Here is a 55,578-nt window from a genome sequence, read left to right as displayed (position 1 = left end):
TCGATGACGCCATGGCGATCCTGTTCGCGCTCGCGCACCCCGGCATCAACGTGCTCGGGATTAGCTGTGTGGCCGGCAATGCCTCGCTCGAACGCGTCGTCGACAACACCCTGCGCATTCTCGACGTGGCGGATGCCCCGCCCATTCCGGTCGCGGCCGGGGCACGGCGCCCCCTTCTCGAACCGGCCAGGTCCGCCGCGCACGTGCACGGCAAAAGTGGCCTCGGCACGCTGAAGCTTCCGCCGACCGACCGCCAGGCGGAGGCGATCAGTTCGATCGACCTTATGCATCGACTGATCCAGGCCAGCCCGCACCCGGTCACCCTGGTCGGCCTCGCGCCGCAAACCAACCTGGCATTGCTGCTGCGCCAGTACCCTGACAGTGTCAACAACATTCAGCGCATCGTCTTCATGGGCGGTTCAACCACGGTCGGCAACGCCACGGCTGTCGCCGAGTTCAACGTCTGGCATGATCCGGAAGCCGCGGCCATCGTTCTCGACTCCGGTGTGCCCACCTTCATGTACGGGCTCGACGTGTTCAACCAGGTCGCGATCCCCGAACAGGTCGCCAACGCCCTTGTGCAGAGCGATTCCAACGTAGCCCACGTCATCGGTCGGCTCCTCAGCAACCGGATCGCCCTCGGGGCTGGTCGCAACGCCGAATATACGGGACTGATCGGCGATGCTGGTGCCTTGTGCGCCCTCGTCGACCCGGATGCGCTGCAGACGGCGATGCTTCCGCTGCGAGTGCAGCTCTCCGGCTACGGCCGCGGCCAGACGCTCGTCGACAAGCGCACGCATCCCGGCGAAGACATCATGCACGGCCTCGCCGGCGAGTGGGAAGCCGCGGAGGTCGCCCTCGACGTCGACGTCGATCGGTACGTGCGCCTGTTCCTCGACACGCTCGGCCTCGGTTCGGCGTTGCCGCAGCGGGCCTGACCAGCGTAAGCCGCGCGCGTCGGTATCCGTTCGGCGAACCCCCAGCGTTGGGCGAACTCTCAGTACAGCTGTCCCACCGAGGCGAGGGCCGCGCGCAGCAGGGTGCCGCGGCCGCCTTCCATTTCGGCCGATACGCCAGGGGAGGCGGCCTCGGCCGGGGTCATCCAGGTAATCTCGAGCGCGTCCTGGCGGGGGTCGCAGGTGCCCGAGACGGGAACGACGTAGGCCAGCGAGACGGCGTGCTGGCGGTCATCCGTGTAGGCGGTGATTCCAGGCATGGGAAAGTATTCGGCGACGGTGAACGGCACCGGGCTGGTCGGCAGCTGTGGAAAAGCCATCGGGCCGAGGTCTTTTTCGAGGTGACGAAACAGGGCGTCACGCAGGGTTTCGCCGTACAGTACCCGGCCGGAAACGAGCGTGCGGGTCATTTCGCCGGTCGGTCGGGCGCGCAGCAGTACGCCGACCTCGACGACCTGTCCGAGACCGTCAACCCGCACGGGCACGGCCTCGATATAGAGAATGGGCAGCCGGCGGCGAATCTCGGCGAGCTCAACGTCTTTCAGCCAGCCCGGATTCGTGTTCGGGGCCCCCGCTGGGGGCTTCGGCGTCCAGTCCGGGTCTGGGTCAGGGGTTCGCACGCTCATAGTGCCATTCTGTCCTACGCTGACCCGGGCCGTGCACGCCGGCCCGGATCCGCCCGGCCGCCACGGGTCGGCCTTCTCGACGCTGTCCACATAACCCCTGCAATTTGTGCGGTGCCCGTCCGCGTCTTGGGTGTTGTCGAGCCATCAAGCAGCCCGCGCCAGTTTTCTGCAGGCGTTATGCCGCCCCCGCGACCGAAAGCGTTCCGGAGAAACGCCTGCTAGGCGCAAATCGCCGGCACGGAGATGAAAGTATGGAAGCGCGCGCCGCCCACGCGTCGCGAGCAACGGGGAGGAACCCATGACCACCAGCACCACCATTGACAACGCCGCCGTACTCTGGTCAGCGACCGGTCCCGACCGGGCTGACCGCCCGCTGTTGATCGTCATGCACGGCTATGGCTCGCACGAGGGCGACTTATTCTCGCTCGCCCCGCACCTTCCGCTCGAACCGGTGATCGCGGCCCTCCGCGCGCCGCTGCCGGCACCAGCGCCGCTCACCGACGGCTGGGCCTGGTTTCCGATCAGCGAACCGGGCAGCCCCGACCCGGCCACCGTCACTGCCGCCGCCACCGCCGTGCTCGCCTGGCTCGACACCCTGCCGCAGCGGCCGCCGTCGGTCGGCCTGCTCGGCTTCTCCCAGGGCGGTGCCATGGCGCTCGAGCTGCTGCGCGCCGCGCCCGACCGCTTCAGCTTCGCGGTGAACCTTTCCGGCTTCGTCGCGACCGGCCCGCAGGCGAGCGACGCCGCATTGGCTGAGCAGCCGATCCCGGTGTTCTGGGGCCGCGGCACCACCGACGGCGTTATCCCGGTCAGAGCGATCGAACGCACCCAGGCCTGGCTGCCCGGCCACAGCACCCTGACCGAGCGCATCTACGAGGGGCTGTCCCACTCCATCTCGCAGGCGGAACTCGGTGACGTGGTCAACTTCTTGCGCGTCCAGTACCTGGCAGTCGCGGCCGAACCGACCGTCTGAGCCGTCAGGCGAGCGGACGCCCGCCCAAAGTCCCGCGCTTCACGTCGGGCTGGAGTTGAGCCAATACACCAAAGTTGCGCGTCCCGCGCACCGTCAAATTTCGGACCGCTCCTAGGAACGGTCGCGCTTGGCCTGTTCCTGCGAGGCTTGGCGCTCGACGTGCGCTTTCTTGGCCGCGCGGTGGGCGTCGCGGTCTTTCACCGCGATCTGATCGGCACGAACGCCGGCCTGGGTGGAGCGTTCGAGCACGAGCCAGGCCGGCGGCTGCTGCAGCAGCGTCGCGATCTCGGCGGTGGTCAGCGGGTCGGTGATCTCGCTGCGGGCCAGGCCCGAGATTGAAACGCCGAGCTTGGCGGCGACAACCTGACGCGGGTGCGGGCCGTTCGTGCGCAGTAGCGTGAGCCATTCCGGCGGGTTCGCCATGAGCTCGGCGAGCTCGGTGCGACTGACGAATTCGGTCTGGAACGCGGCCGGTGCCGCGTCGAGCAGAATCCCGAGTTTTTGGGCCGCCGTGGCGGGCTTCATGGTCTGGGGCTTCTTCTCGGAACTCATTGTTCAAGCGTATAGCCTGAGAGGGCCCTCGTTTGGGCAAATCGCACGCTGTACTGCCCTCAACTACCCGAGAAAGGATGCCGGTGAGCTTTTCCATCGCCTTCGTCGCCGGTGTGACCCCCACCAAGTGGACCCGCATCTGGGGCGAACGCCGCCCCGACGTTCCTCTCAGCGTGTTTCGCACCGAGACCGCAGAGCAAATTGCGGTGCTGCATGACGGTCGGGCCGAGATCAGCCTGGTGCGCCTGCCGATCGACGAGACCAACCTGAGCGTCATCAACCTGTACAACGAGATCCCGGTCGTGGTCGCGTCGAAGGATCATTCGACCCTGCAGGCGGATACCGTGCCGCTCGCCGATCTGGCCGGCGAGCACCTGTTGCAGAACCCCGACGATGTGCCCGAGTGGCGTGACCTCGCCGACGAAGTTCGTGACGGTACCCGCCGCGCCCTGCCGCTCATGCGAGACCTCGACGAGACCATGGAACAGGTCGCCGCCGGCGTCGGCATCATCATCGTGCCGCACTCGATCGCCCGGCTGTACGGCCGCAAGGACGTCGTGTCGCGCCCGGTGTCCGGTGTCGCCGACACTCGCATAGCCCTGGCCTGGATCACCCGGGAGACCACCGACGACATTGAGGAATTCGTCGGCATCGTGCGCGGACGCTCCAAAGCGAGCTCCCGCACCGACACCGGTGCGGCAGCGGCCGATGCTGCGGCATCCGCTGAAGCCGAAGCCGGAGCCGGAGCCGGAGCCGGAGCCGACGACACACCCGCGCGCAGCGACGGACGACCGCCCAAACCGCCGCGCAAGCCCAAGAAGACCGACAAGGCTAAGGCCGCGGCCAAAGCGATTCGGGTGGCGGCCGCGAAGGCCAAGCCCGCCGTGCGCAAGAAGGTCGAGAACTCCCCCGGGCGCACGCGTCCCACCAAGAACCCCAATAAGGGAAAGAGTCGCGGCCGCTAGACCGCCAAACCAGCGGATGCCACCACCGTCCCGGGCGGCGCCGCCCGGGCTACGGGTTTTTCAGCACCGACAGAACGTTGCCGGAAGGATCGGTGAACCAGGCGATGTCGGGTCCCTGCCCCCCGCCGGCCGCGATGCCCTTGTCGTTCTGTTCCAAGCCGTCGTAGCGCAAAAACTCTATGCCGCGTTCGGTGAGTTCGTCGACGGTGGCATCGAGGTCGGACACCGCAAAATTCAAAATCGTATAGGTGGCCGGCACGAAATCCGACTTCGGATAAGCGATGACGATCCCTCCGCCGGGCAGGGCGATGCTCAGCAGCCCCATCTCCTCGACCGTAACCACGAGGCCGAGGGTCTCGGCGTAGAAGGTGCGCGCAGCATCGAGGTCGGCGACCGCGAATCCACTGAAGCCAGCGACAATGCCGACGTTGTGCTCAGTCTGGGCCATGAGGGGGAACTCCTTCAGTTGGGACCAATCGGTCAGCGGGAGCTGATCGACGCGAACTTACGGATGCACAGCGGCACGAACACGAGCAGCATCACGGCGATGCCGATGAGCACGGTCAAAATCGGGTTCTGCATGGTCCAGATGTCGGGCACCGGCGCCGTGCCGAGGTTTCCGAACAGCTGCCGTACAGCCTGAACGAGCGAGGACACCGGGTTCCACTCGGCGAACACGCGCAGCGCGGTCGGCAGCGTTTCGCTCGGCACGAACGCGTTTGAGACGAAGGTCAACGGAAACAGGATGAGGAACGAGGCATTGTTGATGACCTCCGGACTCTTCACGCTCATGCCGAGCAGCGCCATCACCCAGCTGAAGGCATAGCCGAACAACAAGAGCAAACCGACCCCAGCCAGAAACTCCGGTGGTGAAGTGTTGACCCGCCAGCCGACCGCGAGGCCGGTTGCCATCATGATGACCATGGAGATGATATTCAGCACGAGGTCGCCGTTCGTGCGGCCGATCAGCACAGCGGATGCGTTCATCGGCAGGCTCCGAAAGCGGTCAATAATGCCTTCCTTCAGGTCGAGCGCCATGGCCGCGCCGGAGAACGTCGCCCCGAACACGACCGTCTGGGCGAAGATGCCAGCCATGAGGAACTGCGTGTAGTCGCTGCCCTCCACCGCGATGGCGCCACCATAGACCTGGCTGAACAGCAGCACGAACATGATCGGCTGGATCACGGCGAAGACGAGCATGTCGGGCGAGCGCTTGATCTTGATCAGGTTGCGTTTGGTGACCGTCCAGCCATCGGAATACCACAGCGCCAACGGGTTCCAGGTGGGCAGCGGGGGCAGGGTCCCTACCCGGGATTCCCCGCTCGCGCGCGTCGCAGACTCGGTCGTGGCCAGCCCGGCCGTCCCCGGCTGGGTCATAGCGTCATTGGTTTGGAGACCGGCGTGTCGGGGGCTCATTTGACGCTCTCCAGATCTGACGCTGCGGCATCCGCTGCGGTAGCTGCTCGTGCCTGGTCTTGTTTGGCTTGCGCCCGTTTCGAGAGCTTGGGCCCGCCGGCATCATCGTCGTCGGCCGCGTCCAAATCGGCTTTGTGACCGGTGAGTTTGAGGAACACGTCGTCGAGGGTGGGGCGGCGCATGCCCGCGTCGTGCAGGTTGATCTGCGCGGCACGCAGGTCGGCGAGCATATTCTGCAGCGCGGTCGGGCCGTCGGTGACGGCGACTTCGACTGCGCGACCGTCGGTAGAGATCGATGGTTCGCCCGATCCGTGCCGGGCGAGAATGTCGTGGGCAGCCGCGCCGTTGGCGGCATCGACGAGTGCCACAACTACGCGGTGCCCGCCGATCTGCGCCTTGAGCTGATCAGAGGTGCCCTCGGCGATGACGCGGCCGTCGTCGATGACGACGATGTCATCGGCGAGCTGGTCGGCCTCTTCGAGGTATTGCGTGGTCAGCAGCACGGTCGTGCCGTCGGCGACGAGGCGTTTGATGACATCCCACAGTGCGATACGGCTGCGCGGGTCGAGCCCCGTGGTCGGCTCGTCGAGAAAGAGCACCTTGGGGTTGATCACGAGCGCTCCGGCAAGGTCGATGCGGCGGCGCATGCCGCCAGAGAACCCCTTGACTGGCCGGTTGCCGGCGGCGGTGAGTTCGAACAGGTCGATGAGCTCCTTCGCTCGTTGGCGGGCCGCAGCGCCGCCCAGGTGGTACAGGCGACCGACCATCTCGAGGTTTTCGAAACCCGTGAGGTTCTCGTCGACGGCAGCGTACTGGCCGGACACCCCGATGATGCGGCGCACCGACTTGGGGTGGCGCACGACGTCGATTCCGTCGATGACGGCGGTGCCGGCATCCGGTCGAATCAGTGTCGTGAGCATTTTCACGACGGTGGTTTTTCCGGCCCCGTTGGGGCCGAGCAACGCTTTGACCGTGCCCCGCGGAACCTGTAGGTCGAGTCCTGCGAGCGCGTGCACCGGCCCGCTCTTGGACTGGTAGGTCTTGGTCAGGCCTTGGGCCTCAATGATCACGGGGCATCCTTGCGGTATCGGTGTAGCAAGAAGGTTCGCTGCAATGCTAGTAACGCCCCCCTGCTTCGACAACCGCGGAGTGTGATTCCGCCCGGTCCGGCACGCTGGGTTGCGGCGAAACGCAACCTCGCGAATACGCACAGTCCCCGTCTCTGCCTGACAGCAAACATGGAGAGTGCTATGGACTGCTTATGATTCGGCCGAGGGTGCTCGATGCATGTCACGGTGTACGCGGGGAAAGTCCCCATCGAAAGGTAATTATGTCTACGACCACTCCGCGATCGCCGGCCCGAGACGCGCGGTCGATCGAATTGCACTCGAACAACCCGAGTGCTCGTCTAATCGACCAGCATCTGCTAACTCGCCGCCTCACGGTCGCGCTCTCGCTCGCCGTCGTTGCTGCAATTCACATCCTCGATCTACCCGGCAAGTTCGCAGAAACTCCCTACCTGGCGATCGCTTACATCGGGCTGATCATCGCCTCCGCCGTCATCATCGAGCGAGTACTCGTTGTCGGCACGCGACTCGACTTTTTGGCCGCTGCAGCACTGTCGGCCTTGGTCATTGTCGGGTTCATCATCAATCGCACCGTTGGCATGCCGATGGCTACCGGCGACATCGGAAACTGGCTCGAACCGCTCGGCCTTCTCTCACTCGTAGTCGAGGGTTTTGTCATCTGGCAGGCGCTCGTCGCCGTCGCACTCCACCGCCGTTCTGGGCGCTGACTCCCGAGTCGCTCCAGTGTCGTGTCAGCGGATATCGTTGGCCGGTATCGGGGTCCGATCCCGGCATCCCGGGTCTAACGACCGCCCGATTGTCCCCGCGTCGGGCCCAATTGCTAGAGCCGGGCGAGCCGCTCGATGTCTTCGAGAAACTCCGCCGCGACCTCGTCAGACACGGTTCGGCGGGTTTCGGAGATCGCTAGGGCGTAGTCCTCGGTGCTCGGGCCGTTGATGACCGGCCCGTCGCCGGTTCGGTACAGGGCCTTCTCAAGCGCGTGCTGGGAGGCCCGGTGGGCCGCGTACTCGACGTCGGCCGGGGAGAAGCCGTCGCTCTGTTCGACCAGAACGGCGAGGTCAACCTCGTCGGACACGCTTTCCGGAACGTAGCGCTCCCAAATGGCTTGGCGGGCGGCGACATCCGGCAGCCCGATCGGCACCACATAGTCGAAGCGGCCGTGCCGGAGAAAGGCGGAGTCGAGCGCGCGAATGAAGTTGGTCGCACAGACCAGCAGGCGTCCAGGCTGTTCGCGAAAGGCCGGGATGATCTTCAGCAATTCGTTGGTCACACCCTGCATCGCCGACGGCGGTTCACCAGAGCGCTGCGCGGCGATCTCCTCGACCTCGTCGATGAATACGACCGCGTGTTCGAGTTCGGAGATCTTGAGGAAGGTTTCACGCAGCGCGCCCGCGAGGCCCTGCGGGTCGGTCGCGAGGCGCGACGGGAAGACCTCGATGAACGACCACTCCAGGCGAGAGGCGATCGCCTTGGCGAAGGTCGTCTTTCCGGTGCCGGGAGGGCCGAACAGCACGACGGCCTTGGGCGGCGAGACCCCATATTGCTCGGCCAGTTCGGGTTTGGCCAGGGGCATGACAAGTCTGCGTTCAAGCATTTCCTTCTCGCGCGCCATACCGCCGACCTTCTGCCACAGGTCGCGAGGCAGCACCCGCCCGCCGAGCTCACCGAGCAGTTTGAGCTCTTCCCGCTGCACGGGAATGTGCCGCTCGAAGTAGCGCAGGTTCTTCTTCACCTCGAACCCACGGTTGAGGAAGGCGTCGATCTTCGTCTCGGATTCGGGCATGAGCGCCGACAGTTTGGTCATGCCGTGCGGGGCCATCCGCGCTTCGAGTCCGGCGAGCATGGCCGTGCCGATGCCCTGGCTCTGCCAGTTCGCCGAGGTCGCCAGGAAAACGATCCAGCCCTGCGCGTGGGCGGCTCGTCCGACGGCAGCACCAACCACCTCGTCACCGTGTACCGCGACGACGGCATGGTCCTTCTGGCAGGAGGCGAGCACCTCGGACAATCCGTACACCGGCTCGGTGTCGGAGGCCTTGATCTCTTCCCACAGGCGCAGGATGCCGTCCAGATCATCGGAATGAAAATCGCGCAGTCGCCAGCCAGTCATCGTGAACCTCGCATCTTTGGGTGTACTGCCAATCTATTGCACGCGCTCTCGTGGCCCGTCCGCCAAGTAGCCTTCAGGATCTGAAGGATCTCAGGCGCGGAAGGCGGCGGCGAGAATGCGCGGCAGCTTGCGCGCCGATGGCTCGGCGGCGAATTCGGTCAGCAGCCGAGCGGTCCGCGCGCCGCTTCGAGCCGACACGAACCACGGCGGTTTCGGCAGCAGCGCCCATTCGCCGTGCACGAGCGAGCGCGGAAACGGTCGGAACGGTCCGCGCACGACGGTGCGCTCGACCTCATCGAGGAGGAGCGCGTTGTGCACCACTCCGAGGCCGCTGCCTATTTTCTCGAGGGTGTGCCCCGGAAATGCACCCCAGGGCACCGCCGCCGAGAGAAAGCCGACGCCGGTCCAGGCGTTGATCGCGATGGTTCCGTACCGCAGACGCGCGACGGCAAGCCCGAACTCCGGCCCGAGCCGCCGAATCGTGCCCGGCAGCCCGAGAATATTAACACCGAGGGTGCCGAGAAAGTCACGGTTCACCGTAGCGACGGCCGTGTCGAGGAAGGCCTGGCCGGAGCCGGGCAGCTCCAGCACGCCGAGCACCGGTGCGAAGTATTCCGTGGTGAGCATATCTTCGGCTGAAGCGAATGCTGTACCCACAGCGGCGTCCGCGGCCGCCACAATCAGACGCCCGCCGGGAATCGTCCGGGCGGAGGGGTAAGCGGCGCGGGCCGCTCGCATCCGCTCTTCGCTGCCGGGATACCAGGCCGGACGCGCCGACGCGGTCGCAAGGGCCGCCGCGACCGCGTCGAGAAACGCGGCCTTCTGCGGCCAGGCGGAGCTCACCAGAAGCACCTGACCGGCAATGCAGTTGTAGCCGCCGTTGTGCAGCCGCATGGTTGCCACGTGATCGGCCTGGTAGCGCAGGTCTCGGGCGCTCCACCGGCCCGGCAGTACGATGATCGGCGAGACGCCGCCGAGTTCACTGCTGATCGGCTTGTCGAGGCGGGGAGAATCGGAGCCGCCGAACACGATTGCGTCGTGGGTACCCGCGCTACCGGTGATGTGTACGTGGCTGATGCCGGGGTGGTGGGCGAGGTAGTCGCCCACGTCGGCACCGCCGGTGACGATGCGCAGCAGGCCCTGCTCGATGAGCGGGGCGAGGGCCGCGCGATAGATCGGCAGCAGTCCATCGAAGGTCGGGTTGAGCTTGAGAATCGAGACCCGATTGTGCGCCACCAGCTCGTAGAGAACGTCGAGCGGCGCGATCGAGGTGATGTTACCGGCGCCGAGCACGAGGCCGACACCGGCGCGCGCCGTCGGGGTTAGCTGGCCCAGCCCCGCCCGAGCCCGAGCCTGCGCCCTCGTGATGCCCGGTCTGAGCCAGGCACGGGCCGTGAAGCCGTGTAGCAGCAGGCCGTCATACCGGTTGTGCGGGAGCACAGCAACCGTGACTCGACCGCCCGGCGCCCGCCCGAACCATCGACCGGCGAGCGGGTTGCGCCCCAAAGCGAACGTTCGCAGCGTGCGGCCGAGGGCGGTCAGCGAAGTGAGTACGCCGTAAGGACCAGTCAGCCACTCTTCACCGATCAGCGGCGATGACGGATCGAGGCCCTTCGCGCGCGCCGCCGCAGCGACCCAGCGCTCAGCCTCGCCGGCAACGGATGCCCGCGTACAGGCCAGCAGCTCGGCGCGCGCCGCCAGAGTGCTCGCCACCCACCGCTCACTTCCGGCGCCGAGCTCGGCGATTGCGCGATCGAGCTCAGCGGTGTTCATTCCGCCGGGTGTGCCGCAACCGGGCAATACAGCTGGGTGCGCTCGCCGCTGCGGTCGATATCGTGCTGGTCCATGGGCTGAGCACAGATCGGGCAGCTGCGCACGCGCGCGGGCCCTGCTGGCAGCAGGTCGGACCCGCTCAGCCCGACTGGCGGTGGCCCGAGAATGGGAAATAGTCGACCGTTGAGCCAGGCAGTCAGCCCGCCGGGTCCCTTGCTGCGCGGGCGGGATTCCTTACCGTGTGTCATAACTGTTAGTGTACTAACTAAATGTACGAAGAACAACCGGACGAAACGGAACGCCGCCATGACAGCACCAACGCTCGAGAACCCACTCGCGCTCGACAACCAGGTCTGCTTCGCCCTCGCGATCGCCTCACGCAATGTCATCGCCCTGTATCGCCCGATTCTCGAGCCGCTCGGCCTCACTCACCCGCAGTACCTCGTGATGCTCGCCCTCTGGGACGAGAGCCCGCGCACCCTCAAGGGCCTCAGCCTGACCCTCTGTCTCGAGCCAGCTACCCTCTCCCCGCTGCTCAAGCGATTGGAGACCACCGGCTACGTGCATCGCCAGCGCCGTGTGGCCGACGAACGCACGCTCGACGTCACCTTGACCGCTCGAGGCAGAGACCTGCGTGCGGTGGCCGAGACCATTCCGCCGCGGGTCGTCGCGGCCCTCAATCTTCCGCTCGAGGAGCTTGCCGCCCTGCGCGACGCCCTGCACCGAGTGATGGCCGCGACCGCCTAGAGCGACGCCGGGGGCTGCACCCGCCGAGCGGATGCCGCTACCGGCGTTCAGTCCGCCTGGCGTTCGTCAAAGTTGTCAGGCGCGCAGGGCAATTAGGCGATCGCGTCGGCGACCGTCAGCAACTCCGCGTGGAACGCTGACGCCACATGTGCGTTGGTGATGCGTCCGTCGTGGGTGTTGAGGCCCTGGGCGAGGGCTGCGTCTTCGGCGATCGCCTTCTTCCAGCCCTTCTGGGCCAGCGCGACGACGTAGGGCAGGGTCGCGTTGGTCAGCGCGCGGGTCGACGTGGCCGGCACGGCGCCGGGCATGTTGGCGACGCAGTAGTAGATGCTGTCGTGCACCGCGAAGGTGGGGTTGTCGTGCGTCGTGGCGTGCGAGCCCTCGAAGCAGCCGCCCTGGTCGATCGCAATGTCCACGAGCACGGAACCCGGCTTCATCGACGCGACCATGGAGTCGGTGACGAGCTTGGGTGCCTGCGCGCCCGGAATCAGCACAGAGCCGATCACAAGGTCGGCCTCCCGCACCTGCTCGGCAATCTCGTATTGGGTGGACACGCGCGTCTGGATCTCGCCGTTGAAACGGGCCTCGAGCTGGCGCAGGCGAGCCAGCGACAGGTCGATGATCGTCACGTCGGCGCCCATGCCGAGCGCATTGGCCGCAGCATGCTCGCCGGCGACGCCGCCGCCGATCACCACGACCCTGGCCTTCGGGGTGCCGGGCACGCCGCCGAGCAGAATTCCGCTGCCGCCGTTAGCGCTCAGCAGGTGGTAGGCACCGACCTGCACCGACAAGCGGCCGGCGACCTCGCTCATCGGGGAGAGCAGTGGCAGGCTTCGGTCGGACAGCTGCACCGTCTCGTAGGCGATCGCGGTCGTGCCCGACGCGAGCAGCGCCTCGGTGCACGCAGCGGACGCCGCGAGGTGCAGATAGGTGAACAGCACCTGCCCCCGGCGCATCAACGGATACTCACTGGCGATGGGCTCCTTGACCTTCAGGAGCAGTTCGGCCGCGGCCCAGACTTCGGCGGCGGTGTCGACGATGGATGCCCCGGCGAGGCGAAAAGCATCATCGGTGATGCTCGAACCGAGCCCGGCACCCTTTTCAATGATGACTTCGTGGCCGCGGCGAGTGAGCTCGTTAACGCCGGCCGGGGTGATCGCGACGCGGTTCTCGTTGTTCTTGATCTCTGTGGGAATGCCGACCAACATGAGTGCTCCGTCTCGGGGTTACTGCCGAACGACTCGGCGCTGATAGACGTAAGACTGCTATTGATTCGTTTCGGCTGGGTAAAATCCGTAGAATCTGCCAGACTTCAAAAATATTCCACGAAATATGCGGCCACGAGGAGATGTGCGATGGCAGAAACGAAGAGGATTCGGGTGATCGAGACCCTCGACGAGGTCGACCGCATCCTGGTCACAGCACTGCAGGCCGATTCCCGCACCACCAACAGCCGGCTGGCGAGCGCGGCCGGTATCGCCGAGTCCACCTGCGTCTCCCGGGTGCGGTCCCTGGTAAGCCGCGGAATCGTCACCGAATTCACGGCCATGGTCGATCCCAAATCAATCGGGCTCGGTCTGCAGGCGCTGATCAGTGTGAGCATTCGGGCCGGCGCCCGCACGCACATCCCGGCTTTCCGCGACTCGATCCGGGTCATGCCGCGCGTCGTGCAGCTGTTCTTTCTCGGTGGGTCCGAGGATTTCATCATTCACCTGTCGGCCCGCGATACCGACGACGTGCGCGATTTCGTGCTGGAAAACCTGTCCGCTAATCCCGCGGTGGCCTCCACCCGCACGAGCATGGTGTTCGAGCACTTCTACAATGGCGTTGCCCCGGAATAGGTCGGGCAAATCGACAGGTCAGGCTATTCGCGCCAGTAGCCCGCCTTGCCGAGCAATTGCACCTCGCGAGTCGCATCAGCCGGAACCGGCACCTCGGGCGGGAACACACCGAATCCGCGCCACATTTCAATGTCGGGAGCGATCTGCTCCCACAGGTTCTCTACCAGCACGTCGGGCAGCGAGTAGTCGAGCCCCACATGCCTGGCGATGCTCCAAGCCTGGAACGCGCGATACAGAGCGGTGTGCTGCAGCGCCTCACTGAGCGGATAATCTCCGTAGCTGAGGTGCGTGACCCTGTCCGGGTCCAGGTCACCCATAACCACCTTCGTCGTCGCTTCGTTGATGCGGTCATAATTCCGGATCGGATCGCCACCGAGCAGATCGCCCTTGTAGGTATCGCCGACTTCCTCGATCGTTTTCCCCTCGAGCACCGCGGGCAGCCAGGCTTCGTCTTCGGCGTGCGAGGCAAGAATGTCGCGCAGGGTCGGATTCTCTTTGAGCGACCACTCGGCCGGGGCCGACAGGTCGAGCTGCGCGGCGGTGATCTGGTCGACGACGGAGCGCAACGCGGCATCCGCTTGAAGGAAAAGCTCTCTCTGCTTCATCTGAGGCAAGCTAGCACGGCTGAACGCGAACAGCTAGACGCTCAGCCTCACGCTGGCCACGACCACGGCGATCTGTTCAATCGACGGGTTGCCGGCTTGCTGCAGGTGCGCGGCGATGGCATCGTGCACCCGACGGCTGACTGCTGTCGAGGACTCGGCGGCCCCGATACCGATCTTCGCCGTGACCCGCACGCCGTTGGACCGCTGCACGACGTGCACCAGGGGCGCAGCGGGCGAGCGATGCGCCACCGCGTCAAGCGTGGCGGTGAGCACGGCGTCCACGATCGACCCGGCCGGGTACAAGGTGTCGACACCGGGCACTTGACGCACCAGCGCATCAAGCTGGTCGCTGACGGGAGGAACCGAGGTCATCAATGCTCTATTTCTCTAACGGATGCATCGGGCAGAGCGTGCAGATCACTCACCGTGATGTCGATGGCCACCACGACGAGTTCCGTGTACTTACTCAGCGCGGCGTACATCGCCTGTCGCAACTGCGCTGCCAACAGCGGTATATTCTCTCCCGGGAATACGGTCACGTCGACCCGAATCGAGATCGGCGCGCCGGGCACGCCGACGTCGCCGACCAACGCACACCGGCCGACAAACATGTTCTGCATGCTGTCGCCGGTCTCGCGCAGAATGCCGCGCACCGCACCCTCCGTCACGACGAGGCGTGCGGTCGACGACGGGTGGGTCAGCGGAATCTCCCGGCCGGCGTGTGCTTCCAGCGTGATGTTGGCCAGAATCGACGCAACCCAGCCGTCGTCGCGCAGCGATTCACGTTCGAGGTCTCTGTCGAGCAGCGTCTGCCGGGCCCGACGCAGGCGTTCGAGACCGCGCAAGGCGATTTCGCATTCCGGCGAATCATCGATGCGAGGGTCGGCGGGAACTCGCCCCTGGTCGAGATAGTCGCTGAGCTGTTCAATGGTGTGCCCGTTCAGCCCGGCCTGTTCTCGAACGGTGTCGTCCAGATCGAAAGCAACGAAGCGCTCGTCTGCCGGTGTCAGTTCAGTCAACGCCAGTCCTCCATCTCTCGGAGTAGGGTCTTGCGGGCCCGTGCCAGCAAGCCGCGCACGGTTGATAACGGGAGGTGCAACTCGGTTGCAATGTCACCGTAGCTGTACTCGGCTAGTTCGCGCAGAGTCCAGCAGCGTCGTTGGTCCTCGGGAAGAGCAGCGAGTACCCGGGCGAGGGCCTCGGTCTGGGACTCAACCTCAGCGACGACGTGGGGGGCGTCACTCTCTCGCGCCGGGGCATCCGTGTCGTCGATGTTGGCGTGGGCACGCCGAGCGCGCAGCCGATCGATACTCTTACGACTGACGATGCGCATAAGCCAACTCTTGACAGCGCTGCCATCGTCGAGGGTGCCCATTTGCTGCCACGCCGTGATGAATGACTCTTGCACGACGTCGTCGGTCTCGTCGTTAGAGCCGAGAACCCTGGTCGCGTAAACCCGCATGAGCGGTCCGTAGCGCCGTACGAGCACTTCGAAGGCACGCAGGTCGCCATCGGCGGCGCGCTCGGCGAGTACTCGGTCGGCGGCCGCATCGAGCTGCGACGCGACCTGCTCACGCACTGTGCCCGGCACATCTTCTCCTCATGCAAACGGTTGCAGAATATTTCTCATCTTCGCGTGACGAATATGCCACGGATTTCGTCCTACAGGTAACAATCCAATCTGGATTGACCATATGGCCCTATCGAAGGAGCTACTTTCATGAACCTCATCGACACCAACGCCACCGCATCTTCGAGCAAGTCCCCGCGTAGCCGCGCACCGATCAGCACACCGCTGGCCGGTGAGTCAGCTACCGGGAGCGGCAAGACTGTCATCAACGACGGCGTCGTAGCCAAGGTGGCCGGTATAGCCGCCCGGGAAGTCTCCGGCGTGCACGCGCTCGGTGGCGGCGCTGCCCGGGCGCTCGGAGCCATTCGTGAAGTCATGAACAACACGGATGTGAGTCAGGGCATCTCGGTGGAAGTTGGTGAAACGCAGGTTGCGGTAGATGTGACCATCGTCGCGGAGTACCCGGTGCAGCTGCAGCAGGTGGCCGGCGATATCCGCTCCAACATTATTCGTGCAATTGAAGACCTGGTAGGTCTCGAGGTCACCGAGGTCAACGTGACGATCGTCGACATCCACCTGCCGAGCGATGACGCCGCCGAGACCGAGCCGAGCAAAGCCGCACTTCGATGACCACCGCGACCCGCACCGGAATGCTGGTCGGAGCGGTCTTAGCGTTGACCTGGGTGATTCTGGGCTTCTGGGCATTCCTGTTCGTGGGCGTGGCCGTACTGGTCGGTGCCCTGGTGGGCCGTGTCGTTGATGGCCGTCTCGACGTGAGCGGCCTGATCGGAGCCTTTCAGGGAAAGCGCTCCTCGTCGTGAACGTGACGACCGATTCCGCGAACTGGTTTCTCGCTGGAGACGCAGAGACGGCAAAAATACCGGCAGACGAGACTCCGACGGCGACGGCGCGCATTTCTCGCGGGCGCACTCGCATCCTGCCGCGGGCGCTGCGTCAGATCGTCGGCATGGTCACCGCCGAATCGCTCGGCGTCACGCCCAACCAGGTCAGCGTAGAACTCGGCGACGACCACGGCGTTCTCACTCTGAGGATCAGCACCCCGATCCGTGTCGTGTCATTGGAGCGCGTCACTCGCGACGCGGCCCTGATCGAGCGTACCGGAGGAACCATCCTCGCGCGCTCGGCCACGTCGCAGACCGCGATCCGTCGCCGCGTCGGTGAACTGACCGGTGCCGACATCGGTCGGGTCACCGTGTGTCTTACCGGCGTGGACCTCACCCCCGAACGGCGGGTGCGATGAGCACTTCGGTGTCGGCGATTTACCGGCGCATCAGCCGCCGGGAACTGCATTCGCCGCGATCCGCCGCGGCGATCACGGTGGCCGTTCTGATCATGCTGCTGTGCGGCTGGCTCGGCACCGAAATAGTGCTGCATCTGATCAGCCAGCCTGCCCTGCTGGCGACGCCCGGCGGCCTTGCCGAGGGCGTCGCATCCGCTTCGACCGCGCCTGTTCCGTTGCTCACCGTTCTCGCCCTCGGATGCGCCCTGGTCGGCCTCATGCTCGTAGCGGTCGCCGTGACACCGGGACGTCGCGCCCGACACCTGATTGATTCCGAGCGCACGGTGACCGTCGTCGATGACGAGGTCATCGCATCCGCTCTGGCCGGGCGCGCAGCGCACGCGGGCGGTGTCGACCCGGACAACACCCGGGTGAGCATCTCACGCCGTCTTGCCACCGTGCATCTCGTGCCGACATCAGGGTTGCCCGTGCACCGCGACACCGTGCTCGGTGCCGTGCGCGAGCAGATCGATGGGCTGAACCTGCGGCCACCCCTGCAGTCCCGGGTTGACGTGGCGCTCGGCGGAAGGGTGGGCACGTGAACAACACCAACCGCGCGCTTAACCGCTGCGTCCTTTTTGTGACCGGGCTAGTGCTGCTGGCCGTGGCCGCTCTGCTCGGCCTTCTCTTAACGCAAGTCACAGTGCAGGACGCCTGGGGCTCTGTTACGGACATGGCTGGCGCCACGGCCGACGGTTGGCTCCAAGCCACGCCGCTAAGAGACACGCAGAATAGCTGGCTCTGGGTCGTCGTCCTCGCTCTGTTACTGGCCGTCGTCGGCCTGCTGCTCAGCTTCATTCTGCGGCAGGGCCGCGGCCATTCCCGCCACCTGATCAGTGAGCACACCACAAACTGGGGCAGCACCCACATCGATTCGGCCGTCGCGGAGCAGGCGCTGCAGGAGGCGCTCGGCAAGCACCCCGAGTTTCTGTCGTCCCGCATCTCCACTTACCGAGTCGCGCGTGAGGCGGTGCTCAAGGTTTCGGTGACCTGTCGTCGTGGCACCTCCCCGACCGACGTCGTGCGCATCGTCGAACGGGCTCTTACCGCCCTCGATGAGCTGCTCGGTGTACCGATCCCCACCCTGCTGCAGATCAGCGGAGGCTTCCGGGTGCGCACCAGCCGCACCGCGCGCATCCGTTGAATAACTGTGGATGCCTCTTCCCCAATTCATGTTCGGCGCTTCCGCGTCGAACACCGCCCCAGAAACACCTCACGAAAGAGAGAACACAATGAGTGCATCGGACAAGATCAAAAACGCCGCGCAGGACCTCAAGGGTAAGGCCACCGAGGCCGTCGGCAAGGTCACCAATGACAATTCCAAGGTCGCCGAAGGCCGCGCCGACCAGACCTCCGCAAGCGCAAAGAAAGTCGGTGAAGACGTCAAGGACGTCTTCAGGAACTAGTCCTACCCGGTGCGCGGCGGGCGCTGAGGCGTGGCGTGCACCCGGCGCGAACTCGGCGGCGATGTCAACGCGCTCGCTGACAAGGTGAAGTCAGCCTTCGGGTTGGTGTCATAGCATCCTGCGCTCGCCACACGATGAGATTAACAAAAGCGCAGTACGTTCTCAGCGCCGGGGATCGCGGTCGCCCTACCGCACCGCGACCCCCGGCTTCTATCGAACTAAGCAGGAGACCCATGGTTGACAACGGGCAGAACCAGGAACTCGCCGATGCCCCGGCCCCCGACGATGCCCGCAAGCCCGGCTCCCCGACGGAGGTCACCAAAACATCGTGGAAATACATCTTCAAGCGCACCCTGAGCGAATTCGGAACCGACCAGTGCACCGACATTGCGGCGTCGCTCACCTATTACGCCGTGCTGTCGCTGTTTCCGGCGCTCATCGCCCTGGTCTCGCTTCTGGGAGTATTCGGGCAGGGAAAGCAGTCAGCCGACACCCTTCTGACCATCCTCGCCTCGGTCGCCCCTGGCGACGCCCTGGAGGTCATTCGCGGTCCGATCGAACAGTTCAGCACCTCGCCGTCGGCCGGGTTCGCCCTGGTCGCGGGGATCGCAGTGGCGATCTGGTCGGCATCCGGTTATGTCGGAGCCTTCAGCCGCGCCATGAACCGCATCTACGAGATCGACGAGGGTCGCACCTTTCTCAAGCTCAAGCCGACCCAGTTACTCGTGACCGTCATCGGCATCGCCCTGCTGCTCGTGGTAGTGCTGATCCTGGCCATTTCCGGCCCCATAACGGATGCCATCGGCGCGGCCCTCGGGCTCGGCGAGACCGTGCAGGTGGTCTGGTCCATTGCCAAGTGGCCGCTGCTCGCCGCGACTGTTGTGCTGCTGATCGCGGTGCTGTATTACTTCACGCCGAACGTGCGTCAGCCAAAGTTTCGCTGGATGAGTCTCGGTGCGCTGGTCGCCCTCATAGCAATCGTCATTGCTTCCCTAGGATTCGGTTTCTATGTCACGACGTTTTCGGACTACGCCAAAACGTACGGCTCGCTGGCCGGCATCGTGATCTTTCTGCTCTGGCTGTGGCTGACCAACCTCGCCCTGCTGTTCGGGGCGGAGTTCGACGCCGAACTCGAACGCGGACGTCAGCTGCAGGCGGGAATCGCCGCCGAGCAGAACATACAGCTGCCGCCGCGCGGCACCAAGAAGATCCAGAAGGCCGCCCTGAAGGAGATGCAGACCGTCGCCGACGGCCGTCGCATGCGCAAGGCGAACGCCGACCTGCGCCCCTGACGCATTCCCACGATCTGTCCCCCCGGCCCTGGCCCGGTTTAATCACCTCCAGCCCGCGGTCTCCATACCCTTGACCATGCAGCCACCAACATCGTCGGCGATGCTGTTCCAGCCGACCGCTGCGCCGCGTGTCAGCATATTCAGGTTGGAACCGAAAATGTTCGCCATATCCTGACCCTGACCGATCACCCCCATCATCGATGCTGCTCCACTGCGCCCACTGTTCTTGAGGGCGCTCTCTAATCGATCGGAGATTTGATCGGTGATCGCACCGGTCGCCATATCTGCTCCATCGGCCACTAGTTCATCGTCGATGGGGAGTTCAGCAATTCCCGCACCGCTCGACCAAGACTGCATGCAGGTCGACAACATGCTCACCATGGCTATCTGACTGGTGATGATCGCGACGCCCTCGTCGAAGCCGTCGAGCACTTTGCCCTCCACGCCCAGGGCGTGCAGGCCGGTGGAAACTCCCTGGAGGGCGAGCGCGATCCCCTGCACGACGACCAGCTCCGCCATGAGCACGCCCGTGGCAAAAGTCACCAGGTAGGTCAGACCTCGCTGGGCGAGATTGCTGACCACATTGAACGCCATTTCCTCATTGCTGATTCGCGCTATGTCGACACTCGGCGAGCGGTCCTCTGAAGCAATCACCCATGCCGTCGTGCCCTTCGACTGGGCGACGTTCGTCCACTTGAGAAAATCGCCGCTCTCCGTTGGAGAAAATTGCACCTGCACGACGGTTCCCCGAAGATACCGGTTGCTCGCCCCACCCGGACAGTTCGCTACGGTCGTCAACGACACGTTCTCGCCCACCGAGACCGTGTGACAGACCTGCTTCAGGGCAAGCGGCAGCCCCACCCGGCGCGTGATGTCCCCCTGGGAATTCAGGGTGACGGATGCTCCGGTGCTCGCCCCACCGTTCAACTGTGAGTAGGTGTAGTTGCCCGTGCTGGTCAACCCGATACCGACCGTGCGCCCGGGTCGTGCCCAGCCGGGCGGGCACCCGCCATCGTCGGCGACGATCTTATTCATGGTCCCCAGCGGCATCCAGCTGGATGCGCCGGAGTCGTCCTGCACGCTGGCAGACAGTCCCAGTTCCGCGCAGTATTCCAGGCGCGGCGAGTAAAAGCGAAGCGTATGGACGTCGGGCACGTCCAGCTGCATGCGAATGTACGATCTGCCGTCCGGTGCCGGCTGAAGTCGAGAATCCTGCCCGTCATGAGTTTCGACCGAGAAGAACGGCATCAGATTCGGCGCGTTCAACGAGAATTGTGCGTCGAGATACCCGGATTGCCATTCACTCCACTGGCCCGGCATGCAAAACGGCTCGGCCGTGTCCGACACGATGGTGACTCCGCCGCCCTGCGGCAGGGCGACCGGTACCCGACAGCTGTCCGAATACCAGTTGGCGTTGATGGTCAGGGCGCCGACGACCTTGGTGAGGTCAATGGTGGGGCCCGTGCCGGAACGGTCGACGCCGGCCGTCGCAACAGCGCCGCGATTGCTCGTACTCCAGGTGACATGAGACGAACCGTTGCGGCCGTAACTGATCTGGGTATAGGTCGTGCCGAAGGTAAGCGTTCCGGTTGCGAGCACGGAGTCCGTTGTGCTGTGAATGGAATAGGCACCGACTGCTTCTTGCGACGAGCGCGAAGCGATTCCGCCGCACCCGGTTTCACGGTCGTGATCCAGGTTCGAGACGTTGACGGGAGTGCCAGTGCGCGTGTCCAGGGAATATGACGTTCCGATGGGCGACGAAGCAATACTGGTGATCGCCACGCAGCGCACCTCGGCGAAGATGGCCCCGTATCGAGCGGGCTTCACCACCGTGACCTGCTGTGTCAACGACACTGGAGGTGTTGTCTTGCTCGCTACGGCACGTATTTTGAACGCGGGGTCGAAGAATTTGCAGGCACCGGATACCTCCCACGAGCAGTTGTTGTCGGCCTCAGAGAACGCGGCCAGAAACGTGCCGGTAGCTGCGGTGGCCTTGAGGGTCAGCTGCGTGCCGGGCACGTACCCGGCCGTTCCCGACGCATCCGTGCAGGCACCGGAATAGGGTGTGAAGTGTGCGGTAGTGTCGGGCCGACTCGACGACTGCACCACGACGGTGCCGCCCTTGCCGCTCACCATCGAGATGGAAATACAGTCGCGCACCTTGAATTTTGCCGTCACGGTGCGGTCCTGGTCCATCACGACGTGGGCGAACGCCGGGTTCGCTGCCTCCCGCTGCGCCCCGTCGAAGGATAACAGGTCGAGTGCCGGTCGCTCCCAGCTGGTTGCTCCCCGGTTTTCGGTGTTGTGGATCGCGTAGAGCTCCACCACCGTGCCGGCGGCGTAGCGCGGCGCACCGGCTTCTTTCTCACGGAGTTCGGTCTCGGTGGCGCCGTCGGGGCTGGCACAGTTGGGTTTAGTGAACGACACGAGGCGGCCCGGGTCGTAGGCCGTGGTGGTATTCGGGTTCAGGGTCAGGGTGAAACATTGCGGGTAGTACTGAGTCAGCGGCCACGCTCGCATCACGCCCTGCAGACGCACCGAGATCGTGGCGTCGCCGTGGCTTCCGCGAGCCCATTGGGCACCCTCGAACCACCAGCCGGTGCGCACGAAATTGGGGGCCGGGGCATCCGCTGTGATCGTCACGATGCTGCCGGTCAGAATGCCCTGCATCGACCCGCGCTGGCACGCCGTCGCCTCGCTCAGGTCGAGGGAGGCGTGCGAGGCGACCGCTGTGACGCAGGCCCGGGTAATGACCCTGCCGTCTTGTCGCTGTGCGGGGGCATCGTCGAAGGGCGCAAACACCGTCGAATAGGGCTGATAGGTATCCGTCGTGCCCCAGACACGATTCGGCACGACAATGACGCAGCTTCCAGCCAGTGCCGGACCAGCGCACCGGTTGGCACCGATCGTCGCCTCCACCAGGCCCGCGGCGGGGGCGCCCGAAGTCGTCACGGCCCAGCTCACCGTGACCGGTTCACCTTCAATCCAGTGTGCAGGCAGCGGGTCGTAGCTGGTCGTCAAGATACTGTAACGCGCGGCAGCCTCAAAGCTGACGTTGGATGATTCCGCGGGAAGGTACTGGTCGTCGCCGGAGTACTGCGCGACGGCGACGTTCTCCCCCGCGCGCACGGCCCAGGCCGGGAAGGTGCACGGTGCATTGGGTGCAGCAACGCAGATTGCGCCGGACGGCGACAGCGTCACGCTGACCGTTCCAGCGTTCAGGACGCTGCTCGTCACGCTGCCCATTACGGGAGTCACGGTGAGCGATTCGCTGACAATGGCGTTGTGAATCGGCATGACGTAGACGTAGGTCGACCGCTTGCCCACATAGAACGTCGTCGAGACGGTGGCCGGCCCGGTGTCGATCCCGTCGCCGGTCATCGTCGCGGTCATGGCCAGCCAGCCGGCCGAGGCCGTGGGCACGTCAACGGCGCCGGTGAAGGCATCCGTGCCGTTGGACCGCCACAGATTGACCGGGTAGTCGACGTCGTCGACCGTGACCGTGGCAACGATTCGGGTGGATTCGCCCGGCAGGCCGAACGGAACCGCAGCCGTCACGGTCACGGTGGCCAGGCCACCGGCCGTGACCGGCGCGGCGCTGACCGAGAGGTAGGTGGTCGGAGCCGCCAGGGTCAGGTCGAATGCCGCACCGTTCACAGTCTGGTCGAGCGGGCCGTAGATCGCTCGGGCATGCAACTGGGCGAGTCCGCCGCGCAGGGTTGACACCGTGAGCGAGCCCACCAATCCGTTGGCACCGGCGACCAGCGTGACCGTTCCGAGGCCGCGACCGGCGGCATCCACTATGACCGCTGCGGTGCCCGCGGCCAATCCCGGCGTTCCCGAGGCGAGGGTGTGCGCGGTGACGACGAGGTGCACGGGTGCTCCGGCGCGCAACGAGCCCGTGGGCGTGTCAGTGGTGATCCGCAGGTCGGGTACTTCGGCGGGCAGAACGGTGGCCGTGAGGGTGTCGGAGACGGTCGGCGCTAGGCCGCTCACGGTCGTGTAGGTGACCTCGACGACGATCGGATGCTCGCCAGCCACCAGGGTGGACCAGTCCAGCGATCCCGTGCCCGCGTCATTCAGCGCGATCGTTCCGAGCGACGAGCGGCCGCCGTAGACAGAGTCGTACACGGTGACGCTTTCTACCAGGCCGACCGGCACGTCGGCCAGCGTTACCCCCACCGAGAGTGTCGTGCCGATGCGCGGTTCGGTCGGCAGGGTGACCGCGAGGGCCGGTATGTAGGAGGCCACAACCAGGTCAGGCAGGTACGTCTGTCGGGCCAGGTAGAGCGCATCGCCCTCATACTGCGCGTAGTAGTAGATCTGCCCACTGACGGCGGCAATCTTCATCTTCAGGGCGCCGTCTACCAGATACCCACGCCCCACCGGCACGTAGCGGGAATCGACGATCTGCACCCAGCCCGACGGCGCAGGCAGACCGGCCGCGGCCGTGTAGCTCAGTTCAAGCCATGAATCTTCGACCGTGAGATCGCCGTACCAGCGAGAGCTAGGCCACGGCGCGTTGGCGGGTATGACCGCCGCCGTGACGTCGCCGCTCGATGACCAGAGATGGGTATAGGGCGCGGCAACCTGAGAATAGTCGGCACGAACGACGAAGTCGACGACCGTGGTCGGGGTGTATCGGATGCTCGCCTGCCCGTTTACGTCGACTGCGACCGCGCCCAGGTCGTTGCCGTTTACATAGAACTTCATCTGCCCGGCCACGACCCCCGCGTTCGTCGCGGACGAGCTGGCCGTGGCGGTGAGGGTGACGGGGCTGCCCACCGTGGCGGGCGTGGCGGTCAGGGCGACCGTTGTGGGAGCACGGTCGACGTTGATCATGTACTCATCGGTACCGGCGGCATTGCTGGTATCGGTGCCGACCACTTCGGCCCGGTACGTGTGTGTTCCAAAGCCGAGCTTTTTCGTCAGGTCTAGGGTGAGTGTCGCTGCGCCGTTCGTGACGGTGAAATCAGCGGAGGCCGCGATCGGACTGTCGCGGGAGGTCCCGTCCCGCACGATCAGGGTGCGTGGGCCGTCGAGTTCACCGGTCACTGACGCTTCGATCGAGTGGCTTTCTCCCCACGTGATCGACTCGTTCCACGAGGGCGTGGCCATAATGTACAGACTCGTCATCGCCTTGCCCAGATCGACCGAAATGGAGTCTTCCGAGGGCTCGAACTGCCCGGTTGGAATGTAGACGAAGCGTAACGGGACTGTGCCAGGAGACAGGCCGTCCGTCGGCACGACGACCCAGGTCAGGTTGTCGGTATTGACGGTCGTCACCAGGGTGGCTCCGCTGTAGACCTCGACGGTTCCGGTGACGGTGACGGGATTGCCGTTGGAGGTCATGTACACGTGGAACGTCATGTCGCTGCCAACGCGGGACTGGTTCAGCTCGTAGACGGCCATCGTCGTCGGCGTTGTGGTTGTCGTCGCGAACGCGGGTGTGGCCACGAAAGTCGAGCACAGTGCGAGCACGGTCACCATGGCCGTGCGACGCATGGCCGGCGTGGCACGGCGCAGAAAGTCGGCGTAACGGGAACGCAGGCCGACGCGCCCGGCGCTGACTGCGGCATCCGTTCGGCCGGGCAAACTGGGCGGGCTGAGCACCGCGATGGCCGCGCCGGAAAAGATCAGCAGCACGGCCAGGGCAAAGGCGAGCACGAGAGTGCCGCCGATGAACCCGGCGGAAGTCGGCTCGGTCGCACCCGCCTGCACGCCCGACGATACGGTGGAGCCGCCCCAAGTGAGCACGGCCGACACGGGGGCTACGACCAGAACGAGTCGCAGCAGGGAGCGCTTCTGGTGGCATACCCCATCGATTGCTGATCGCAGGAGCGACCGAACAGTACACGGCCGGGCCAGGCTGGCAGGGAACAAGGCGATCAGGGCGGCCAGTGCCGCCAGCAGGGGAAGGAAGGGGATCGCCCAGAGCAGGGCGCGACGCACTCCGGGGGAGGTGCGAGACCGCCCGACGTGCACTTCCGGCGCACCGCGGCGGTATCGCACGTGGAGCACGACGGCGAGCACAAGCGCTGCCCCGGTGACCGGCGCCCATGCGAGCAGCGTGACGAGAACGACGATGACGAGCAGTGCCAGGGCGCCCAGCAGACGCGGAAGCGTCGCTAGGGCTCCGGCGAGGGCACGGCGAAGCGGCCGTTTCTCGTAGGCGTACGCGTCGGAGTGCAGTTGGGCGATGACGAGCACGCCGACCAGGACAGCCAGCACCGCGGAGCCGTAGAGGATGACGTTGATACCGATGGACTGGGCCAGGGCACCGGTGGGCGTGGTCGCCAGCGCCGCCCCAGCGGCCAGGCCGAACAGCAGCACGACGACCATGGCAAAGACGGGAGCCGCGATGACGGCCAGTATCGCCAGCGCCGCGGACCGGGCCAGGACGGCGGGGGTGAGGCTTCGAACTGCACGCGTGCGAATGGTCGTGGGAATGGGCGCACTCATGTGAAACCTATCTGCGGTACTCAGCACCCGACCCCGTCGGGTGCTGATGTGGAGCTCTGTGACGACGGATGCCGGTGCAGAGAATTCGTCGAATTGACAGAGTGCACGACAGGCCACGAGCGAAAAAATAACGCTTCTTCGTACAGTAGCGAGCTTGAAGGCCAACGCGTATGACCCAGTTGTGGGCTGTACAGGGAGTTGTCGAGCGGCTGGTTGGATAGCAGCACATGTTTGTCCGACGACACGGTCGATCCGTTCAGGAGGCACAAGTGCAACTGCTTTGCGCACTGCTCCTCAGCGGCATCATCCTGACCGTCGGGCTGTCGGTCGCGCTGCCGGACGCGACGCTGGTGGCGGGCGGTCTCACGATCACCGCCGCCGCGGTGGGCCTGGCACTGGTCAACCGCAGCCAGCGCATCATTGCGGGGGTGCTGATCGGCCTCGGTGTCTGCGGATGCTTCTTCCCCTGTTCGACCTGCCGCTGCCGGTGTCCGAGTTCACCGTTTCCGTCGCCTGGGCGATGCTGCTCACCATGATTTTGCTGGCGCTCATCGGGGTGCACCCGGTAGTGTCACTTGCGATCGTCGCGGCGCTGGCACATCCGCTGAACCGACCCGACCCCGTTCGTGCTCGCCGCGTGCATCGGCTGGGGAGTGTCGAAGGCGGTCGGTCCGATCACCGGCCTGACCGTGCTGCTCAGTGCCCGGTACGGCATCGGCGGCATCACCCTCACCCGTCGCAACCTGGTCTACCTCGCCGCCGTGCCGGTCGCCGCATGGCCGGCGCTGCTGCTTTGCGCCGCACTGGACTAGCGATCGGGCGCGCTCAAGTGGATGCCGCGTTAACACCTCAAACAGGTGCACCCCCGTGCGCGAGGCGAACGGGGGTGCACTCTGGTGTCAGATTAAACGGTGACTTCGACCGGCTCGTCGCTGACGACGTAGTTCTGAATCTCGATCAGCAGCAGGTCGCCGGCTTCCTGGTCGGTCAGGCCCTGGGCCAGCGCGAGTTCGGAAACGAGGATCTGCCGGGCCTTTTCGAGCATCCGCTTTTCGCCGGCAGAGACACCCTTGTCCTGGTCGCGGCGCCACAGGTCGCGCACGACCTCGCTGACGCGGTAGACGCTGCCGCTGGCCATCTTCTCCTGGTTGGCCTTATAGCGGCGTGACCAGTTGCCGGGCTCTTCGGTGAAGGCGTTCTGTAGAATTTCGTATACGGCGCTGACACCCGCGGCGTCGATGACGTCGCGCACGCCGACGAGCTCGACGTTGTCGACCGGCAGCTGAATGGTCAGCGCGCTCGTGTGCACGTTGAGGGTCATGAACTGCTTCTCGACACCCTTGATGGTGCGGGTCGCGAGAGCAGTGATGGTTACCGCTCCGTGGTGCGGGTAGACCAGGGTTTCGCCGATTTCAATCTTCATAAGGTGCGCCTTCAGGGTTGTGTGGTGATGCAACGCGAACCGGCGTTGCGCTTGAGATTGGGGATTCGAGTAGCCAGCCGGGCAACAGCGCCGCGAGCTGGTCGACGAGTTCGTCGTCGGAGACGTCGAGGTGACCGCGCATCCAGGCGCCGATCAGGGTGAGGGCGCCGCCGGCAATGTAGGTCGTAACCAACTCGGCGTTCACTGTGTCGTCGAAGACGAGCACCGACTCGAGCATGCGGGTAGCGTACGCCTCGATGATCTGGTCGTGCGCGCTGCGCGTTAACGGCAGCTCGAGCACGCTCGCGTATAGGGGAAAATTCTCGACCATATGCGCGACGACGCGGGCATAACCAATGCGGGCAGCGTTCTCGCCGGTGCGCGGCCGCGGCAGGTCGAGCCCGGCCGAACCGATGTCGGCGAACTGCGCCTGCAGCAGCTCGGCTGCGAGCACGTCGAGGCTCGCAAAGTGCGCGTAGAAGGAACTGCGGCTGATGCCGGCTAGGCGCACGATCTCGGCCACCGAAACGGCTGCCGCCGGCTGGGCGATCAGCGCACGGATGGCCGTGAGAATGAGCTGCCTGGTGCGCTCAGCCCGGGGGTCATGTTTCGATTCGCCGTGAGCATCGAGCTGCACCGCGCCCGCCGGCAGGCGGGGGGCGGTCAGCGAAATCATTAGACAATACTAACACTTTTCGGACACATGTCCGAGAGTGTTGCACCGTTTCACGGCAGACTCCCACGAAGCCCGCGAATGCGCGCCCGAATTCAGCTCTCCCGGCATTCGTCGAGCAGTTGCGCACAGCGGATGAAGCCGAGGTGCGAGTAGGCCTGCGGGTGGTTGCCCAGATGGGTTTCGGTGGCCGGGTCGAACTCCTCGGAGAGCAGACCGGTCGGGCCGGCCAGGGCGATCAGCTGGTTGAACAGGGCTTCGGCCTCGTCGAGGCGCCCAGTGAGCACGTAGGCCTCGATCAGCCAGGTGGTGCAGATGTGAAAGCCACCCTCCAAGCCGGGCAGACCGTCGTCATAACGGTAACGGAACACCGTCGGCCCCACGCGCAGCTCGCGCTCCACCGCGCTCACGGTCAGCTGAAAACGCTCGTCGGTCACGTCAAGAAGGCCTGACAGACCGATGTGCAGCACGGCGGCGTCGAGGTCGGGGCTGTCGTAGGCCACGGTGTACGACTGGGCTTCCTCACTCCAGCCCTCGCGCAGCACCTCCTCGCGAATGGTGGCGGCGAGCAGGGCCCAGCCCTCGCCCACGTCGCGCCCGTGCCGCACCGCGGTGCGAATGGCGCGGTCGACGGTCACCCAGCACATGGTCTTCGTATAGGTATGGTGCCGCGGCGAGCGCCGGGCCTCCCAGATGCCGTGATCGGATTCCTGCCAGCGACTCGTGACGGCGTCGACCATTTCGGTGAGCAGGTGCCACTGAAAGTCCGAGAGGGTTCCCTGCCGGGCGCTGAGCGTGTCGATCAGTTCGGCGACCGGTCCGAACACGTCGATCTGCACTTGGTTGTCGGCGGCGTTTCCGATGCGCACCGGCCGGGAGCCGGCGTAGCCCGGCAGTGACTCGAGACTCGCCTCGGTCGACAGCGACGAGCCGGTGACCGAGTAGAGCGGATGCAACCACTGCGCGCCGGGACTGTCGTCCACGACCCCGGCCAGCCAGCGCAGAAACCCGTCCGCCTCATCGGTCGAGCCGAGGTCGACGAGTGCCTTGACCGTCATCGAACCGTCGCGCAACCAGCAGTAGCGGTAGTCCCAGTTGCGGGTGCCGCCGATCCCCTCGGGCAGGGAGGTGGTCGAGGCGGCGAGCACCGCACCGGTCGGTTCGTAGCAGAGGGCGCGCAGCACGAGGGCTGAGCGCCCGACGAGCGAGGGCTTTACGCTCGGCAGTGTCAGGGAATTCACCCAGGCACGCGAGTCGTTCATGACCGCGCCGCGCCTCGCAGCCTCGCCGGAGGCATCCGCTGTATACGGCTCAGTATCGCCGCAACGCAGGTTGAGCATGACAGCGCCCTGCGAGAGGTCGACGACGGCGGTTGCCGTTTCGTTGCGGCCGTCGCTCGTGACGGTGAATTCGACGCCCGCCGCCGAGAGCACGATCGGGTCGAGGGTGCCGGTGATGGTGACCATGCCGTCGGTAGCATGCATATTGAAGTAAGCAACGGCGTAATCGGGCCGGGGCGCGAACACGATGCGGGCCAGCCCGGTGCCGGTGAGCTTGCGCACCAGGTTGGTGATGCCGAGCGGTGAGGGCTCGATGTAGTCGGTCACGGTGACGTCGGCCCATCGGGTTTCGACGATCATGGTGTTGTCGACGTAACGCTGGCCGAGCACGCGGCTTCTCTTCACCGGTTCGATCGAGAAGTGCCCGGCCTCTTCGCTGCCGAGAATACTGGCGAACAACGAGCCGGAGTCGGGCAGCGGATGCGTCATCCAGCAGATGCGGGCTTCCGGCGTAACGAGGGCGGTCGAGGTGCCGTCACCGAGCATGGAGTGGCGTTCGATGGCCACGACGTGCTGGCCGAACAGCCAGTCCTTGCGCAGTTCGAACAGCAGGGCCAAAATCTGAGCAAGCTTTTCGGGGCCGCTGATGCGGTGCGCGGCGACGGATTCGTCGTCGCCGATGCGAATGCCGAGGTCGGGGCCGTGCAGGGTGTTCATGGCCATTTCGTCGCTCGCGGCATCGCCGGCGAAGAAGGCTGCGCTGACGCCGAGCCGGGTACGCAAGCGGTCGAGGGCCACACCGGCGTCCTGGGAGTCATCGTCATGCTCTGGGGCGTCGAAAAATTCGGAGTCGAATTCGGCGCCGTTCGACCCGACCAGGTGCACCTCGCGGGGCAGCCGAGAATCCGCGGCGAGGTCGCGCAGCGGTCGCCCCGACATGACGGCCGTATGAGTGTTCGGCAGGGCCGCGAGGGCGCGGAGCGCGGTCGCTGACTCCGCCAGCAGCACCGACGGCACGTCGGAGGCGACGTGGTGCGAGAGCGTGCCGCCGTAGTTGCAGGCCACCAGCAGGGAGGGCGTACGGGCGAGCTGCTGGAGATCCTGCAGAATTTCACTCGACAGCCCCGTCAATGTGGGTGGAAGGTCTTTGGAGAGATTCATGCGATGGGGCATCTGAAGTTCCTTGCAGAGGGGCGTCGACCGGTTGCCAGACCTAGGAGACGTTACCATTTGTCAACGACTGCCCGGCCGGGAACGCACCTTCTCGCTGGCTGTTGTCAGTTCGGCGCGGGCCCGCGACCCAATAGCCTGCAGCCACGACCGCATTTTTCGGTTCGTGATCTTCAGCAGGTGGGTGACATGGCAACAAGGTGGGCGCGATTCGCGCGCGGCTGGCTGACCGCCGTCGTGGCCGTGCTCGTCGCTCCTCTGTCCCCGCGCCAGACTCCCACCGAAGGCTGCACCTGGCCCTCGACGCGGCGGGCGCGCAAGCCCTGGGTGCGTACCTGATCGGGGAAAGCAGAGGGTGATCCCGTAGCCTGAGTGCATGCAGATCAGGCCTGACGCGGGTGACCGGGTCGTCGCCATCGACATCGCCCGGGGCCTCGCGATCATCGGTATGTTCGTCGCCCACGCTATTCCGCGCGCCAGCGACGCCGAACTGCTCGTCGACGGACGCTCGTCTGTTCTGTTCGCGACCCTCGCCGGGGTGTCGCTCGGCATCATGACCGGGTCGGCGCATCCGCTCGTGCGTGGCCAGCGCTCCGAGTGCGTCATCGGCATCGTGGTGCGCGCGTTGTTCCTATTTCTGCTCGGCGTGCTGCTGTCGAGCCTGCACAGCGGCGTTGCCGTCATTTTGCACTTTTATGCCCTCATGTTTCTACTGCTCATTCCACTGCTCTTTCTAAGCCGGTGGTTGCTCGGCCTGATCGGCGTCGTATTCCTGGTCGGATCGCCGTGGCTCGGCGCCGCCCAGGGTGAAGTGGATGCCTCTGCGCCGCCGGTCAGCTACTTCGTCGACTACTTCTTTCTCAACGGTGATTACCCGGTACTCGTATGGATGCCGTTCTTGCTCGCGGGCCTCATCATCGCGCGGTCCGATCTGGCCCGGCCGAAAACCCAGGTTGCCCTGGTCGGGATCGGGGCGTCAGCGGCGGTCGCCGGCTACGGCGCCGTCCTCGTACTCCCCGGCGTCAGCGCCCAAGCCCATTCCGGATCGATCGCCGAGGTGATCGGCTCCGGCGGGCTTGCCGTCCTGCTCATCGGTGCGCTGCTCTGGCTCATAGCCGTGGAGCCTGGCTCTCAGGTCCGGGTACTGCGCGGCATCCTCTGGCCGCTCGCCGCGACCGGCTCGATGGCGCTCACCGTTTACACGTTGCAGATTCTCGCCCTGGCCGTCGTCGCCGGCGGCAGCGAGATCGACTATCCCGGCTGGCCGCTGCTGATCGGAATGCTGTTGCTCAGCTTTCTGGGCGCCGGCCTGTGGCGGCAGTTTCTGGGCAAGGGTCCCCTCGAACGTGTGCTCGCCTGGCTGACCCGCATTCCGCGAAAGGGTCAGCTCAGCTGATGCCGCCCATGCGTTCGAGCGCCGCGCGCATGATCTGCGCCTCGGGCGTCGGTGCCACGTGATGGTTCGTGTAGATACCGACGAGCCACTGCAGAACCTCGTCTTCGCTCAGGGCGACGGCGTTCCAGTCCACCCCGGGCTCCGCGGCCGTGCGTGGCTCGCCGGTCTCCGGGTCGAGCGAGGCGCGGGCGATCGGCGTATCAGGCTCGTCGTTGTTCATGTTCCAGAGCAGGGCGATCGGGTGGTTGTCGCCGTCGATGTGCTCGTGGTCGACCTTGCCGGAACCGAGCCAGGGCAGCGTCAACAGCTCTCCGATGATGTCGACCTCGATCAGTTCGAGCGGGGTCGGTTCGGTCTCGGGAACGTACAGGGTGAGGCCCTGCTCGAACCACGCGGCGGCCTCATCGATGGAGTCGAGCAGTTCGTCGAGGGCGTCGACCTCCTGCACCAGGATCAGCGCCCACTCGAGCAGTTTTTCGGTCTGATCGGCCGCCCACGGGCTCTCGAACGGGTCGCTCGTGCCGTGGTAGTGAAAGCTGGGTCCGGCCTCGTCGAGAAGCACATGCAGCTGGCCGCTGTCGTAGTCGACCGACAGGTTGAGGGCGCCGCCCTCGTCATCACGGTCGGCGAACAGGTCGGGATGCGCCAGCTCCGGCGGCAGCGTGACGGCCGCAGCGAGCCGGGATCCCAGGTCGAGAACGACGCGAAACTGGATGGTCGGCAGGCGCAGGGTTTCATCCTGCTCGAAGTGCTGGTCTGACATGGTTCGAGTTTATCGATGGTGGGCCCGCGCCAACGCCGGTCGGAATGTTCGAGAGACGGCAGATGGATGACGCGGCGAGCGGGTGCCGCCCGTCGCGCAGCGCCGACCGGCTCAGCAGACTGCGCCGTATGGATGTCGAGCTGTGGTGTGGATGTCGAGCTGTGGTGGCCGAACTTGATGCCGTCTAGGCGGCAGTGGCTGATGCAGAACAACGGTGACGCAGTGACGCAGTGACGCCGAAACTTGTGGCCGAAATCGGCCGGGCCGGCGGTGACGGAGAAACGGATAGCGAGACCGAGCAATCCGGCGTCTAGCTGTCCGATGAAGACGTCGACGCCACTTTCGCGCAGGACTCCTGGGCGCTGCCCCCGAGTCGCCCCGGCCCTGGGGCGACTCGGGTTTCGCACGGCGTCACCGCGCTCCCCCGTAAACTAAGCGGATGCGCACTGCCGGAGTGGATCTTGCTGCCGAGCCCAAGGGCACCGCGCTCGCCGTCATCGACTGGACCGGAACCACGGCCGCACTTCTTGAGCTTTATCTCGGCGTCGCAGACGAGGTCATCGTTGAAGCGGCGGGAACCGTGCAGAAGCTTGGCATCGACTGCGCGTTCGGCTGGCCCGATGAGTTCGTGCAGTTCGTGCACGCGCATTCCAACGGCGATAAGACCCTCCCCGGAGTCGACGGCGGAATGGCCTGGCGTCGCACCCTGGCCTACCGTGAGACCGACCGCGAGGTGCGAAAAGTGACCGGTCGGTGGCCGCTGAGTGTGTCCACCGACCGCCTCGGACTCACCGCCATGCGCTGCGCCGGGCTGCTCTCCCGAATCGCCGGGTCCGGCATCGCCGTCGACCGGTCGGGTACTGGCGTCGTCGCCGAAATTTACCCGGGCGCCTCATTGCGCCTGTGGGGCTTCACGACGATGGGGTATCGAACCGAACCCGCCGCCCGAGCGCTGCTGCTCTCGCACATTCAGGATGCCGCGCCCTGGCTCGATCTCGGCCCCTACGTTCCACAAATGATCAGTTCAGCGGATGCCTTCGACGCCGTGATCGCAGCGCTCGCCGCCCGCAGCGCCGCCCTGGGCCGCTACGAACCGCCGGCATCATCCCTGCTCGATCGTGCCCGCCGCGAGGGCTGGATCCTGCTTCCCTCCGGTCCCCTCACCGCGCTGCTGGGCTGACTTCGCATTTTGGGCCCGTGAGTATCAGAAGGCTCACTTTCCCGTGACGGGTGTGACGGCACCAGAGATGTGCGACGGGCACCGATAAGCGCCTCGATATTGTTGTTGTCAATCAGTGTCATCTCTTTCATCAATTGGCTTTTTGACGCACCGTTTGGGCAAAAATCAGCACTGCCCGTGCGTAAGCGCCTACCTTCGAAAACACTGAGATTCGGGCAGGACCGGCGACCAACTCCGAGATAGAGTCCAGAATGTCAAGCATGATGGTTTTATCACATGCCGCGTTGGTAAGCGGAGCATTTGTGAAACTTACTGACGCTCTGGTGGGCGAGTACGACGCCGCTGATTTGCTGCGTCATCTGGTCGATCAGTGTGTAGTGCTACTGGACGCCACGGCAGCGGGACTTCTCTTGGCGGACTCGCATGGCGAGCTTCAGGTCATCGCTTCCACCAGCGAGGAAAGCCTCCTTGTCGAGGTTCTGCAACACCAGGCTGGGGCCGGTCCGTGCATTGACGCCTATCGGTTAGGTACGGTCGTCACATTGAGCGATATTGCAGCTGACGGTGACCAGTATCCCGATTTTCAGGCGGCGGCGCTGTCCCAAGGTTTCCAATCCGTGCATGCCATTCCGATGCGGTTCCGTCCGAATACAATCGGGGCATTGAATCTGTTTCGAAATCGCCACGGCGCGTTGAGTGATGAGGATGCCGTCATCGGGCAAGCCCTGGCCGATGTGGCGACGATCATTCTCCTTCACGAACGCACCGCTCGAAAAAACGCAACAATAAACGCTCAGCTTCAGCAGGCATTGAACAGCCGAGTTTTCATCGAGCAGGCGAAGGGTGTCATTGCGGCACGCAACAACATCAATATGGATGAGGCCTTTACGCGTCTGCGCGCGCACGCCCGTTCCCGCCAGGAGCCCATGCACAGGAGCGCCGCAGACGTTATCAATAACCTCGTGATGATCTAGATCAACAAGGCATCTGCTGCGTGACCGATTGTGGGGGCTAGGGCTTTCCCTAGACCGCTCAAGTTCAGCACAAGCTCGGTGCAGAAATTCACTTTTAGGGGCGCCGGCGCGGATTCGGGCTTGGATGGCGGAATCGCTCGGTTCGAGACGGTGGTGTCGCCCGCGCGCTTGATGGCACGGTAGACGGTTGAGTGGGCTACCGCGCACAGTTCGGCTAGTTCCACTGTCATGTGCGTCCCCGCCAGGTGAACGGAGACCAAGTGCGTCTCCTGTGCTTTGCAGAGCTTGGGTTTTTTCTCCCGTAGGCGGCCCTTAGCCTTGGCGACGGCCATCCCGTCCCGGGTTCGTGCGCGGATCAGGTCTGCTTCGAATTCCGCGACCATGGCCAGGACGTTGAAGAGGGGCCGGCCGACGGGATCGGTGGGGCCGTGGACGGAGCCTCCGATGCTGCGCTTGGCTTCGCGACGGGTGAGTTCGTCGACAATGTCCCTTGCACCGAGCAGGGATCGGGCCAGTCGGTCGATTTTAGTCACGACCGGGGTTTCCCCGTCCCGGCAGGCGGCCGGTGCTTCCCTGCGTCCAGGTCGCGCCCGGTTTGCCCCGGTCAGGCCTGCTGGACGCCGATGACCCAGTCTGAGGATTGAGAATCGTGAAGGTGACAGGACGGCCCGCCGGAAGTGTGTATTCAATCTTGGAGAGGCTGGAACGCTTGGGGTGGGCTACTTCGCAGTGGGATGAGGACACTGATCGCACTGGACCGCGCCGTCGGCTGTATTTGCTCTCGGACGAGGCAGAAGCGTCTGCCTGCACTGTCGTAGCCGGAGTTCGGGATCGACAAGCTCGGTTAACGGCACAAGCAGCGGCGGCTCGGGCATGAGCATTGCAGACACGTTGGTGAGCGCGGTGGCCTGGACGCTTCCCGGGCTCGTGCGCCAGCGTTATCGCGAAGAGTGGCTGGCGGACTTGGTCGGTGCCCGCGATCTGGAGCTACCGCAATGGTCAATCGTCGGTGGTGCGGCAATGGCCGCGATCACGATTGACCGCACGGACACAAGCGTGACCGGCATCACAAAAGCGCACCTCGTTGCCAACCGGATGCGCTGGGCTGCCGCGTTGCTTGGAAGCGCCGCAGTGTTGGGCTTCGGGTTGTTTCTCTGGGGCGGCTACGAAATGCTCGAAATTGCTCCGCTAGGACTTGGGATAAAAATTTTCGCCTTTTTCCCCGCAACGCTCGGATTCTTTGCGTGCTTGGGAACACTGGTCGTCGCTTTCGAGTCTGCCAGCAGACGCACAGGACTCTTGCTTGCTATCGGTGTCGTTGTGGTCTTCGTACTCGTGGCCGTGGTGACGATTATGCCCTTCCTCGTCATCCTCGCGGTACCGGCGTCTCTGGGCGCCATCATTGTTGCCGTCAGCTTCACGAGAAGACCGGGCAGCCCTCAACAACTGTCAGGGCGGAGCCGAGTCCTGGTGACTCTTCCCTTCACAGCCCTCGCCCTGGTGATTGTGGCGGCAGGCGTTCTGCACATCTTCGTGTGGAACCCTCTCGCAAAGGCGCCAGGCCTCAGCCTGGACGAAATCTACTCGGCGATGTCCGCAGCCGGTGAGGAGCCGCTTGACGCCTTCGTAATGGTGTGGGCCATCTTCTCGGGAGCCGTGGCCGTGACGCTTCCAATCCTCTGCGGTATTCGAGGAGTCGCGTGGTTTTTCACTGCTCGCTGAATCGTGGTGGTGGGCCTGCTCTTGGTCGGGACGACGGCTTTTTCCCATTGGTTCGCAGGGTTCAACATGGGCATGTCGCTCGCTGACAGCTTCATGACCAGTGGTGGCTACGCAGCAATCAGCGGGCCAGCCATAGCCATAGTCGACCAAACGGCGCTGGTGACTGCGCTGCTTATCGGTCTGGCTCCTCATCGTTATACGGCTGAGATGGTGACCGCCGGCTCTCGCTGAGGTTTGGAGCCATCTTCCCGCATATCGTTCCGCTTCCGGGCACCGCTCACTTCAAGACGCGTCGCCGAGCATCAGCTCCCTCGACGCCGAGCTGATCGCCCGCAACGCGCGTTACCTATCAGAATTACGGGGCTTTTGGATCATACGACCATGCTATAAAACGAAGCAATCTCGCTCAAATGTTGCCAAAATGTTGTTATGCCTGCCGAAGATCCTCCGGGGGCACAGCACGAAAGCGTGAAAGACCGAGGCTAGGCCTGCCTGTCTCGATACTGCGCACGAATCACGGGGGCGACGCGCGGTTCAAGAATTGACTCGACCGGTGTAGACCACGCGGGCAACTCCCCCGTGAGCGCCCAGCCGGCTTGACGTGCTGCACCCGCCGCCACGTACTCACCCGCGGCGGGGAGCGAAATGGGCCACGGGAAGATCTCGGTCGCGATCTTTTGCACAGAGGTGTTTTGAGCTGCCCCTCCAATGAGTAGGAGTCTCCGGACCTTCACCGGCTGGCTCAGTATTGCGTCCAACCCGCCGGCCAAGCCACACAGCATGCCCTCTATCGCCGCACGAGCCAGATTCGCCCTGGACGAATTCGCCAGGGTCATCCCGAATAGGGTGGCTGTCGCATCCGGGAGGTTGGGGGTCCGCTCCCCCTCGAAATATGGCTGAAGTACCACTCCGCCCGAGCCGGGGAAAGCGGATTCGGCCAGTTCACCCAACGTGCCGTGACTTACCGCGAGTAGATCGGCGACGACGTCCAGGATTCGGGCGGCGTTGAGGGTCGCAACGAGCGGTAGGTAGCGCCCCGTCGCATCCGCGAAACCCGCCACCACCCCGGACCCGTCCGTCGTGGGATCGTCGGTGACCGCGAAGACGGTGCCGCTGGTCCCGATTGAGATAATCACGTCCCCCGCGGACGCGCCGAGGCCGAGAGCCGCGGCCGCGTTGTCCCCGGCGCCCGCCCCGATCACAATGTCCGTGCCGGCCACCAGGCCCGCTCGTTCGGCGGGATGGAGGACCCGGGGAAGGATGACATCGTGGCCGAGGGCTGCGATGAGGATTTCCCGGTCGTAGTCTCCTGTTGCCGGATTCCAATAGCTCGTGCCGCTGGCGTCCGAACGGTCCGTAGTCAGCTCATCGAGCGCAGGGTTTTCCGGTCCGAAACCGCGGAGCCGCCAGGTGAGCCAGTCATGCGGAAGCGCCACGGCCGCCACCGACGCCGTACGGTGCGGCTCGTTGTCGCGGAGCCAGCGCAGCTTCGTCGCAGTGAACGACGCGACCGGCACGGACCCGGTTCGGCGGGCGAAGGCTTCGCCTCCAAACTCGGCGATGAGGTCCAGAGCGGCCTGGGCGGACCGCGTGTCGTTCCAGAGCAAGGCAGGCCGCACGATGCGACCGTGCTTGTCGAGAAGCACGGCGCCGTGCTGCTGGCCGCCGATCGCAATCGCCGCAACGTCGGCCAGGCCGCCAGCCGATGCGATCGCCTCGCCGAGCGCCGACCACCACCCTGCGGGGTCGACTTCCGTCCCCACAGGGTGCGCGCTGCGCCCGGTACGCATAATCTCGCCCGTCTCCAAGTCACGGACAACCACCTTGCAGCTTTGGGTGGACGAGTCCACTCCCGCGACCAGCGTCATTGTCAGCGGGCACCAAGAAGGTGCTCGGTCGCCAGCTGCTGCAGCCGCACGAATCCGAAGCCTTTGCCATTGAAGTACCGGTCGGTGTCGAAGCCCTCATACGCGGAGGCATCCGCGAGGAGCTCGGCATACCCTTCACCGTCGGCAAGCGTCGGCTGCGACAACTCGAGCACCTTCGCCGCCTCGAGCGCCTCCTTCACCTCCGGGTCGGCCCGGAAAGCGGCCGTACGCTCCTTGAGCAGGAGGTAGGTGCGCATGTTTGCCGCCGCCGAATCCCAGACGCCGCTCTCGTCCTCGGTACGCGACGGCTTGTAGTCGAAGTGCCGCGGCCCCTGGTAGGTCTGGCCACCGTCAACGCCGCCGTGCTCCAGCAGGTCCACAAGAGCGAACGCATTGTGCAGGTCGCCGTGACCGAAGACAAGGTCCTGGTCGTACTTGATTCCGCGCTGCCCGTTCAGGTCAATGTGGAACAGCTTGCCCTGATACAGGGCCTGGGCGATCCCGCTGGCGAAGTTAAGTCCGGCCATCTGTTCGTGGCCCACCTCCGGGTTTACGCCGACCAGTTCGGGCCGTTCGAGGGTGGTAATGAAGGCCAATGCGTGGCCCACCGTCGGCAGCAGGATGTCCCCGCGAGGCTCGTTCGGCTTTGGCTCAATGGCGAATCTGATGTCATAGCCTTTATCCGTTACGTACTCGCCGAGGAGGTTGATGGCCTCGCGATACCGCTCGAGAGCCTGGCGGATGTCCTTGGCCGCGTCGTACTCCGCTCCCTCACGCCCGCCCCACATCACAAACGTCTTCGCGCCAAGTTCGGCCGCGAGGTCAATGTTGCGGAGCACCTTCCGGAGCGCGAACCGTCGCACGGCACGGTCATTGGAGGTGAAGCCACCGTCCTTGAAAACCGGTGCGCTGAACAGGTTGGTAGTGATCATCGGCACGATGAGGCCGGTATCAGCCAGCGCCGCGGTGAGACGGTCGATCTGTTTCTGCCGTTCGAGATCCGTCGACCCGAACGCGAATAGGTCATCATCGTGGAACGTAAGACCGTACGCACCGTGTTCCGCCAGTTTCTCGACCGCGTGCACGACATCCAGCGGCGCGCGAGTCGGACCACCGAACGGATCGGCCCCGTCATAGCCGACGGTCCAGAGACCGAAAGAGAATTTGTCCTCACGAGTAGGGGTGACAGTCATAGCTGGCTCCGATTCAACATCGTTGGTAAATTGTTGTCGGATACAACATATCGCATCCAGCCGGTAGAATTGCAACCATGACTTCGACCGCCTCGCCTCCAGGAGAGCTCGGCAGCAGCAACGAACGCCTGCGAAGGCACAACCTGTCGGCAATTCTCCGTCTGGTTCATCGATCCCAAGGGCTGCCAAGAGCAACAATCACTCGACAGACCGGGCTCAACCGTTCGACAGTTGCCGCGTTGGTCGCTGAGCTTGTCGCGAGTCGGCTCGTCGTGGAATCGGAACCGGACCCGAGCCGCCAGGTCGGCCGTCCCAGCGGAATGGTGATGCCGGCACTCGGCCCGGTTGCGCTCACTGTCAATCCCGAGATCGATGCGATCACGGTCGCCGCGGTGGCGCTCGGCGGACAGGTTCTTCGGCGAAGGCGGCTCCCTCTCGACTGCGTGCCTTCGGCGGATGAGGCCGTTCGAATTGCCGTTGATCTTTTCGAGCAACTCATCTCGGACCTCGGTGACAATCACGATGTCGTCGGGATCGGTGTCGCGATGCCTGGACTGGTGCGCCAGGATGACGGCCTCGTCCTGCTTGCGCCTCACCTCGGCTGGACGGATGCTCCGTTCGCACGAATGCTCAGCGGAGCGAGCGGATACCCCGTTCGGGTCGCGAACGATGCGAGCCTCGGAGGGATGGCCGAGTGCATCTTTGGAGCGGGGCGTGACCTCGCTGACGTGATCTATCTCAACGGCGGCGCCAGTGGCATCGGTGGGGGGATAGTTTCGGGCCGGCTCCCGGTGAGCGGGGCGGACGGCTACGCCGGCGAGTTCGGTCACACCATTGTCAACAGCGCCGGCGCGCGCTGTCACTGTGGTGCGAGCGGATGCCTCGAAACCGAGGTCCGACGGGACAGACTCTTGTCGTTGCTGGGCCTGCCGAGCGTCGACGACGTCGAGCTCGCACACGCGCTGGAAGCCTCCACCTCGGAGGCTGTCCAGCGAGAGGTAGCGCGCCAGTTGGGCTTCCTCGCAATCGCACTTCGCAATGCGATCAATACCCTGAACCCCGCCCGCATCATCCTTGGGGGCTTCCTTGCATGCCTATACGCAATCTCGCCCGAAGCATTGGACGCCTCTCTTGCGTCGCAGCCGCTCCGTGGCCCCCGCGAAACGGCGACCATCCGTGGCGCCGAACTGGGACAAGATATCCTGATCATTGGAGCGGCTGAGATCGTCTTCGAGTCTCTCCTCCTCGATCCGGTCCCGGTCGCCGGGTCACACCGACCGCCCAAGAGAGCGTCGTCGTGACTAGATGACGCTCTCCTGGGATGTGGGCGTGTCAGGCAGGGCCATAGTTCCCCTGAAAGTCGCCGGGCAACCCGAACTGTTATTGCCACGCTCATGAAGGTCGGCTTAATCGTGGTGACTGTCGGGACAAGCCCTTTCCCGCCGGCATGAAGCCTGTCGTATTCCAAGACCTCGACCACGAGTCCGCGGCCGACGTGCCGCCAATGGCCATCGACATGAGGCCCCGCCGCGGCACCCATGCCCAGAGCCACTCGATCGACGGCGATCGCACCATCCCGATGCTCGCCGCGACACGCATCGACGCGGCAACGATGAGCGGAGACGTCGACCGACACGGTCGCTCGATTGGCCCACGAGCAACTGGCCGGCCGCGAATGCGAGTGTCATCGCCGTTAGGGTGAGCTAGATGACCGCGGTCGAGACGTCGAACTCGGCCTCGATGATCGGAAACACCGGAATGTAGAGGTCGATTGTGAATGTTCCGAGGGCGGTGAGTGCGCCGAGGACGAGAACGTAGACGAGCAACTGGTGTACGGGGTGAGCGAGTCACTCGCGGGCACGACTGCGGTCACCACGATCCTGACCACGCCGGCGGGAAGGATGCAACACAGCGTCGAGTGGCGCAACGGCCGGGCAGGTCAACCGGTCGCTCGCGGGAGGGGAAGCGGAGCACGTACGGGGTGTCCGCGCGGGCACGCAGCGGGGGGCACAAACGATGCTCAGCGGGGTTCTTCGGTTGAAATTGATTTGATTCCAGAAATATTTGGCTTCACCGTGATCAACCGTAACCCTGAAGGGAGCCTCGCCGACAAGATCGGGCCACTCCCGCCGCCCACGGAGGCGCAGATCGTCCTATTCATCAAGGTTTTGTCGTTTTGGGCGAGGTCATGGGGCACCAAAGAAAATAAAATCTCTCTACTGAGAGTGACGTGACGAGGCCCCTCAATAACCCATTGGGAGAATTAGCTTGCTATTTCGGCGGAAGTGTGGATTATTTAAACCTAGCGCCCATGGCCTCCCGCCTCCGGCTGCCGCACGACTCGCCCATGGCAAAGGAGCTATGACATGACATATCCGGCCAAACCGACCTCCACCAGGTCGCTGATGCTGGAGGTGCGCGATGTCACCAAGCACTACGAAGGCGTGACGGCGCTCGACCATGCGGGTCTCTCCCTCGGAGCCGGCGAGATTCATGCCCTGCTCGGGGGAAACGGGGCCGGCAAGTCCACCCTCATCAGCATCCTCTCCGGGGTGACCAAACCCGACAGCGGCGAGATCGTTCTTGGCGGGGAAATGATCTCGGTGTCCGGACCCCTCGCAGCGATGTCGGCGGGGATCTCGACCATCTACCAAGAGCTGTCGCTCGTGCCGGCACTCTCCGTACTCGACAACATCTACCTCGGACGCGAGCTGAAGCGAAAGACGCTCGGCTTGCCGCTCACCTTGGATCGCCGCCGCATGGAGGCCGACGTCCGCGATCTTGCGGCCGACTTCGGCGTCACGTCGAGCGAGCTACGCCAGCCGGTATCGGAGTTCGGTGCGCTCAAGAAGCGCTCTATTGAGATCATCAAAGCACTCGCCTTCGATACCAAGGTGCTCATCCTCGACGAGCCCACCTCGGGCCTCGAGGAAGCCGAGCGCCGGGTTCTGTTCAGCCACATGCGATCGATGCGGGATCGCGGGGTCTCGCTCATCTGGGTCACCCATCACCTCGAAGAACTCTTCGGGCTTGCCGACAAGGCGACCGTCTTCAAGGACGGGCGCACCGTGGGTACTGTGGACATCGCCTCGACGTCCGTCGGTGACCTCATCGGTCTCATGTTCGGCGCCGCCCAGGAGGAGTTCGGCGGAGGGGACACTCGCAAGATCACCCACCTCGAACCCAGCCATAAACGGCGGGTGGTTCTCTCGGCACGGAATCTGTCTCGAGGCTCGGCCATTCGCGACGTCTGTCTCGAGGTTCACGAGGGGGAGATCGTCGGGCTCGCCGGGCTGGCGGGCGCCGGGCGCACCGAGGTTGTGCGACTTCTCATGGGTCTGGATGCCCGCACAGCCGGCACCGTCGAGCTCGACGGTCGACGGCTCTCGCTGCGCAACTCGACTGCCGCGTACCGGGCCGGAATCGCCATGCTCCCCGAGGACCGCAAGCAGTTGGGCATCCTCGCCGACCTGTCGACCGCACAGAACATCTCGATTTCGCGCCTGTCCACCGTCGCGTCGGCGGGGTTCTGGATGAGTCGTCGCAAGGAGCGCGCACTAGCCGAGGACTACCGTCGCCAGCTCGGGATTAAGACTCCCAACGTGGAGGCTCGCATCGGCAACCTGAGTGGCGGCAACCAGCAGAAGGCGATCGTCGCCCGCTGCCTCAATACCTCACCCAAACTGCTCATCTTCGATGAGCCGACCCAGGGCATCGACGTGTCGGCGAAGGTCGAGGTGCACGCTCTCGTGCGCGACTACGCGGCCAACGGGGGCGCGGCGATCCTCATCGCGTCGGAGATCGAGGAGCTACTCGAGCTGAGCCATCGCGTGCTCGTGATGAAGAAAGGACAAGTCGTCGGCGAGGTCAGGGACATTCCCGCAGCGATCGAGGCGGGCGATTTCTCCCGCATCAAATCTGAGGTCCTTACCCTGAGCGCGGCAGGCCAGATCTCATGAAACATTCCTCCCCCTTCGCCCGGATCATGTCCATCCCGGGCATGCCCATGACCGTCGTGCTTATCGTCTCGGTGATCGTCTTCCAGCTACTCAACCCCGTCTTCCTCGACGGCAGAACGGTCGGCAACTACCTGACCAACGGTATTCCAATCCTCCTCCTTACGCTCGGTGTTTCGATCGTGATTATCGGTGGCGGTATCGATCTCTCCGTCGGCACGGTGGCCGGACTGAGCGCGGGCACGACGATGTTCGCCCTCGTGAACGGCGCGCCTCTGGCCGTCGGAATCGCCGTCGGGTGCGGCACGGGCCTCCTCTTCGGTCTCGTGAACGGAATCCTCGTCGCCTACCTCAGGATCAACGACTTCATCGTGACGCTCGCGACACTCAACATCGCTGCGGGGCTGCTCGTCGTGCTCTCCCAGGTACAGCCGCTTCAGGGCGTCACAGTGCCCGGGTTCTCGGAGCTCACGAAGGGCTCGGTATTCGGCATCCCGACTTCGTTCTTCATCGCCGGCGTGGTTTTCGTGATCGCCCACCTGCTGCTCGCGAAGACAATCGTCGGCCGTCGCCTGTATGCGACGGGAATATCGGCGCCCGCTTCGAACGTCGCGGGAGTGAGCGTGCCGCACCTGCGGCTGTTCACATTCGCGGCCTCCGGCCTGCTCGCCGGCATCGCCGGTGTGCTGTTCGCCTCCCGACTCGGAGCCGTGCAGGCCTTCCTCGGTATTGGTTACGAGTTCATCGCGATCGCGGGCGCCGTCGTCGGCGGCATCACGCTCGCGGGCGGTGGCGGCAGCGTGTGGGCCGCACTCGTCGGTGGATTGTTCCTCGCGACATTGCAGCAGGGTTTGCGGATCAACAACGTGGACCCGGTGTACTTCAGCATCGTGACCGCCGTCGCGATCGTCTTCGGCGTCGTGTTCGAGCGCCAAGTGCGTCGAGTAATCCTGCGCGCCGCGCTCAATCGCACGGCCCTGTCCACGAACGACCGCGGTCGGTCTGCCGACCAGCACATGAACGAGCGCCAACCCGCCGAGCGGGTTGCCGCTGTCACCGCGCCAGAGGGGAGCAAGAACGATGCCAAGTAGGCCACGATCCGCCGGTCAGGTGACGCGCAATGCGTGGGAGCGACTTCTCGTCGACCCGACCCTCGGTGTCATCTCGCTGCTACTGATCTTCGCGCTCATCGCAGCCTTCGCACTGCCCGTGTTCTACGCCGGTAACAATATTTACAACCTCGTGGGCACGATCATCACGGTCATGATCCTTTCGATCGGGATGACCGTGGTGCTCATCTCCGGCGGTATCGACCTCTCCGTAGGCGCCGTGATGGCCCTTTGTGCGGGCGTCGCGGCAACCCTCATCAAGATGGGCGCTCCGCTCTTCCTGGCCTTCATCGCGGCAATCTTGGTCGGCATCGCGGCCGGCCTGGTCAACGGACTCCTCATCACGCGCGTGGGCCTGCCCGACTTCATCGCGACCCTCGCAATGATGGGCTTCGCGAGCGGACTGCTCTACATCGCCACGCAGGGCGTGCCGGTCATCGGCTACATGACGGATGAATACTACGTGATCGGTGGTCTCCGGCCGCTGTTCGGGCCGGTGACCTTCCCCATCCTCGTCGCGGTCATCCTCGCTCTCGTCGTGGGCTGGGTGCTGGCCAGCACGAAGCTCGGCACCCACTTCTTCGCGGTGGGCAGCAACGCCCTCGCAGCGCGGCAGTCGGGCATCCCGGTTCGATGGGTCAAGACCCAGGCCTACGTTCTGAGCGGCACGTGCGCGGCAATAGCGGGCATCATCCTCGCCGGTCGCAACAACAACGTACCCGCCGACCTCGGCACCGGATATGAGATCCAGGCGATCTCGGCGGCGATCATCGGCGGCGCGTCGCTCATGGGCGGACGCGGCAGGGTGTTCGGGGCCGTGCTGGGCGCTCTGACCCTTGCGCTTGCCATCAACATCATCAACCTCGCGGGTGTGCCCTCGAGCTACCAGAAGATCGTGATGGGCGTGATCCTCATCCTCGCCGTGATCGCAAATTACCTGAGCGAACTTGCTCGAGGCGCGACCCTGCGCAGACAGGCCAAACGACTCTCAAGCATCGCCGCTTGAGCGCACCAACAAACCGGAAGCGCCAGCGTTCCCACGCTGACGCCGATCGAAAGGAAATGCAAATGTCCCAAGAGAATGGCAGTCCCCCGGTGAGTTCGCGCACACGCCCCCTGCGCCGCGCGATCGCACTCGGGGCCAGCGCCGCGCTTCTCGTTGCTCTGGCCGCGTGTTCCACGGTAGACGACGGATCCTCTATCAGCGGAAAGGGTGCTTCGGGATCCGCGAACTGCGGTAGCGGCGACGAGCAGTCCGCAATTACGGCAGCCGTCAAGGGTCGTACTCTGAAGGTCGGCTTCGCGCCGCCGATCCTCTCCGAATTCTACACCCAGGTCGAGAAGTCGGCCTTCAACCGCATGAGCGAGCTCGAGGAGTGCTACGGCATCAAGTGGGAGTGGGCGCGCCAAGGTGCGCTCAACGACGCCCACTCGGGTGTCGAGGCAGTCGGAATCGTCGAGAACTTCATCTCGAACAAGTTCGACGCCGTGTTCGTGTGCTCCGCCGCAGCGCACGCGACGATGCAGGAGATCTACAAGGCCGGCTCCGAGAAGGGCGTGGACTTCTACCAGTTTAACTCCACTGAGGAGCTCGAGAACCCGTCGCAGGCCGATGACCCCACCGCGGGCCTCAGCACCGTCTCGAACATCGGATATGACGACCGCTGGCAGTCGGGCTACATCGCCGGACAGTACCTCGCCAAGGCGCTCCAGGGCGAGGGGCAGATCGTCCAGATCCTGGGCCCGTCGGGCTCCGACTGGACGAAACTGCGCCAGCAGGGCTTCGAGGCCGCTATCTCCGAGTTCCCGGGCATGACCATCGTCGGTTCGGCCGATGGCGGATATGTGCGCGACAAGGGACTCACCGCCGCGCAGGACCTCCTCACCAAGTTCCCGGACATCGCCGCGATCTACGGTGAGAACGAAGACATGGCGCTCGGCGCATCGCAGGCGATCGACCTAGCCGGGCTCAAGCACTGGGACGGCACCAAGGGCATCATCACGATCGGCGCCGACGGACTCATCTCCGGCATGGATTCGATCCGCCAAGACAAGCTCTCCGCGACCGTCGACGTCAATTCCGTCGACATGGGCAGGACGATGATCGACACGCTGTTCCAACACGAGATACTCGGCATGACCGTAGCGCAGTTCATCCAGATCCCCACGGTCGTCATTGACAAGACGAACGTGGACTGGGCCGAAGCGAAGATCGCCGCGTCGCAGGCCGGCTCCGGTAAGTACTAACCACCAGCACCACCGGGGTGCCCCGTCATCATCGACGGGGCACCCACCCACCAACAACGTCGATGAGACGCTGAAGAAAGGACTCGAATCTCATGGTGAAGAAGAATGACCCAGTAGACGTAGTGATCGTCGGATTGGGAGCCGGAGGTGGTCCCGCCGCCAAGGTCCTGTCGGAGGCCGGCTATTCGGTCGTCGGGTTCGATAAGGGTCCGTGGTTGCGCGGCCCCGAGCACTACTCGGGTGACGAGCTCAAGTTCCAGAACCGCAGCTACCTGTGGCCCGATGTCGACCTCATGCCCCGGACGGTCCGCCGAGATGAGACCACCGAGGGTCGCATCTTCAACTTCTCCCCCGTCCCGTCCGCGGTCGGAGGAGGCACCACCCATATGGCCGGATGGACTCCGCGTCCCCGCCCGTCGGACTTCATTATGCACTCGCGCCATGGCAACCTGGAGGGTGCGAGCCTCGCAGACTGGCCTTACCGCTACGAGCACCTCGAGCCCTACCTCACCAAGGTCGAGTGGAGCTACGGCATCTCCGGTCTCGACGGTGCCGAAGTCGGTGCCGGCTTCCGATCCAAGCGCTACCCGAGCGGCCCCCTGGGTCCCACGAAGTTCGGCGAGAAGTTCTACGAGGGATGCCGCAAGCTCGGCATCAATGCTATGCCGCTACCCATGAGCCACCTCACCGAGCGCAACGAGCTCGGCCGCAAGGCCGTGAACCGCACGAGCTTCTGGAACCAGTACGGCGACCCGACGGAGACCCGTTCAACGGTGGCGACCACCTACATACCCGAAGCGCTCGCCACGGGCAACTTCGAGGTGCGCGCCGACTCGTTCGTGAAAGAGGTCGTCGTCGACCGCAACGGCAAGGCCACGGGCGTCGTGTACATCGCCCCGGACGGCTCAGAGCGCGAGCAGGAGGCGCGCGTCGTCATCCTCGCCCTCGGGGCCATCGAGTCGTCGCGACTCATGCTCATGTCGAAGTCCGCGCGCTTCCCCGACGGTCTCGCCAACGACTCGGGCCTCGTGGGCAAGAACGCCACATTCCACGAGTACCTGTTCGCCGTCGGACTCTTCGACCGTGAGCTATCACCCGCCCTTAACGGGTTCACCGGGAACTACCAGAGCGGTGGTTCGATGCACTTCTACGAGACGGACTACGACCGCGGCCACATCGGCGGTGGCATCATCGCCACCACGCAGATCGGCCAGCCGATCAACCCCATCCTCCCCGGTAAACCCGTCTGGGGCGGGGCCGCGAAGGACGCCGACCGCGACTACTTCCTGCACTCGATGAAGATCGGCATGATCCTGCAGGACCTGCCGCAGGAGACCAACAGGGTCGACCTCGACCCGACGGTCAAGGATCGCTGGGGCATGCCCGTCGCCCGCATCACGAACAGGCCGCACGCGAACGACACTGCGATGAGCAAGTGGCAGATCGACAAGAACGTCGAGATCCTCGAGGCCGCGGGCGCCGTGCGAACGATGCCCGTGTACTTGGGCGCCGAGTTCACCGGCAACGCGTGCCACCAGCACGGAACCGTGCGCATGGGAACTGACGTCACGAAGTCGGTGCTCAACGAATGGGCGCAGGCCCACTCGGTCGACAACCTGTTCGTGGTCGACGGCTCGGGCTTCGCCACGGCACTGGGCGTCAACCCGACACTAACGATCATGGCCCACTCCTGGCGCGCCGCCGACTACATCGCGAACACCTACCTGAAGGGTCGAAGCGAGCGACTCGTGCTCGACCCGATCACCGCCACGAAGTAAGAAAAGGGAGAACGAACATGGCGTCGAAATCCGAATGGGAGAAGCTCGATCTCACGATCGATCCTGACACCGACGAGAAGCTTTTCTTCAGCGACCACGAGTGGGACACGATCGAGGCAGCCGCGGCCCGCATCATCCCGACCGACCAAGACCCCGGAGCCCGCGAAGCGCGAGTGATCGTGTTCATCGACCGGTACCTGTCGGGAATTACCTACCACTACGCGACCGCGGATGGCAGCGGATTCCTTCAGCTGGCGGGCGCGGAGGCGGGAGCTGCGCGCGCGCGAACAAGTGAGTTCCAGCGCATGTACCGCGAGGGAGTGCGTGCGCTCGACGCGGAAGCCGTGCGTCACGCTGCCGAGACCTTCGTTAGCGCTGACGAAGCCATACAGGATGCCGTGCTCGTGATGATTAGCGGAAGCCCCAAGCCGAACCGCGTCCGACTCGACGAACACGAGGTCTTCTACTCGCGCCTACAGGGAAACAGCGACACGGGCAAGAGCTTCTTTGACACGCTCGCCCTGCACGTACGGCAGGGGTTCTACTCCGATCCCGTCTACGGCGGCAACAAAGACCAGATCGGCTGGAAGGTCATTGGGTTCCCGGGTCCGAAGTCGCTCAAGGACACGGTGGACGGAACCTACACGACCGCCCCGTTCTTCGTGCAGGAGTACGACTGGCACGACCTGCTACTGACCTACGACCCACCCCACTCCGATAACTAGCTCAACTCTGGGGCCCAGGTCCCGACAAATGAAAGGAAGAATCAATGACGAACTTCGAGGACAAACTCAACAAGTGGGTCGACCGCACCTACCGCTACATCCCCGACAAGATCGACCTCAACCGCACCGTCGTGCACATGCTCGACGTGCAGAACCTGTGTCTCGACAAGCGCGGTGCCGACTACGTCCAGAGCGTCGGCGGCGCCCCCTCGGGCGAGGAGTCGCTCGTTCAGGCCAAGAATGTGCTCGACGCCGCGCGCGAGAAGGGCATCAAGGTCAACTGGTCGATGTGGGGCATGGACCCAAACGGGTATGACATCGGGCTGTGGGGCGAGAAGTACCCCGCGTGGAAGAGCGCCGACTCTCCCTTCAACCACGGCACCTTCGACGGCGCCCTGTGCGATGGCTTTGTGCCGGCGCAAAACGAGGCCGTGCTGCGCAAGCACCGCAACAGCAGCTTCTTCGAGAGCCCCTTCAACTCGTGGCTCAAGCAGGATGACTGCAAGTACCTCGTGATCGCCGGCTCGTCGACGGGCAATTGTGTGCCGACAACCGCGCGGGACGGCTTCGAGCTGGGCTACAAGGTCATCGTGATCGCCGACTCCGGCACCGCGATCCCGCTCAACACGCACGGCCGCAACCCGGAGTTCGACCACGAGGTCCCCGAGGGCTACGGCCAGTATTGGGAGGGTCTGCGCAACATGCAGGCGCAGTACGCCGACGTCATGTCGACTCGCGAGTTCCTCGAGCTCATCCAGAACTCCTCCAAGTAGCGACCACCTAACGGGTGGGGCACTTCGGCGCCCCACCCATTTGCATGAGAAGACGAACACGGAGACCGACGATGACTCAGACCCGCATATTCGGGCGCATCGGCGTCGAGGTAAGCCTCGCTGGCCTCGGCACCGTCGCGCTCGGCAACATGGACAGAACCGTCTCGACCGCGGAATCCCGCGCCGTCATCGACAGCGCGTGGGATGGCGGCGTGCGGTTCTTCGACACCGCCCCCATGTACGGGCACGGCCTCGCGGAGTACCGGCTCGCGGAGCAGTTGCGGGATCGCCCACGAGAGGACTACTTCCTCGTCACCAAGGTGGGACGCACCCTGACGCCCGCCGCGTCGGTCGGTGACACCTCACCCTGGCTCAACACCCCTCCCCTGGCCTTGTCGTTCGACTATAGCTACGACGGTGTGCTGCGACAGGTAGATGCTAGCCTCCAGCGACTCGGCATCAACTACATCGACGCACTGCTCGTGCACGATACCGACCGTTTCACCCATGGGGGTGCGCAACCCCAGCGATTCCGGGAGGCGCTCGATGGCGCGTTCCGCGCACTAGTCCGTCTTCGCGATGAGGGGGTCACTCGAGCAATTGGAATCGGGGTTAACGAGACCGACGTGTGCCTCGCCGCGCTCCGCGCGGTCGACCTCGACTGCATGCTCATCGCGGGCACCTACAATCTGCTGTCCACCACCGCTCGAAACGAGCTGTTGCCCGAGTGCGCCCGACGCGGGGTTGCCGTCATCAACGGCCGGATCTTCGGATCGGGCATCCTTGCAACCGGAACAACAGCCGGGGCGCGCTTCAACTATGCCGAAGCGGCGCCGGAGGTCGTCGAGCGAGTTCGACGGATAGAGCGCCTATGCGACGACTTCGGCGTCGAGTTGGGCGCAGTCGCGACCCGGTTCGCACATTCGCACGACGCCATCGCGAACGTCTGCATAGGCGCGCGGACTGTGGAACAGCAGCAGCGCACACTGCGCTGGCTCGATGCCGACATACCCGATGAACTCTGGGGCGCGCTCGGCGACCTCGATCCTGCCTGACTCACCCCACAACAACAGGAGAAGCAGATGTTAGACGAACTAAAGACCATCGCTGGCTACGCAGAGGATGAGGCGACGAGCGCGGGACTCGCAATTGTCGTGAGCATCGTGGATACACACGGTAACCCTGCGCTACTGCACCGCATGACGGGCGCCCCCATGCACTCACTCGAGATGGCATTTCGGAAGGCGTACACTGCGGCGACCTTCGCTGTGGCGACCGAAGAGCTGACCGAGAAGGTGCAGCCGGGAGGGCCGTTGTACGGCCTCTCCGTCAATTCGGGTTCGAAGCTCATCGGGTTCGGTGGAGGCGCACCGTTCGTCGTGTCGAGTAGTGAGCGATTCGGCCTCGGCATCTCGGGGGGAACGACCGAGGAGGACATCGACATCGTTCGCGTCGCGCTCGCAAAGCACGGGGCCGCCTGACCGGTCAGCGAGCGCCCAGCCTCCACACGGTGCGCTGGGCGTATCGCTCCCCCGGCTGGATGACAATCGACGGCCAGTCGGGCAAAGTGGGTGAATCCGGCACGCGGTGGGCTTCGAGGCAGATACCCTTGCCCGCACCGTGCGGGGCGCTCGATCGCCCGGCGACCGGCTCGATGCGGTTTCCCGTATACACCTGCAGCGTCGGCTCGGTCGTACGGATCTCCAGATGGCGCCCGCTCGGCGGGTCCCATAGGGTCGCGGCCGGACGAGCCGACTGGTCAAGTACGTAGGTGCTGTCGATTCCGGGCCACGGCTCACCGCTGCCAGCCGGGAGGTCGTCGCCGATCCGACGCGCGAGGCGGAAGTCGTAAGGTGTCCCGGCGACCTTGAGCACCCCCCCGACGGGAAGCAAGCGCTTATCCGCGGCCAGGATGGCACTCGCGTCGATCATGAGCTCGTGGTCGACGATCGACTCCCGCGCGTCGCCGCTGAGGTTAAAGTAGGTGTGATTTACGATATTAACAGGAGTCGCCGCGTCCGTCTCCGCGGTAATCTCGAGCTCGAGTTCGTTGTCATCGGTGAGCCGGTAGGAGCATGTGACGTCGAGGGTTCCCGGATAGCCTTCCTCACCGTCGGGACTCGCATAGTGGAACACCGCGCTCGCACCATCGGGTGCCTCTCCGATTCTCCACTCGACCCGATCGAGGGCGCGAGACGGGCCGCCGTGAAGGTGCGTGGACCCCTCATTCGGCTGCAGGTCGAACTCGAGTCCGCCGCCGATGAAGTGGGCGTCAGCGACGCGGCCGGCCACGCGACCGACCGTCGCGCCAAAGTATGGCCCCGGATCGGCGCGGTACTGCTGCTCGGTGTCGTGACCGAGCACTATATTGCCTAGGGCGCCGTCACGATCGGGGGCCAGGAGCTCGACCAACCGGGCGCCGAACGTAGACAGGAGCGCGGATGTCCCGTGCCGATTGGTGAGGCGGAGTAGAGCCATTCTCAGGCCACCGCTTCCGCTGCGGTTGCGCCGTTGGACGGTTCGGGAGCAATATCGAATGCGGTGGGGTCGCGCAAGAGGGCACCGAAGGCCAGCTCGGCCGCCCCAACGAGCAGGACGTTCTCAAGCAATTCGGGCCGCACAATCTCGACGACCGCGTACTGGGGCGTGAGTGACTCTTGCGCGACGAGATGCCGAAGTCGCTCCGGTTCAGCGTCGAGGAGCGAGCCAAGAAAACCACCCAGCACGATGAGCTCGGGGTTGAAGATCGTGACCATGCTGCCGAGCGCCGTACCGAGCGCATGCACCTGACGGTTAATCTCCTGCTGCGCGATGCCCGTGCGCGGCTCTGTCAGGGCGGCATCGAGCTTGAGGAAATCGCGGCTCTCAAGCCCGAGGCTCCTGAGCAGGTCATCCCGGGTCACCTCGGACTCCAGAGTTCCCTGCAGCCCCGCCGAGTCTCGCTTGCCATCGCTACGAATGCGGAAGTGGCCGAGCTCGCCCGCGAAGCCCGTGGCTCCCTTGAGCGGCATACCACCCGAGATGACGCCACCACCGATACCGCTCGCGCCGCCATTGAGATAGAGGATGTTGCCCACGTGGGTTCCCCCGCCGAACACCGTTTCCCCGAGCACACCGAGGTGCGCGTCGTTTGCCGCCCACACTGGGAGCCCGGTTTCCTCGGAAAGGGTACTCGCGAGCGGCTCCTGCCGCCACCCGAGGTGCGGGGCCAGGGCCACAGACCCGTCGATGGCGTTGGTGAGTCCCGGCACCGCGACGCCGATCCCGACGATTCGCGAATCGGACGGGAGCATCGTTTGGATGCCCTCGATGATCGCCGTGGTGATCTTGACCGCGCGGCGCATCGTGGGGGGCTCGTCGGTCTCGTACCGGATGGTACGTTCCACCTTGCCCCCGAGGCTCACTACGCCCACTGTGATGGCGTCCACCTCCGGGTTGACCGCGATCGCGAGCACGCGATCGCTCGGGTGCAGGGACATGCGCGGTCGACCGGCCGACTTTCTTGAGCCCTCCCCGGCACCGTTTGATTCCACGACGAGGCCTCGGTCGATGAGGTCGTTGACGAGGATCGTGATGGTCGATCGGTTCAGGCCTGTCGCCGCCGCAAGGTCGCTGCGCGACAGTGGATGGTCATGATGGATCTGGGTGAGGATCGCGGACAGATTGTGCGCGCGCAGGCTGTCGAGGTTCGATCCCAGCGTCTTGCGAAAGCGGTCGGGGACTTTGTCGTCCGCTGTGCAGTCGTATACCGACATCCTCGCTCCCGTCTTGTGAGAACAAAACCGCCCTACAGCGGCAAGAACCCCAAGAATAGCACCCAGCTGGTCATTTATTTCATGCTTGCTAAAAATCGCTTTTCGCAGGTAGCATCGCGTGAATGGCCAACAACATCCAAACCCCGCCCGGCACCCCGATACGCACCGCTATTGTGGGATACGGGTTATCTGGGCGTATCTTTCACGCCCCATTCCTTGAGGCGCACCCCGAATTCACAGTGTCGGCAATAGTCACTGCCGATGGCACAAGGCGGGCGCGAGCGACAGCGGAGCATCCTGACGCTCATATATATCGAAGCTTCGAGAATTTGGAAGAGCACCCGGGTTCTTTCGACTTGATCGTGATCGCCGGCCCGCCCGACACGCACCTCGACCTGGCCCTGCGATCGCTCGCCCTGGGCGCCGCCGTCGTAGTCGACAAACCCTTCGCGAGCTCCGTGGGTGACGCTGAGACACTCATCACCGCTGCGGCACACGCGGGACGCCCGCTCATGGTGTTCCAGAACCGACGCTGGGACGGCGACTTCCTCACGCTGCGATCGCTTATTGAGAGCGGTCGGCTCGGTCGGGTGTTCCACTTCGAGTCAAGCTTCGAGCACTGGGCCCCGGAGGTGACCTCCGGGTGGAAGGACCAGCTCCCCGCATCATCGGCGGGCGGCGTCACCTACGATCTGGGCTCGCACCTCGTCGATCAGGCGCTCGTGCTCTTCGGCCCCGCCGTCTCGGTGACCTCGCGACTGCGCACGGTGCGCGACGGGGGCGGCAACGATGACCACGCCGAGATCCACCTGGAACACGAGTCCGGCACGGTGTCCCGACTGTTCATGAGCCGAGTGAGCCACGCCCAAGGACCCCGCTTCCGCGCGCTCGGCACGACGGGGTCGTTCATCTCGTTTGGGCTCGACCCACAGGAGCCCGCCCTCGCCGACGGTGCCAGCCCCACGGATCCCGGGTTCGGAACCGTGGCGCCCGAGTTCTACGGCACGCTGACGGAGAACACCCCGAGTGGTCCCGTCACAAGCCAGGTGCCCACCGAGACCGGTAATTACGCCGAGTTCTACCGCCGCGCCGCTGCCGCGGTTCGCGGTGAGGGACCCGAGCCGATTGCCCCGACCGAGGCTCTCGCCGTCATCGCACTGATTGAGCAAGCCACCCACTCTTCGGGCGGCGAGTCCTAGGGGCCTGCTGAAGAACATGGTTCAGCCGGCCCGGCGAGTCTCTAGAGTGTTTTTTCGCTCCGCGGTGGGGCGTTGTGAGGTCGGCTGAGCGGCCGACACCGGTATCGGGATGTGGCGTTGCGTCCGCTCGACGGGGCTTCGTTGGCCGCGGCGTTGAGGCGGTGATCATCTCGGGGGTGTTTTCCAAGGACTTACACCCCCTTTTCGCTGGACGGTCATTGAAGATCCCGGGGTGAGGCAATGGGAACGATTTCGGCATATGAGACATCCTCAGGCAAGCGATACCGCGAGCCGGATCGTTCCCAAACCGACAAACGAGGCTTTAGGACCAAACTTGAGGCTGAGCGTTTTCTCGCCTCCACGGAGGTATCGAAAGCGCGAGGTGAGTTTGTCGGCGTCTCAACCGGGCGCATCACAATTGGGCGGCTGGGTGACGGCTGGCTGACACACCGGGGCCACCTGAGGGCCTCGTCTGCGCGGCCTTTGGAAATCGCTTGGCGATTGCATGTCGCTCCCCGGTGGGCGGCCGCTCCTGTCGCTGACGTGCGTCACAGCGACTTGCAAACATGCGTCACCGATATGCATCTCATCCGTGGCTGTCAGCGACGGTGAAGAAGTAGGCCAAATACGACGGTGTAAAACTAGGCCACTGTTGTCTTATTATTGTGCCGCGTTCTGGGCTCGGACTGAAGGCAGGGATTCGATTCCGGTGTTC

Annotated in this window: 56 protein-coding genes and 1 pseudogene (1 of these 57 only partly in view); 33 read left to right on the top strand and 24 right to left on the bottom strand. The window is 64.7% G+C overall.

Going from position 1 to position 55,578, the window contains the following annotated elements; all coding sequences use genetic code 11:
• A protein-coding gene (locus E3T47_RS14055; RefSeq protein ID WP_134556681.1) for a nucleoside hydrolase crosses the window boundary here: on the top strand, positions 1–938 show its 3' portion. The gene continues 58 nt to the left of window position 1, outside the view; only the last 938 of its 996 coding nucleotides appear in the window; the start codon falls outside the window, past its left edge; it ends in the stop codon at positions 936–938.
• A gap of 59 nt (positions 939–997) precedes the next feature.
• On the opposite strand, the gene E3T47_RS14050 is transcribed toward E3T47_RS14055, so the two are convergent.
• A complete protein-coding gene (locus E3T47_RS14050; RefSeq protein WP_104193455.1) occupies positions 998–1,582 on the bottom strand; it encodes an NUDIX hydrolase family protein in 585 nt (194 codons plus the stop codon).
• A 298-nt stretch (positions 1,583–1,880) separates the two neighbouring features.
• Between E3T47_RS14050 and E3T47_RS14045 the strand changes: the two genes are divergently transcribed.
• Complete coding sequence (locus tag E3T47_RS14045) at positions 1,881–2,555, top strand: alpha/beta hydrolase (RefSeq protein WP_134556680.1); 675 nt, start codon at positions 1,881–1,883, stop codon at positions 2,553–2,555.
• A 111-nt stretch (positions 2,556–2,666) separates the two neighbouring features.
• On the opposite strand, the gene E3T47_RS14040 is transcribed toward E3T47_RS14045, so the two are convergent.
• Positions 2,667–3,107, bottom strand: a complete 441-nt coding sequence (locus tag E3T47_RS14040; RefSeq protein WP_134556679.1) for a DUF5997 family protein — start codon at positions 3,105–3,107, stop codon at positions 2,667–2,669.
• Positions 3,108–3,190: 83 nt separating this feature from the next.
• On the opposite strand from E3T47_RS14040, the gene E3T47_RS14035 reads away from it, so the two are divergent.
• A complete protein-coding gene (locus tag E3T47_RS14035) occupies positions 3,191–4,072 on the top strand; it encodes a LysR family substrate-binding domain-containing protein (RefSeq protein ID WP_166805728.1) in 882 nt (293 codons plus the stop codon).
• A 49-nt stretch (positions 4,073–4,121) separates the two neighbouring features.
• Here the strand turns inward: E3T47_RS14035 and E3T47_RS14030 are convergent, their stop codons facing one another.
• Genes E3T47_RS14030 through E3T47_RS14020 form a run of 3 tightly spaced genes read right to left on the bottom strand, consistent with a single transcriptional unit; the run spans position 4,122 to position 6,555 of the window.
• Positions 4,122–4,520 carry a VOC family protein gene (locus E3T47_RS14030; RefSeq protein WP_134556677.1) on the bottom strand — a complete coding sequence of 133 codons (399 nt, stop codon included), beginning with the start codon at positions 4,518–4,520 and terminating at the stop codon, positions 4,122–4,124.
• Positions 4,521–4,552: 32 nt separating this feature from the next.
• Positions 4,553–5,449 carry an ABC transporter permease gene (locus E3T47_RS14025; protein WP_134556676.1) on the bottom strand — a complete coding sequence of 299 codons (897 nt, stop codon included), beginning with the start codon at positions 5,447–5,449 and terminating at the stop codon, positions 4,553–4,555.
• A 35-nt stretch (positions 5,450–5,484) separates the two neighbouring features.
• Positions 5,485–6,555, bottom strand: a complete 1,071-nt coding sequence (locus tag E3T47_RS14020; protein ID WP_422386502.1) for an ATP-binding cassette domain-containing protein — start codon at positions 6,553–6,555, stop codon at positions 5,485–5,487.
• 263 nt (positions 6,556–6,818) lie between these two features.
• Between E3T47_RS14020 and E3T47_RS14015 the strand changes: the two genes are divergently transcribed.
• Entirely contained in the window at positions 6,819–7,283 is a 465-nt protein-coding gene (locus tag E3T47_RS14015; RefSeq protein ID WP_134556675.1) for a hypothetical protein, read from the top strand.
• Positions 7,284–7,396: 113 nt separating this feature from the next.
• Here E3T47_RS14015 and E3T47_RS14010 read toward each other — a convergent pair whose 3' ends face one another.
• From E3T47_RS14010 to E3T47_RS14000, 3 genes are all read right to left on the bottom strand, one after another.
• Entirely contained in the window at positions 7,397–8,683 is a 1,287-nt protein-coding gene (locus E3T47_RS14010) for an ATP-binding protein (protein WP_134556674.1), read from the bottom strand.
• 90 nt (positions 8,684–8,773) lie between these two features.
• Positions 8,774–10,456 (bottom strand): aldehyde dehydrogenase family protein, encoded by a 1,683-nt coding sequence (locus E3T47_RS14005; RefSeq protein WP_134556673.1) that lies wholly within the window; start codon positions 10,454–10,456, stop codon positions 8,774–8,776.
• On the bottom strand, positions 10,453–10,704 hold the full coding sequence (locus E3T47_RS14000; protein WP_134556672.1) for a hypothetical protein: 252 nt from the start codon (positions 10,702–10,704) through the stop codon (positions 10,453–10,455). The genes E3T47_RS14005 and E3T47_RS14000 overlap by 4 nt, the downstream gene beginning before the upstream one ends.
• A 58-nt stretch (positions 10,705–10,762) precedes the next feature.
• Here E3T47_RS14000 and E3T47_RS13995 point away from each other — a divergent pair, with 58 nt between their 5' ends.
• Positions 10,763–11,203 carry a MarR family winged helix-turn-helix transcriptional regulator gene (locus tag E3T47_RS13995; RefSeq protein ID WP_134556671.1) on the top strand — a complete coding sequence of 147 codons (441 nt, stop codon included), beginning with the start codon at positions 10,763–10,765 and terminating at the stop codon, positions 11,201–11,203.
• 92 nt (positions 11,204–11,295) lie between these two features.
• On the opposite strand, the gene ald is transcribed toward E3T47_RS13995, so the two are convergent.
• Positions 11,296–12,411, bottom strand: a complete 1,116-nt coding sequence (ald, locus tag E3T47_RS13990; protein WP_134556670.1) for an alanine dehydrogenase — start codon at positions 12,409–12,411, stop codon at positions 11,296–11,298.
• 147 nt (positions 12,412–12,558) lie between these two features.
• Between ald and E3T47_RS13985 the strand changes: the two genes are divergently transcribed.
• Complete coding sequence (locus E3T47_RS13985; RefSeq protein ID WP_134556669.1) at positions 12,559–13,044, top strand: Lrp/AsnC family transcriptional regulator; 486 nt, start codon at positions 12,559–12,561, stop codon at positions 13,042–13,044.
• 23 nt (positions 13,045–13,067) lie between these two features.
• Here the strand turns inward: E3T47_RS13985 and E3T47_RS13980 are convergent, their stop codons facing one another.
• The 4 genes from E3T47_RS13980 to E3T47_RS13965 are packed head-to-tail and all read right to left on the bottom strand — an operon-like array spanning position 13,068 to position 15,240.
• A complete protein-coding gene (locus E3T47_RS13980; protein ID WP_134556668.1) occupies positions 13,068–13,649 on the bottom strand; it encodes a DinB family protein in 582 nt (193 codons plus the stop codon).
• A gap of 33 nt (positions 13,650–13,682) precedes the next feature.
• Positions 13,683–14,021, bottom strand: coding sequence for a hypothetical protein (locus E3T47_RS13975; protein WP_134556667.1), 339 nt, complete (start codon positions 14,019–14,021; stop codon positions 13,683–13,685).
• Positions 14,021–14,668 (bottom strand): Asp23/Gls24 family envelope stress response protein, encoded by a 648-nt coding sequence (locus tag E3T47_RS13970; RefSeq protein WP_134556666.1) that lies wholly within the window; start codon positions 14,666–14,668, stop codon positions 14,021–14,023. Before E3T47_RS13970 ends, E3T47_RS13975 begins: the two co-directional genes overlap by 1 nt.
• Positions 14,665–15,240, bottom strand: a complete 576-nt coding sequence (locus E3T47_RS13965; RefSeq protein WP_241982277.1) for an RNA polymerase sigma factor — start codon at positions 15,238–15,240, stop codon at positions 14,665–14,667. Before E3T47_RS13965 ends, E3T47_RS13970 begins: the two co-directional genes overlap by 4 nt.
• A gap of 129 nt (positions 15,241–15,369) precedes the next feature.
• On the opposite strand from E3T47_RS13965, the gene E3T47_RS13960 reads away from it, so the two are divergent.
• The 7 genes from E3T47_RS13960 to E3T47_RS13930 all read left to right on the top strand — a co-directional run bounded on the left by E3T47_RS13960 (position 15,370) and on the right by E3T47_RS13930 (position 19,217).
• Complete coding sequence (locus tag E3T47_RS13960; RefSeq protein ID WP_134556665.1) at positions 15,370–15,849, top strand: Asp23/Gls24 family envelope stress response protein; 480 nt, start codon at positions 15,370–15,372, stop codon at positions 15,847–15,849.
• Positions 15,846–16,040, top strand: a complete 195-nt coding sequence (locus tag E3T47_RS13955) for a DUF2273 domain-containing protein (RefSeq protein WP_134556664.1) — start codon at positions 15,846–15,848, stop codon at positions 16,038–16,040. Before E3T47_RS13960 ends, E3T47_RS13955 begins: the two co-directional genes overlap by 4 nt.
• Positions 16,037–16,480 carry a hypothetical protein gene (locus E3T47_RS13950; protein WP_134556663.1) on the top strand — a complete coding sequence of 148 codons (444 nt, stop codon included), beginning with the start codon at positions 16,037–16,039 and terminating at the stop codon, positions 16,478–16,480. Before E3T47_RS13955 ends, E3T47_RS13950 begins: the two co-directional genes overlap by 4 nt.
• Entirely contained in the window at positions 16,477–17,061 is a 585-nt protein-coding gene (locus E3T47_RS13945) for a DUF6286 domain-containing protein (protein WP_134556662.1), read from the top strand. The genes E3T47_RS13950 and E3T47_RS13945 overlap by 4 nt, the downstream gene beginning before the upstream one ends.
• Complete coding sequence (locus tag E3T47_RS13940; protein ID WP_134556661.1) at positions 17,058–17,663, top strand: hypothetical protein; 606 nt, start codon at positions 17,058–17,060, stop codon at positions 17,661–17,663. The genes E3T47_RS13945 and E3T47_RS13940 overlap by 4 nt, the downstream gene beginning before the upstream one ends.
• An 88-nt stretch (positions 17,664–17,751) precedes the next feature.
• A complete protein-coding gene (locus E3T47_RS13935) occupies positions 17,752–17,925 on the top strand; it encodes a CsbD family protein (protein WP_134556660.1) in 174 nt (57 codons plus the stop codon).
• Between the two features lie 233 nt (positions 17,926–18,158).
• Positions 18,159–19,217, top strand: coding sequence for a YihY/virulence factor BrkB family protein (locus E3T47_RS13930; RefSeq protein WP_134556659.1), 1,059 nt, complete (start codon positions 18,159–18,161; stop codon positions 19,215–19,217).
• 42 nt (positions 19,218–19,259) lie between these two features.
• Here the strand turns inward: E3T47_RS13930 and E3T47_RS13925 are convergent, their stop codons facing one another.
• The gene (locus tag E3T47_RS13925; protein WP_134556658.1) at positions 19,260–25,679 is read right to left on the bottom strand and encodes an Ig-like domain-containing protein; all 6,420 of its coding nucleotides are present in this window, start codon (positions 25,677–25,679) and stop codon (positions 19,260–19,262) included.
• A 269-nt stretch (positions 25,680–25,948) separates the two neighbouring features.
• Between E3T47_RS13925 and E3T47_RS13920 the strand changes: the two genes are divergently transcribed.
• Both E3T47_RS13920 and E3T47_RS13915 read left to right on the top strand, forming a co-directional pair.
• Positions 25,949–26,215 carry a hypothetical protein gene (locus E3T47_RS13920; RefSeq protein ID WP_134556657.1) on the top strand — a complete coding sequence of 89 codons (267 nt, stop codon included), beginning with the start codon at positions 25,949–25,951 and terminating at the stop codon, positions 26,213–26,215.
• Between the two features lie 90 nt (positions 26,216–26,305).
• Entirely contained in the window at positions 26,306–26,491 is a 186-nt protein-coding gene (locus E3T47_RS13915; RefSeq protein WP_134556656.1) for a hypothetical protein, read from the top strand.
• A 92-nt stretch (positions 26,492–26,583) separates the two neighbouring features.
• On the opposite strand, the gene E3T47_RS13910 is transcribed toward E3T47_RS13915, so the two are convergent.
• The 3 genes from E3T47_RS13910 to E3T47_RS13900 form a co-directional block, all read right to left on the bottom strand.
• On the bottom strand, positions 26,584–27,102 hold the full coding sequence (locus E3T47_RS13910) for a CarD family transcriptional regulator (RefSeq protein ID WP_134463214.1): 519 nt from the start codon (positions 27,100–27,102) through the stop codon (positions 26,584–26,586).
• Positions 27,092–27,778 (bottom strand): TetR/AcrR family transcriptional regulator, encoded by a 687-nt coding sequence (locus E3T47_RS13905; protein WP_134556655.1) that lies wholly within the window; start codon positions 27,776–27,778, stop codon positions 27,092–27,094. Before E3T47_RS13905 ends, E3T47_RS13910 begins: the two co-directional genes overlap by 11 nt.
• Before the next feature lie 92 nt (positions 27,779–27,870).
• Positions 27,871–30,228 (bottom strand): trehalase-like domain-containing protein, encoded by a 2,358-nt coding sequence (locus E3T47_RS13900; protein ID WP_134556654.1) that lies wholly within the window; start codon positions 30,226–30,228, stop codon positions 27,871–27,873.
• A 186-nt stretch (positions 30,229–30,414) separates the two neighbouring features.
• On the opposite strand from E3T47_RS13900, the gene E3T47_RS15995 reads away from it, so the two are divergent.
• On the top strand, positions 30,415–30,564 hold the full coding sequence (locus tag E3T47_RS15995; protein ID WP_166805727.1) for a hypothetical protein: 150 nt from the start codon (positions 30,415–30,417) through the stop codon (positions 30,562–30,564).
• A 37-nt stretch (positions 30,565–30,601) separates the two neighbouring features.
• Entirely contained in the window at positions 30,602–31,621 is a 1,020-nt protein-coding gene (locus E3T47_RS13895; protein WP_134556653.1) for a DUF418 domain-containing protein, read from the top strand.
• Here E3T47_RS13895 and E3T47_RS13890 read toward each other — a convergent pair.
• The gene (locus E3T47_RS13890) at positions 31,614–32,384 is read right to left on the bottom strand and encodes a hypothetical protein (protein WP_134556652.1); all 771 of its coding nucleotides are present in this window, start codon (positions 32,382–32,384) and stop codon (positions 31,614–31,616) included. The genes E3T47_RS13895 and E3T47_RS13890 overlap by 8 nt on opposite strands.
• A 439-nt stretch (positions 32,385–32,823) precedes the next feature.
• Here E3T47_RS13890 and E3T47_RS13885 point away from each other — a divergent pair, with 439 nt between their 5' ends.
• Both E3T47_RS13885 and E3T47_RS13880 read left to right on the top strand, forming a co-directional pair.
• Positions 32,824–33,564 carry a DUF429 domain-containing protein gene (locus tag E3T47_RS13885; RefSeq protein WP_134556651.1) on the top strand — a complete coding sequence of 247 codons (741 nt, stop codon included), beginning with the start codon at positions 32,824–32,826 and terminating at the stop codon, positions 33,562–33,564.
• Between the two features lie 251 nt (positions 33,565–33,815).
• Positions 33,816–34,538: a GAF and ANTAR domain-containing protein gene (locus E3T47_RS13880; protein WP_338419399.1), complete on the top strand. Its 723-nt coding sequence runs from the start codon at positions 33,816–33,818 to the stop codon at positions 34,536–34,538.
• Here the strand turns inward: E3T47_RS13880 and E3T47_RS13875 are convergent.
• Positions 34,535–35,149 (bottom strand): annotated as a pseudogene (locus E3T47_RS13875) (recombinase family protein); the annotation flags it as partial. The gene E3T47_RS13880 and the pseudogene E3T47_RS13875 overlap by 4 nt on opposite strands.
• 38 nt (positions 35,150–35,187) lie before the next feature.
• On the opposite strand from E3T47_RS13875, the gene E3T47_RS16845 reads away from it, so the two are divergent.
• Both E3T47_RS16845 and E3T47_RS13865 read left to right on the top strand, forming a co-directional pair.
• On the top strand, positions 35,188–35,415 hold the full coding sequence (locus E3T47_RS16845) for a helix-turn-helix transcriptional regulator (RefSeq protein ID WP_422386501.1): 228 nt from the start codon (positions 35,188–35,190) through the stop codon (positions 35,413–35,415).
• Between the two features lie 17 nt (positions 35,416–35,432).
• The gene (locus E3T47_RS13865; RefSeq protein ID WP_134556648.1) at positions 35,433–36,260 is read left to right on the top strand and encodes a hypothetical protein; all 828 of its coding nucleotides are present in this window, start codon (positions 35,433–35,435) and stop codon (positions 36,258–36,260) included.
• A 482-nt stretch (positions 36,261–36,742) separates the two neighbouring features.
• Here the strand turns inward: E3T47_RS13865 and xylB are convergent, their stop codons facing one another.
• Entirely contained in the window at positions 36,743–38,128 is a 1,386-nt protein-coding gene (xylB, locus tag E3T47_RS13860) for a xylulokinase (RefSeq protein ID WP_134556647.1), read from the bottom strand.
• Positions 38,129–38,130: 2 nt separating this feature from the next.
• Positions 38,131–39,321: a xylose isomerase gene (gene xylA, locus E3T47_RS13855; protein ID WP_134556646.1), complete on the bottom strand. Its 1,191-nt coding sequence runs from the start codon at positions 39,319–39,321 to the stop codon at positions 38,131–38,133.
• A 77-nt stretch (positions 39,322–39,398) separates the two neighbouring features.
• On the opposite strand from xylA, the gene E3T47_RS13850 reads away from it, so the two are divergent.
• A complete protein-coding gene (locus tag E3T47_RS13850) occupies positions 39,399–40,622 on the top strand; it encodes an ROK family transcriptional regulator (RefSeq protein ID WP_134556645.1) in 1,224 nt (407 codons plus the stop codon).
• Between the two features lie 146 nt (positions 40,623–40,768).
• A complete protein-coding gene (locus E3T47_RS13845; RefSeq protein ID WP_134556644.1) occupies positions 40,769–41,023 on the top strand; it encodes a hypothetical protein in 255 nt (84 codons plus the stop codon).
• 1 nt (position 41,024) lies between these two features.
• Here the strand turns inward: E3T47_RS13845 and E3T47_RS16610 are convergent, their stop codons facing one another.
• Positions 41,025–41,147 carry a hypothetical protein gene (locus E3T47_RS16610; protein WP_277871844.1) on the bottom strand — a complete coding sequence of 41 codons (123 nt, stop codon included), beginning with the start codon at positions 41,145–41,147 and terminating at the stop codon, positions 41,025–41,027.
• Positions 41,148–41,687: 540 nt separating this feature from the next.
• On the opposite strand from E3T47_RS16610, the gene E3T47_RS13840 reads away from it, so the two are divergent.
• From E3T47_RS13840 to E3T47_RS13800, 9 genes are all read left to right on the top strand, one after another.
• Positions 41,688–43,280 carry a sugar ABC transporter ATP-binding protein gene (locus E3T47_RS13840; RefSeq protein WP_134556643.1) on the top strand — a complete coding sequence of 531 codons (1,593 nt, stop codon included), beginning with the start codon at positions 41,688–41,690 and terminating at the stop codon, positions 43,278–43,280.
• Complete coding sequence (locus E3T47_RS13835) at positions 43,277–44,368, top strand: ABC transporter permease (protein WP_134556642.1); 1,092 nt, start codon at positions 43,277–43,279, stop codon at positions 44,366–44,368. Before E3T47_RS13840 ends, E3T47_RS13835 begins: the two co-directional genes overlap by 4 nt.
• 19 nt (positions 44,369–44,387) lie before the next feature.
• Complete coding sequence (locus E3T47_RS13830) at positions 44,388–45,392, top strand: ABC transporter permease (protein ID WP_166805725.1); 1,005 nt, start codon at positions 44,388–44,390, stop codon at positions 45,390–45,392.
• A gap of 62 nt (positions 45,393–45,454) precedes the next feature.
• Positions 45,455–46,633 carry a sugar ABC transporter substrate-binding protein gene (locus tag E3T47_RS13825; RefSeq protein WP_166805724.1) on the top strand — a complete coding sequence of 393 codons (1,179 nt, stop codon included), beginning with the start codon at positions 45,455–45,457 and terminating at the stop codon, positions 46,631–46,633.
• Positions 46,634–46,728: 95 nt separating this feature from the next.
• Complete coding sequence (locus E3T47_RS13820; RefSeq protein WP_422386500.1) at positions 46,729–48,411, top strand: GMC family oxidoreductase; 1,683 nt, start codon at positions 46,729–46,731, stop codon at positions 48,409–48,411.
• 17 nt (positions 48,412–48,428) lie between these two features.
• Entirely contained in the window at positions 48,429–49,136 is a 708-nt protein-coding gene (locus E3T47_RS13815; RefSeq protein WP_134556638.1) for a gluconate 2-dehydrogenase subunit 3 family protein, read from the top strand.
• A 44-nt stretch (positions 49,137–49,180) separates the two neighbouring features.
• Positions 49,181–49,909 carry a cysteine hydrolase family protein gene (locus tag E3T47_RS13810; protein ID WP_134556637.1) on the top strand — a complete coding sequence of 243 codons (729 nt, stop codon included), beginning with the start codon at positions 49,181–49,183 and terminating at the stop codon, positions 49,907–49,909.
• A 71-nt stretch (positions 49,910–49,980) separates the two neighbouring features.
• On the top strand, positions 49,981–50,964 hold the full coding sequence (locus E3T47_RS13805; protein ID WP_134556636.1) for an aldo/keto reductase: 984 nt from the start codon (positions 49,981–49,983) through the stop codon (positions 50,962–50,964).
• Positions 50,965–50,991: 27 nt separating this feature from the next.
• Positions 50,992–51,390 (top strand): GlcG/HbpS family heme-binding protein, encoded by a 399-nt coding sequence (locus E3T47_RS13800; protein ID WP_134556635.1) that lies wholly within the window; start codon positions 50,992–50,994, stop codon positions 51,388–51,390.
• A 4-nt stretch (positions 51,391–51,394) separates the two neighbouring features.
• Here E3T47_RS13800 and E3T47_RS13795 read toward each other — a convergent pair whose 3' ends face one another.
• Complete coding sequence (locus E3T47_RS13795) at positions 51,395–52,387, bottom strand: aldose epimerase family protein (protein WP_134556634.1); 993 nt, start codon at positions 52,385–52,387, stop codon at positions 51,395–51,397.
• Positions 52,388–52,389: 2 nt separating this feature from the next.
• Positions 52,390–53,664: an ROK family transcriptional regulator gene (locus E3T47_RS13790; RefSeq protein WP_134556633.1), complete on the bottom strand. Its 1,275-nt coding sequence runs from the start codon at positions 53,662–53,664 to the stop codon at positions 52,390–52,392.
• A gap of 122 nt (positions 53,665–53,786) precedes the next feature.
• Here E3T47_RS13790 and E3T47_RS13785 point away from each other — a divergent pair, with 122 nt between their 5' ends.
• Positions 53,787–54,863 carry a Gfo/Idh/MocA family protein gene (locus E3T47_RS13785; protein WP_134556632.1) on the top strand — a complete coding sequence of 359 codons (1,077 nt, stop codon included), beginning with the start codon at positions 53,787–53,789 and terminating at the stop codon, positions 54,861–54,863.
• The last annotated feature ends 715 nt before the right edge of the window (positions 54,864–55,578 follow it).

The organism is Cryobacterium ruanii, assembly GCF_004404055.1.
In the GTDB taxonomy this organism is placed as follows: Bacteria; Actinomycetota; Actinomycetes; order Actinomycetales; family Microbacteriaceae; genus Cryobacterium; species Cryobacterium ruanii.
Note: the sequence above shows the minus strand (reverse complement) of the source record. Positions and strands in the feature narration are given on the sequence as shown.

What these genes read in the sequence shown, in the direction of transcription:
- E3T47_RS14000 (WP_134556672.1), bottom strand. Translation starts at nt 10,704, where the DNA reads ATGACACACGGTAAGGAATCCCGCCCGCGCAGCAAGGGACCCGGCGGG.
- E3T47_RS14040 (WP_134556679.1), bottom strand. Translation starts at nt 3,107, where the DNA reads ATGAGTTCCGAGAAGAAGCCCCAGACCATGAAGCCCGCCACGGCGGCC.
- E3T47_RS13900 (WP_134556654.1), bottom strand. Translation starts at nt 30,228, where the DNA reads ATGCCCCATCGCATGAATCTCTCCAAAGACCTTCCACCCACATTGACG.
- E3T47_RS14025 (WP_134556676.1), bottom strand. Translation starts at nt 5,449, where the DNA reads ATGACCCAGCCGGGGACGGCCGGGCTGGCCACGACCGAGTCTGCGACG.
- E3T47_RS13955 (WP_134556664.1), top strand. Translation starts at nt 15,846, where the DNA reads ATGACCACCGCGACCCGCACCGGAATGCTGGTCGGAGCGGTCTTAGCG.
- E3T47_RS13910 (WP_134463214.1), bottom strand. Translation starts at nt 27,102, where the DNA reads ATGAAGATTGAAATCGGCGAAACCCTGGTCTACCCGCACCACGGAGCG.
- E3T47_RS13960 (WP_134556665.1), top strand. Translation starts at nt 15,370, where the DNA reads ATGAACCTCATCGACACCAACGCCACCGCATCTTCGAGCAAGTCCCCG.
- xylB (WP_134556647.1), bottom strand. Translation starts at nt 38,128, where the DNA reads ATGACGCTGGTCGCGGGAGTGGACTCGTCCACCCAAAGCTGCAAGGTG.
- E3T47_RS14050 (WP_104193455.1), bottom strand. Translation starts at nt 1,582, where the DNA reads ATGAGCGTGCGAACCCCTGACCCAGACCCGGACTGGACGCCGAAGCCC.
- E3T47_RS13800 (WP_134556635.1), top strand. Translation starts at nt 50,992, where the DNA reads ATGTTAGACGAACTAAAGACCATCGCTGGCTACGCAGAGGATGAGGCG.
- E3T47_RS14015 (WP_134556675.1), top strand. Translation starts at nt 6,819, where the DNA reads ATGTCTACGACCACTCCGCGATCGCCGGCCCGAGACGCGCGGTCGATC.
- E3T47_RS13810 (WP_134556637.1), top strand. Translation starts at nt 49,181, where the DNA reads ATGACGAACTTCGAGGACAAACTCAACAAGTGGGTCGACCGCACCTAC.
- E3T47_RS14010 (WP_134556674.1), bottom strand. Translation starts at nt 8,683, where the DNA reads ATGACTGGCTGGCGACTGCGCGATTTTCATTCCGATGATCTGGACGGC.
- E3T47_RS13790 (WP_134556633.1), bottom strand. Translation starts at nt 53,664, where the DNA reads ATGTCGGTATACGACTGCACAGCGGACGACAAAGTCCCCGACCGCTTT.
- E3T47_RS14005 (WP_134556673.1), bottom strand. Translation starts at nt 10,456, where the DNA reads ATGAACACCGCTGAGCTCGATCGCGCAATCGCCGAGCTCGGCGCCGGA.
- E3T47_RS13835 (WP_134556642.1), top strand. Translation starts at nt 43,277, where the DNA reads ATGAAACATTCCTCCCCCTTCGCCCGGATCATGTCCATCCCGGGCATG.
- xylA (WP_134556646.1), bottom strand. Translation starts at nt 39,321, where the DNA reads ATGACTGTCACCCCTACTCGTGAGGACAAATTCTCTTTCGGTCTCTGG.
- E3T47_RS13785 (WP_134556632.1), top strand. Translation starts at nt 53,787, where the DNA reads ATGGCCAACAACATCCAAACCCCGCCCGGCACCCCGATACGCACCGCT.
- E3T47_RS14045 (WP_134556680.1), top strand. Translation starts at nt 1,881, where the DNA reads ATGACCACCAGCACCACCATTGACAACGCCGCCGTACTCTGGTCAGCG.
- E3T47_RS13895 (WP_134556653.1), top strand. Translation starts at nt 30,602, where the DNA reads ATGCAGATCAGGCCTGACGCGGGTGACCGGGTCGTCGCCATCGACATC.
- E3T47_RS13985 (WP_134556669.1), top strand. Translation starts at nt 12,559, where the DNA reads ATGGCAGAAACGAAGAGGATTCGGGTGATCGAGACCCTCGACGAGGTC.
- E3T47_RS15995 (WP_166805727.1), top strand. Translation starts at nt 30,415, where the DNA reads ATGGCAACAAGGTGGGCGCGATTCGCGCGCGGCTGGCTGACCGCCGTC.
- E3T47_RS13935 (WP_134556660.1), top strand. Translation starts at nt 17,752, where the DNA reads ATGAGTGCATCGGACAAGATCAAAAACGCCGCGCAGGACCTCAAGGGT.
- E3T47_RS13815 (WP_134556638.1), top strand. Translation starts at nt 48,429, where the DNA reads ATGGCGTCGAAATCCGAATGGGAGAAGCTCGATCTCACGATCGATCCT.
- E3T47_RS14030 (WP_134556677.1), bottom strand. Translation starts at nt 4,520, where the DNA reads ATGGCCCAGACTGAGCACAACGTCGGCATTGTCGCTGGCTTCAGTGGA.
- E3T47_RS13925 (WP_134556658.1), bottom strand. Translation starts at nt 25,679, where the DNA reads ATGAGTGCGCCCATTCCCACGACCATTCGCACGCGTGCAGTTCGAAGC.
- E3T47_RS13805 (WP_134556636.1), top strand. Translation starts at nt 49,981, where the DNA reads ATGACTCAGACCCGCATATTCGGGCGCATCGGCGTCGAGGTAAGCCTC.
- E3T47_RS13905 (WP_134556655.1), bottom strand. Translation starts at nt 27,778, where the DNA reads ATGATTTCGCTGACCGCCCCCCGCCTGCCGGCGGGCGCGGTGCAGCTC.
- E3T47_RS13880 (WP_338419399.1), top strand. Translation starts at nt 33,816, where the DNA reads ATGTCAAGCATGATGGTTTTATCACATGCCGCGTTGGTAAGCGGAGCA.
- E3T47_RS13995 (WP_134556671.1), top strand. Translation starts at nt 10,763, where the DNA reads ATGACAGCACCAACGCTCGAGAACCCACTCGCGCTCGACAACCAGGTC.
- E3T47_RS13850 (WP_134556645.1), top strand. Translation starts at nt 39,399, where the DNA reads ATGACTTCGACCGCCTCGCCTCCAGGAGAGCTCGGCAGCAGCAACGAA.
- E3T47_RS13885 (WP_134556651.1), top strand. Translation starts at nt 32,824, where the DNA reads ATGCGCACTGCCGGAGTGGATCTTGCTGCCGAGCCCAAGGGCACCGCG.
- E3T47_RS13975 (WP_134556667.1), bottom strand. Translation starts at nt 14,021, where the DNA reads ATGACCTCGGTTCCTCCCGTCAGCGACCAGCTTGATGCGCTGGTGCGT.
- E3T47_RS13945 (WP_134556662.1), top strand. Translation starts at nt 16,477, where the DNA reads ATGAGCACTTCGGTGTCGGCGATTTACCGGCGCATCAGCCGCCGGGAA.
- E3T47_RS13980 (WP_134556668.1), bottom strand. Translation starts at nt 13,649, where the DNA reads ATGAAGCAGAGAGAGCTTTTCCTTCAAGCGGATGCCGCGTTGCGCTCC.
- E3T47_RS13890 (WP_134556652.1), bottom strand. Translation starts at nt 32,384, where the DNA reads ATGTCAGACCAGCACTTCGAGCAGGATGAAACCCTGCGCCTGCCGACC.
- E3T47_RS13845 (WP_134556644.1), top strand. Translation starts at nt 40,769, where the DNA reads ATGAAGCCTGTCGTATTCCAAGACCTCGACCACGAGTCCGCGGCCGAC.
- E3T47_RS13795 (WP_134556634.1), bottom strand. Translation starts at nt 52,387, where the DNA reads ATGGCTCTACTCCGCCTCACCAATCGGCACGGGACATCCGCGCTCCTG.
- E3T47_RS13840 (WP_134556643.1), top strand. Translation starts at nt 41,688, where the DNA reads ATGACATATCCGGCCAAACCGACCTCCACCAGGTCGCTGATGCTGGAG.
- E3T47_RS13825 (WP_166805724.1), top strand. Translation starts at nt 45,455, where the DNA reads ATGTCCCAAGAGAATGGCAGTCCCCCGGTGAGTTCGCGCACACGCCCC.
- E3T47_RS13930 (WP_134556659.1), top strand. Translation starts at nt 18,159, where the DNA reads ATGGTTGACAACGGGCAGAACCAGGAACTCGCCGATGCCCCGGCCCCC.
- ald (WP_134556670.1), bottom strand. Translation starts at nt 12,411, where the DNA reads ATGTTGGTCGGCATTCCCACAGAGATCAAGAACAACGAGAACCGCGTC.